The sequence below is a fragment of the Duganella qianjiadongensis genome (genome assembly GCF_009857915.1).
Lineage (GTDB): Bacteria > Pseudomonadota > Gammaproteobacteria > Burkholderiales > Burkholderiaceae_D > Rugamonas > Rugamonas qianjiadongensis.
Genome location: NZ_WWCM01000012.1, coordinates 1 through 56734, shown reverse-complemented (window position 1 = coordinate 56734; position 56734 = coordinate 1). Strand labels below are relative to the sequence as shown.

The 56734-nt window shown below is 60.3% G+C and carries 55 protein-coding genes (1 of these 55 cut by a window edge); 9 read left to right on the top strand and 46 right to left on the bottom strand.

From position 1 onward, the window contains the following. Together GTP27_RS16680 and GTP27_RS16675 are read right to left on the bottom strand one after the other, a co-directional pair. Positions 1-1508, bottom strand: the 5' portion of a protein-coding gene (locus GTP27_RS16680) for a diguanylate cyclase (protein WP_371865942.1). 1354 nt of this gene lie to the left of the window's left edge; 1508 of the gene's 2862 nt are visible here — the first part of the coding sequence; it begins with the start codon at positions 1506-1508; its stop codon lies beyond the left edge, outside the window. Between the two features lie 187 nt (positions 1509-1695). Then, positions 1696-2187, bottom strand: coding sequence for a winged helix-turn-helix transcriptional regulator (locus tag GTP27_RS16675; RefSeq protein ID WP_155436292.1), 492 nt, complete (start codon positions 2185-2187; stop codon positions 1696-1698). Positions 2188-2487: 300 nt separating this feature from the next. On the opposite strand from GTP27_RS16675, the gene GTP27_RS16670 reads away from it, so the two are divergent. Beyond that, a complete protein-coding gene (locus GTP27_RS16670; RefSeq protein WP_161040299.1) occupies positions 2488-3324 on the top strand; it encodes a response regulator transcription factor in 837 nt (278 codons plus the stop codon). 28 nt (positions 3325-3352) lie between these two features. Here GTP27_RS16670 and GTP27_RS16665 read toward each other — a convergent pair whose 3' ends face one another. Together GTP27_RS16665 and pnuC are read right to left on the bottom strand one after the other, a co-directional pair. Next, the gene (locus GTP27_RS16665) at positions 3353-4900 is read right to left on the bottom strand and encodes a methyl-accepting chemotaxis protein (protein WP_161040298.1); all 1548 of its coding nucleotides are present in this window, start codon (positions 4898-4900) and stop codon (positions 3353-3355) included. Between the two features lie 70 nt (positions 4901-4970). After that, positions 4971-5543 carry a nicotinamide riboside transporter PnuC gene (pnuC, locus tag GTP27_RS16660; RefSeq protein ID WP_161040297.1) on the bottom strand — a complete coding sequence of 191 codons (573 nt, stop codon included), beginning with the start codon at positions 5541-5543 and terminating at the stop codon, positions 4971-4973. 161 nt (positions 5544-5704) lie between these two features. Here pnuC and GTP27_RS16655 point away from each other — a divergent pair, with 161 nt between their 5' ends. After that, positions 5705-6475, top strand: a complete 771-nt coding sequence (locus GTP27_RS16655) for a substrate-binding periplasmic protein (protein ID WP_161040296.1) — start codon at positions 5705-5707, stop codon at positions 6473-6475. Between the two features lie 19 nt (positions 6476-6494). Here the strand turns inward: GTP27_RS16655 and GTP27_RS16650 are convergent, their stop codons facing one another. The 24 genes from GTP27_RS16650 to GTP27_RS16535 form a co-directional block, all read right to left on the bottom strand. Then, on the bottom strand, positions 6495-7274 hold the full coding sequence (locus GTP27_RS16650; RefSeq protein WP_161040295.1) for an enoyl-CoA hydratase: 780 nt from the start codon (positions 7272-7274) through the stop codon (positions 6495-6497). A 104-nt stretch (positions 7275-7378) separates the two neighbouring features. Continuing rightward, the gene (locus GTP27_RS16645; RefSeq protein ID WP_161040294.1) at positions 7379-8575 is read right to left on the bottom strand and encodes an acetyl-CoA C-acyltransferase; all 1197 of its coding nucleotides are present in this window, start codon (positions 8573-8575) and stop codon (positions 7379-7381) included. Between the two features lie 41 nt (positions 8576-8616). Next, entirely contained in the window at positions 8617-9066 is a 450-nt protein-coding gene (locus GTP27_RS16640; protein ID WP_161040293.1) for a PaaI family thioesterase, read from the bottom strand. Positions 9067-9149: 83 nt separating this feature from the next. Then, entirely contained in the window at positions 9150-11567 is a 2418-nt protein-coding gene (locus GTP27_RS16635; RefSeq protein WP_161040292.1) for a 3-hydroxyacyl-CoA dehydrogenase/enoyl-CoA hydratase family protein, read from the bottom strand. Positions 11568-11585: 18 nt separating this feature from the next. Continuing rightward, positions 11586-13376, bottom strand: coding sequence for an acyl-CoA dehydrogenase C-terminal domain-containing protein (locus GTP27_RS16630; RefSeq protein ID WP_161040291.1), 1791 nt, complete (start codon positions 13374-13376; stop codon positions 11586-11588). Positions 13377-13454: 78 nt separating this feature from the next. Further along, complete coding sequence (locus tag GTP27_RS16625; protein WP_161040290.1) at positions 13455-14075, bottom strand: TetR/AcrR family transcriptional regulator; 621 nt, start codon at positions 14073-14075, stop codon at positions 13455-13457. A gap of 204 nt (positions 14076-14279) precedes the next feature. Then, positions 14280-14657: an RNA-binding S4 domain-containing protein gene (locus GTP27_RS16620; protein ID WP_161040289.1), complete on the bottom strand. Its 378-nt coding sequence runs from the start codon at positions 14655-14657 to the stop codon at positions 14280-14282. After that, the gene (gene clsB / locus GTP27_RS16615; protein ID WP_161040288.1) at positions 14654-15817 is read right to left on the bottom strand and encodes a cardiolipin synthase ClsB; all 1164 of its coding nucleotides are present in this window, start codon (positions 15815-15817) and stop codon (positions 14654-14656) included. Before clsB ends, GTP27_RS16620 begins: the two co-directional genes overlap by 4 nt. A gap of 4 nt (positions 15818-15821) precedes the next feature. After that, on the bottom strand, positions 15822-16637 hold the full coding sequence (locus GTP27_RS16610; protein WP_161040287.1) for an endonuclease/exonuclease/phosphatase family protein: 816 nt from the start codon (positions 16635-16637) through the stop codon (positions 15822-15824). Between the two features lie 82 nt (positions 16638-16719). Next, complete coding sequence (locus tag GTP27_RS16605) at positions 16720-16968, bottom strand: DUF2442 domain-containing protein (RefSeq protein ID WP_161040286.1); 249 nt, start codon at positions 16966-16968, stop codon at positions 16720-16722. After that, entirely contained in the window at positions 16946-17185 is a 240-nt protein-coding gene (locus GTP27_RS24065; RefSeq protein WP_161040285.1) for a DUF4160 domain-containing protein, read from the bottom strand. The genes GTP27_RS16605 and GTP27_RS24065 overlap by 23 nt, the downstream gene beginning before the upstream one ends. Before the next feature lie 106 nt (positions 17186-17291). Then, positions 17292-17753, bottom strand: a complete 462-nt coding sequence (gene nudB, locus GTP27_RS16595; RefSeq protein WP_161040284.1) for a dihydroneopterin triphosphate diphosphatase — start codon at positions 17751-17753, stop codon at positions 17292-17294. 54 nt (positions 17754-17807) lie between these two features. Then, positions 17808-19607, bottom strand: a complete 1800-nt coding sequence (aspS, locus tag GTP27_RS16590; protein WP_202416874.1) for an aspartate--tRNA ligase — start codon at positions 19605-19607, stop codon at positions 17808-17810. A gap of 95 nt (positions 19608-19702) precedes the next feature. After that, the gene (locus tag GTP27_RS16585; RefSeq protein WP_161040282.1) at positions 19703-20323 is read right to left on the bottom strand and encodes a DUF502 domain-containing protein; all 621 of its coding nucleotides are present in this window, start codon (positions 20321-20323) and stop codon (positions 19703-19705) included. A gap of 41 nt (positions 20324-20364) precedes the next feature. Beyond that, positions 20365-20676, bottom strand: coding sequence for an FmdB family zinc ribbon protein (locus GTP27_RS16580; RefSeq protein WP_161040281.1), 312 nt, complete (start codon positions 20674-20676; stop codon positions 20365-20367). A 52-nt stretch (positions 20677-20728) separates the two neighbouring features. Further along, positions 20729-21349, bottom strand: a complete 621-nt coding sequence (locus GTP27_RS16575) for a methyltransferase domain-containing protein (protein ID WP_161040280.1) — start codon at positions 21347-21349, stop codon at positions 20729-20731. Positions 21350-21356: 7 nt separating this feature from the next. Next, on the bottom strand, positions 21357-22925 hold the full coding sequence (gene ubiB / locus GTP27_RS16570) for a ubiquinone biosynthesis regulatory protein kinase UbiB (protein ID WP_161040368.1): 1569 nt from the start codon (positions 22923-22925) through the stop codon (positions 21357-21359). Continuing rightward, positions 22922-23545 (bottom strand): ubiquinone biosynthesis accessory factor UbiJ, encoded by a 624-nt coding sequence (locus tag GTP27_RS16565; protein ID WP_161040279.1) that lies wholly within the window; start codon positions 23543-23545, stop codon positions 22922-22924. The genes ubiB and GTP27_RS16565 overlap by 4 nt, the downstream gene beginning before the upstream one ends. A 90-nt stretch (positions 23546-23635) precedes the next feature. Then, positions 23636-24577: a Tim44 domain-containing protein gene (locus GTP27_RS16560; protein ID WP_161040278.1), complete on the bottom strand. Its 942-nt coding sequence runs from the start codon at positions 24575-24577 to the stop codon at positions 23636-23638. Positions 24578-24592: 15 nt separating this feature from the next. Beyond that, the gene (gene ubiE, locus GTP27_RS16555) at positions 24593-25327 is read right to left on the bottom strand and encodes a bifunctional demethylmenaquinone methyltransferase/2-methoxy-6-polyprenyl-1,4-benzoquinol methylase UbiE (protein WP_161040277.1); all 735 of its coding nucleotides are present in this window, start codon (positions 25325-25327) and stop codon (positions 24593-24595) included. Positions 25328-25441: 114 nt separating this feature from the next. Continuing rightward, positions 25442-25867 carry a gamma-butyrobetaine hydroxylase family protein gene (locus tag GTP27_RS16550; RefSeq protein WP_161040276.1) on the bottom strand — a complete coding sequence of 142 codons (426 nt, stop codon included), beginning with the start codon at positions 25865-25867 and terminating at the stop codon, positions 25442-25444. Then, complete coding sequence (locus GTP27_RS16545) at positions 25864-26301, bottom strand: HIT family protein (RefSeq protein ID WP_161040275.1); 438 nt, start codon at positions 26299-26301, stop codon at positions 25864-25866. The genes GTP27_RS16550 and GTP27_RS16545 overlap by 4 nt, the downstream gene beginning before the upstream one ends. Further along, entirely contained in the window at positions 26301-30317 is a 4017-nt protein-coding gene (locus GTP27_RS16540; protein WP_161040274.1) for a DUF3683 domain-containing protein, read from the bottom strand. The genes GTP27_RS16545 and GTP27_RS16540 overlap by 1 nt, the downstream gene beginning before the upstream one ends. A 232-nt stretch (positions 30318-30549) precedes the next feature. Then, positions 30550-31041, bottom strand: a complete 492-nt coding sequence (locus tag GTP27_RS16535; protein WP_161040273.1) for a YqaA family protein — start codon at positions 31039-31041, stop codon at positions 30550-30552. A 215-nt stretch (positions 31042-31256) separates the two neighbouring features. Here GTP27_RS16535 and ilvA point away from each other — a divergent pair, with 215 nt between their 5' ends. From ilvA to rapZ, 5 genes are all read left to right on the top strand, one after another. After that, positions 31257-32792 carry a threonine ammonia-lyase, biosynthetic gene (gene ilvA, locus GTP27_RS16530; protein ID WP_161040272.1) on the top strand — a complete coding sequence of 512 codons (1536 nt, stop codon included), beginning with the start codon at positions 31257-31259 and terminating at the stop codon, positions 32790-32792. 62 nt (positions 32793-32854) lie between these two features. Continuing rightward, entirely contained in the window at positions 32855-33688 is an 834-nt protein-coding gene (gene queF, locus GTP27_RS16525) for an NADPH-dependent 7-cyano-7-deazaguanine reductase QueF (protein ID WP_161040367.1), read from the top strand. 185 nt (positions 33689-33873) lie between these two features. Next, on the top strand, positions 33874-34356 hold the full coding sequence (locus GTP27_RS16520; protein WP_161040271.1) for a PTS sugar transporter subunit IIA: 483 nt from the start codon (positions 33874-33876) through the stop codon (positions 34354-34356). A 67-nt stretch (positions 34357-34423) separates the two neighbouring features. Then, positions 34424-35359 carry an HPr(Ser) kinase/phosphatase gene (hprK, locus tag GTP27_RS16515; RefSeq protein ID WP_155436322.1) on the top strand — a complete coding sequence of 312 codons (936 nt, stop codon included), beginning with the start codon at positions 34424-34426 and terminating at the stop codon, positions 35357-35359. A gap of 79 nt (positions 35360-35438) precedes the next feature. Beyond that, entirely contained in the window at positions 35439-36302 is an 864-nt protein-coding gene (rapZ, locus tag GTP27_RS16510; protein WP_161040270.1) for an RNase adapter RapZ, read from the top strand. A gap of 10 nt (positions 36303-36312) precedes the next feature. On the opposite strand, the gene GTP27_RS16505 is transcribed toward rapZ, so the two are convergent. The 9 genes from GTP27_RS16505 to GTP27_RS16465 all read right to left on the bottom strand — a co-directional run bounded on the left by GTP27_RS16505 (position 36313) and on the right by GTP27_RS16465 (position 43275). Continuing rightward, positions 36313-36558 (bottom strand): hypothetical protein, encoded by a 246-nt coding sequence (locus GTP27_RS16505; RefSeq protein ID WP_161040269.1) that lies wholly within the window; start codon positions 36556-36558, stop codon positions 36313-36315. Positions 36559-36633: 75 nt separating this feature from the next. Further along, the gene (locus GTP27_RS16500) at positions 36634-37719 is read right to left on the bottom strand and encodes an enoyl-CoA hydratase/isomerase family protein (protein WP_161040268.1); all 1086 of its coding nucleotides are present in this window, start codon (positions 37717-37719) and stop codon (positions 36634-36636) included. 117 nt (positions 37720-37836) lie between these two features. After that, positions 37837-38193, bottom strand: a complete 357-nt coding sequence (gene hpf / locus GTP27_RS16495) for a ribosome hibernation-promoting factor, HPF/YfiA family (RefSeq protein ID WP_155436325.1) — start codon at positions 38191-38193, stop codon at positions 37837-37839. Positions 38194-38267: 74 nt separating this feature from the next. Further along, positions 38268-39746: an RNA polymerase factor sigma-54 gene (locus GTP27_RS16490; protein WP_161040267.1), complete on the bottom strand. Its 1479-nt coding sequence runs from the start codon at positions 39744-39746 to the stop codon at positions 38268-38270. Between the two features lie 14 nt (positions 39747-39760). Beyond that, positions 39761-40513 (bottom strand): LPS export ABC transporter ATP-binding protein, encoded by a 753-nt coding sequence (gene lptB / locus GTP27_RS16485; protein ID WP_161040266.1) that lies wholly within the window; start codon positions 40511-40513, stop codon positions 39761-39763. Between the two features lie 2 nt (positions 40514-40515). Further along, on the bottom strand, positions 40516-41109 hold the full coding sequence (gene lptA / locus GTP27_RS16480; RefSeq protein WP_161040366.1) for a lipopolysaccharide transport periplasmic protein LptA: 594 nt from the start codon (positions 41107-41109) through the stop codon (positions 40516-40518). A 34-nt stretch (positions 41110-41143) separates the two neighbouring features. After that, positions 41144-41737, bottom strand: coding sequence for an LPS export ABC transporter periplasmic protein LptC (gene lptC / locus GTP27_RS16475; RefSeq protein ID WP_161040265.1), 594 nt, complete (start codon positions 41735-41737; stop codon positions 41144-41146). Positions 41738-41749: 12 nt separating this feature from the next. Further along, a complete protein-coding gene (locus tag GTP27_RS16470) occupies positions 41750-42277 on the bottom strand; it encodes a KdsC family phosphatase (RefSeq protein ID WP_202416864.1) in 528 nt (175 codons plus the stop codon). Further along, positions 42277-43275 (bottom strand): KpsF/GutQ family sugar-phosphate isomerase, encoded by a 999-nt coding sequence (locus tag GTP27_RS16465; protein WP_161040264.1) that lies wholly within the window; start codon positions 43273-43275, stop codon positions 42277-42279. The genes GTP27_RS16470 and GTP27_RS16465 overlap by 1 nt, the downstream gene beginning before the upstream one ends. Positions 43276-43414: 139 nt before the next feature. On the opposite strand from GTP27_RS16465, the gene GTP27_RS16460 reads away from it, so the two are divergent. Next, positions 43415-45397 carry a monovalent cation:proton antiporter family protein gene (locus GTP27_RS16460; RefSeq protein ID WP_161040263.1) on the top strand — a complete coding sequence of 661 codons (1983 nt, stop codon included), beginning with the start codon at positions 43415-43417 and terminating at the stop codon, positions 45395-45397. On the opposite strand, the gene GTP27_RS16455 is transcribed toward GTP27_RS16460, so the two are convergent. The 6 genes from GTP27_RS16455 to ychF form a co-directional block, all read right to left on the bottom strand. After that, positions 45394-46581: a GGDEF domain-containing protein gene (locus GTP27_RS16455; protein ID WP_161040262.1), complete on the bottom strand. Its 1188-nt coding sequence runs from the start codon at positions 46579-46581 to the stop codon at positions 45394-45396. The genes GTP27_RS16460 and GTP27_RS16455 overlap by 4 nt on opposite strands. 168 nt (positions 46582-46749) lie before the next feature. Further along, on the bottom strand, positions 46750-47595 hold the full coding sequence (locus GTP27_RS16450; protein ID WP_161040261.1) for an MOSC domain-containing protein: 846 nt from the start codon (positions 47593-47595) through the stop codon (positions 46750-46752). Between the two features lie 8 nt (positions 47596-47603). Further along, positions 47604-49136 (bottom strand): NYN domain-containing protein, encoded by a 1533-nt coding sequence (locus GTP27_RS16445; RefSeq protein ID WP_161040260.1) that lies wholly within the window; start codon positions 49134-49136, stop codon positions 47604-47606. 120 nt (positions 49137-49256) lie between these two features. Beyond that, on the bottom strand, positions 49257-50060 hold the full coding sequence (locus tag GTP27_RS16440) for a type 2 periplasmic-binding domain-containing protein (protein WP_161040259.1): 804 nt from the start codon (positions 50058-50060) through the stop codon (positions 49257-49259). 68 nt (positions 50061-50128) lie between these two features. Beyond that, on the bottom strand, positions 50129-52132 hold the full coding sequence (locus GTP27_RS16435; protein WP_161040258.1) for a methyl-accepting chemotaxis protein: 2004 nt from the start codon (positions 52130-52132) through the stop codon (positions 50129-50131). Positions 52133-52500: 368 nt separating this feature from the next. Then, positions 52501-53592, bottom strand: a complete 1092-nt coding sequence (gene ychF, locus GTP27_RS16430; protein ID WP_161040257.1) for a redox-regulated ATPase YchF — start codon at positions 53590-53592, stop codon at positions 52501-52503. A 34-nt stretch (positions 53593-53626) separates the two neighbouring features. On the opposite strand from ychF, the gene GTP27_RS16425 reads away from it, so the two are divergent. Then, positions 53627-54907, top strand: coding sequence for a tyrosine-type recombinase/integrase (locus GTP27_RS16425; protein WP_161040256.1), 1281 nt, complete (start codon positions 53627-53629; stop codon positions 54905-54907). A 23-nt stretch (positions 54908-54930) separates the two neighbouring features. Here the strand turns inward: GTP27_RS16425 and GTP27_RS16420 are convergent, their stop codons facing one another. The 3 genes from GTP27_RS16420 to GTP27_RS16410 form a co-directional block, all read right to left on the bottom strand. Next, positions 54931-55677, bottom strand: coding sequence for a hypothetical protein (locus tag GTP27_RS16420; RefSeq protein WP_161040255.1), 747 nt, complete (start codon positions 55675-55677; stop codon positions 54931-54933). Positions 55678-55733: 56 nt separating this feature from the next. Then, the gene (locus tag GTP27_RS16415) at positions 55734-56153 is read right to left on the bottom strand and encodes a hypothetical protein (protein WP_161040254.1); all 420 of its coding nucleotides are present in this window, start codon (positions 56151-56153) and stop codon (positions 55734-55736) included. A gap of 54 nt (positions 56154-56207) precedes the next feature. Beyond that, the coding region (locus GTP27_RS16410; RefSeq protein WP_161040253.1) for an IS3 family transposase at positions 56208-56734 on the bottom strand (527 nt) is incomplete at its 5' end.

Below are 56734 nucleotides of genomic sequence, written 5' to 3'. Positions count from 1 at the left end.
CGATGGTGCTCGCCTTCCGTCTGCGCCCGTTCGGTCTGGTACTGCACCTGCATGGCGATGGCGCGGTTGGTGGCCTGCTGGCTGTGGATCTGATCACGCGCGGCACCGGCCTGCAGCGAAATCGCATAGGCGCGCTCGTAATTGCCCACAGCCGCGTATTCGCGCGCAATCGCATCGAGCAGCGCGCCGGAAACGGTGTAGCCGTCGATGGTGCCGGCCACTTCCAGCGCCAGCAGCAGATAGTGCAGCACAGGGCTGGCCGCCTGCATGGTCTGCGGCGGCGGCAGCGCATGCTGGGCGTGGATATCGGCCAGCACATTGAGCGCTGCAATCTGGGCCGACGCATCCACATGTTCGCGCGCCAGCTGCAGCGCTGTCTGCGCCGCTGCCAGCGCTTCATCGGCCCGCCCCAGATGGGACAGGGCATGGGCCTGGCCGCGCCGCGCACTGCTGCGGAAGTCCGACTGGCGCAGCGCATCGCCACGGGCAGCGAGCTGGGTAAAGCTGTCCAGTGCCGCTTCGTAATGGCCCAGATCCAGTGCCAGATCGCCCTGATATTCGAGCGCCACCGCATACGCACGCGAGCCGGACAAAGGCTGCAGCGTGTGCAGCGCTTCGCGCAGCAGTGTATGCGCCGCTTCGCGCTGGCCCAGCTGGCGCAGCGTTTCGGCCGTCTGCATCAGACACATGCCTATGCTCAGCGGCCAGCCGGTAGGCCGCGCCAGATCCAGCCCGCGCTGCATCCAGTCGAGTGCCGCCTCATGCGCATTCAGGCTGGTAAAGCCATTACCGATATTGGTGGCGATGATGATGGCGCGGCGCAGCTGGCCGCTGGCCAGCGCCGATTCGAAACTCAGCATCAGGTGGCCGATGGCGCGCCCGTATTCGCTGCGCTGGAAGGCGCAGGTACCGAAAAAGTCGCTGATCCAGCCGGCCGCGATGGGCGCCACTGCGCTCAGATCGGTGCCGAAGCGCTGGCCCCAGCGCTGTTGCGCGGCCTGCCAGTCGCTGAAGGTATCGCAGATGCCGCTAGCCGCGTCGATCACGTCGATGCGCACGGCATCGCCCGCACTACGGGCTGCCTGGGCAGCCCGTTGCAATGCCTGATCGGCCGCATGGCTGTCGCCACGGTCATTGGCCAGCCACGCCTGCAGCCATTCGATATCGGCGCGTGCCAGCGCTGCTTCGCGCGGCAGTTCGGCCGTGGCCAGTTCCAGCTGGTTGGCTGCCTGCAGGCACAGCAGCTGCGCTGCATTCAGACGGCCATGCAGGGCCTCCGCTTCCGCGTCGATCAGCAGCACGCGGCAGCGTGCCAGCGCCGCCTGCGGTGCCGGCAGCAGCGCCAGCAAAGGAGTCAGTTCGGCGCACAGCCGGCGCGCCTGCTGAGTATCACGCTGGCGCTGATGCCAGGCCAGCAGCTGCAGCAAAGGCCAGCGCTGGGCGCCTTGCGCCTCGGCCAGCGCGGCCTGCCACTGCGCCAGTTCCTCGTCACGCGCAAACAGATTCACTCAATGCTTTCCTTTACTGTGGGCGCCCCGGTCGGGCACCATCGCCGCTGCGCTGGTTTGCGCGCTACACATTATTCCACAAATTCGCCGCGGCCAACGGAGCTGCAACATTTCTGATGAGCAAAAAAAGCGGCGCTTCCCTGCCGGGTCGCGCCGCATCACTTCCCTACAAGTGTAGCTTGCCGGTTCAGGCCATTTTGCTAATTTCCATCAGGCGGTTACGCATGCCTTCCGTCGCGGCCGGGCCCGGCGCAAACATATAATCTTCATCGTTGATGGCCAGACCGCTGTTGGCATCGACCAGCACCTGATCGGCCGGTTTGCCTGTTTCGCGGCTCACCACCAGCAGACTGGCGCCTTCCGGTGCCAGATGATCGTTGCCCCAGGCAATAAAGGCCAGCAGCACGGGTTTGAAGGCACGGCCTTTTTCGGTCAGGATGTATTCGAAGCGCGGCGGCCGGGTGCTGTACTGGCGACGCTCCATCAGCCCGCCTTCCACCAGACCCGACAGACGGCGCGTCAGCATATTCGGCGCAATCTTCAGGCTTTTTTCGAATTCGTCGAAACGGGTCAGGCCATAGAAAGCATCACGCAGGATCAGGATGCTCCACCATTCGCCTACTTTGCCCAGACTGCGGGCGATAGGACAGGCCATGCTGCCAAAATCAGTGTGTTTCATGCTTTACTCCTTGGTCTGCTAGTTCATTAGCGCATATGCAATATGGCTGACTCGGCATTGTTGCGAGCCGAATTCATTATTAACGATCCGAAAAATGCCTGCTTTTGCCACATGCGAGAGCAGTTTTGCTGGCGGAGAAAAGTGCGAAAAATAGTGCGTAACAGGGGGGATTTACAACAATCTTGCAAGCCAGTGGTAGCATATGTTTAATGAAAACAGAAACTATTCAACTTTTTGGCCTGTTAGCGCTACTATGCAACTTGCAGTGACAAAGTCTGTATAACCAACCTAGCCGAGGCCATGCCCATCGCCCGCCCTACCCCATCGAGCAAAATACTGGTCGTGGACGACTCCGCATTCGAACAGCGCCTGCTGGTCGATCTGCTGAGCGAACTGCCGTATTCTGTTTCGGTGGCCTTTAACGGCATGCAGGGCTATCAGCTGGCACTGGCCCAGCAGCCGGACCTGATCCTGCTCGATGTGCGCATGCCGGGCATGGACGGCTATGCTGCCTGCCGCCTGCTCAAGGCCAATCCGGCCACGCAGGACATCCCCATCATTTTCCTCAGCGGTAATGACAATACGGAAGAGCGCATCCTCGGCCTGACACTGGGCGGGGTGGATTTCGTCGGCAAACCGTTCTCGCCGGGCGAACTGGCGGCCCGCATACAGGTGCATCTGAATCTGGCCATGCGCGCGCGCCAGCAGCAGGCGCCGCGCACCGACCATGCGATTGCCGACACCATCGTCGCCGTAACGGATCCGGAAGTGGTAATCGTCAACGCCACCAAACGGCTGATTTCGAATAATCTGGCGGCCCCGCCCAGCCTGACGGACATCGCCAGCAAAGTGGGCACCTATCGCGAGAAACTATCGCAGCTATTCCGCGCCCATACCGGCATGACAGTGTTCGCCTACATCCGTGCTGCCCGCATCGAATGCGGCATGCATCTGCTGCGCGAAACCGATATCGAAGTGCAGGATATTGCCCTGATGGTAGGCTTTAACAATGCCGGCAACTTTGCCACGGCCTTCCGCGAAAGCACGGGCCTGACGCCTAGCGCCTACCGCCAGCAGCCCAATCCGGCGCCGGCACAGGCAGAAGCGCTGCCGGCCGAAAGCGGCAGCCACAAATAACTGCGGGCCGGTGGTCCGGCCCCCTCTCTCAGCGCAAGCGGAATTTGCTCACCACTTCGGCCAGATTGGCGGCCTGCTCCTGCATGGCGCCGGCCGCAGCGGCAGCCTGCTCCACCAGCGCGGCATTCTGCTGGGTCACTTCATCCATCTGGGTAATGGCGCGGTTAACTTCCGCTATGCCGGTGCTCTGTTCGCCGCTGGCGGCCGAGATTTCAGCCACCACATCGCTCACGCGACGCACGCTGGACACCACTTCCGCCATGGTCGCCCCGGCCTTTTGCACCAGCGCCGTGCCGCTCTCCACCTGCACCACCGAATCGTCGATCAGTTCCTTGATTTCCTTGGCCGCCGCCGCGCTGCGCTGGGCCAGATTGCGCACCTCGGTGGCCACCACGGCAAAGCCGCGCCCCTGCTCGCCAGCGCGGGCCGCTTCCACCGCGGCGTTCAGCGCCAGAATATTGGTCTGGAAGGCAATGCCATCGATCACGCTGATGATATCGACGATCTTGCGCGACGAGGCGCTGATGGAATCCATGGTAGTGATCACTTCATCGACCACCTTGCCGCCATCGCTGGCGATGCCGGAAGCGGACTGCGCCAGCTGGTTGGCCTGACGGGCATTATCGGCATTCTGCTGCACGGTCGAGGTCAGCTCTTCCATGGCCGAAGCGGTTTCTTCTAGCGAGCTGGCCTGTCCTTCGGTACGGCGCGACAGGTCCAGATTGCCGCTGGCAATTTCCGCCGAAGCGGTGGCGATGGCGTCCGTACCGTGGCGCACTTCGCCCACAACTTTCAGCAGGCTGTCGTTCATGGCGCGCAGCGAATCCATCAGCTGCCCCGTTTCATCGCTGGTGCTAGCGACAATGACGTTGCTCAGATCGCCCTCGGCCACGCGTCCGGCGATGCCCACGGCTTCTTCCAGCGGCGTCGCGACGATGCGCGCAACATACACTGCCAGCCCCATGCTAAGCACCATCAGTACCACCAGCAAGCCGATAATGGTGTTGCGCGAGTGCGCATAAGTGACGTCGGCTGCCTTGTCGGAGGCCGTGCTGCCTTCATCATTGACTTTCACCAGTGCATCGAGCTGCTCGAAGGCCGTGCGGAACAGCTTGTTCGAATCGCCGCGCAGCAGCGCGGCCGCCTCGTCATTCTTCTCTGCGCGCGACAGCGATATCAGCTTGCGGCTGGCCGCCATATACTCGTCCAGCGTCTTGCGCAGCTCGGCATACACGCGCCTTTCTTCGGGCTCGGAAATCAGCGCCTCGTAGGCCGTCTGCTGCTTGCGCAGGGTTTCCAGCCGGGATGCCATGGCCTTTTCCACGCTATCGAACTCGGCTGCATCATGCATGATAATGTGGTTGGATTCAGAAATCCGGTAGCGCGCCAGCGACACTTCGATCTGGCCCAGCGTGCGGATAGACGGCAGCCAGTTATCGGCAATATCGGTGGAAGCCTGATTGACCACGCTGAGCTGGCGGATGGCAAACAGCCCCAGCAAAGTGGCCAGCACGGTCACGACGGCAAACGCGACGATCAGCTTGCGGCCTATTCTCAAGTCAGAAAACCACTGCATGTCATCTCCTTTGGTTATTTTCTATCTAGTAACACCATGATAGAACGAGAAAAAACCAAAGTCGATGACTCTATGCAAGTTGCTTTTGAGAAGTCATCTGTCGGTGCCAGAACCACCACGAAATCAGCGCATTGACCCAGTAGGCGGCGTACAGCAAAGCCGTCAGTTGCAGGCCCCGGCTCAGGTAAAGCGGCACGGAAATGCTATTGACCAGTAGCCAGAATGGCCAGCTTTCGATGCGCCGCCCCATCAGCAGCAATTGCGCCACAATGCTGAATGCCAGCACGGCCGAATCGATAAACGGCGCATAGGCATTGGTATAAGCCTGCAGCAGCAGGCCGTAGCCTAGGGTGGCCAGCAGGGCCACCGCACTCATGCCTAGCAGCACGGCGCGGCGTACGCGCCGTATCGGCAGCTGCCCGCCGCTGTCGCCGCGCAGCCAGCGCCACCACCCTAGCAGGCAGGTAATAATAAAGAATAGCTGTAGCGCCACGTCGGCATACAGATTGACGCCATAAAACAACAGGGCAAACATGCTGCAGCCCACCACGCCCAGCCACCATGAGTGCACATTGTTGCGCCCCGCCAGCACGATAGACACCGTCATCACGGCATTCGCCGCCAGTTCCAGAGTAGAAACCAAAGTACTTCCCCGCTCACAGTTAGGGCGCGCCGCCATCGGCGCCAGCGCTATGGTAAGCCGCGAAGCAGCGTCTGACTAGCCAGCCGACGCGACAGCGCGAAAGCTTGACATTCTCCCCACTTCTGGCAAATTGTAGTCAAAGTTCATTGATCGGTTTCCTCATGCAAGCCCGTACCGTCGGCACTACTGTGGCCCTGCTGTATGCGACCGCCCTGCCGGCGCAAGCTGCTCACTGCCAGTTAAAGATGGCGCTGGAGCAGTGGCCGCCCTATGTTTTCAGCAAGCCTAACAGTGCCCCAACCGGGCTCGATCTGGAACTGACGCAAGCTATCTTGCGCGAAGCGGGCTGCGCCCTGCAACTGCTGCCCGAACTGCCCACGGCACGCCGTCAGCGCCAGTTCGAACAGGGTAGCCTCGATCTGCTGCTGGCCGCCTCCGATACGGCCGAGCGGCGCAAGATCGCCCGCTTCAGCATTCCCTACCGTACCGAATCGGTCAGCCTGTTTGTACGTAGCGAGCAATTGCCGCGCTATCAGCAGTTGCGCGGACTGGACGGCCTGCTCGCCATGCAGGTGTCCCTGCTGGCCCCCAAAGTGGGCTGGTATGGCAGCGCCTATGCCAGGCTGCAGCCGCAACTGCTGGCGAACGGCCACCTCAGTACCTTCCTGAATTTCCAGCAGGGCTTGCGCATGCTGGAGGCGGGACGCGCCGATCTGATACTGGGCGACACGGCCGCCCTGCGCTACGAAGCGCGCGAACTGGGTCTGGCCATCAGCGCCCTGCCCCTGACGGTGCTGCGCGCGCCCGTGCACCTGATGCTCAACAAGAGCACCACCACGCTGGAAGAACTGGAACTGATCAATGGCGCCATCCTGCGGCTGGAAAAACAGGGCGTGCTGGCCGAAATCCGCAACCGTTACGGCGAATTCTGACTAGCCGCCCTGTTTGCCATCAGGCGAACTGGCTGAAGTCCGGTTTGCGCTTCTGGAAGAAGGCCATAAAGGCTTCGCGCGCTTCCGGCGCCACCAGCATGGCGCCGAAGTGGACGTTTTCGGCCGCGATGGCATCGGCCACCGGCGCTTTGCGGGCCGCCTTCATCAGCTGCTTGGTAACGCGCAGCGAACTGGCCGGCAGTGCCACCAGCTTGGCCGCCTGCGCCTCGGCAAAGGCGCGCAGTTCGGCTGCCGGCAGGATTTTCGACACCAGCCCCATGTCCAGCGCTTCCTGGGCGAGGAAAGCTTCGCCCAGCATCAGCTTTTCTGCCGCACGGGGATAACCGGCCAGCTGCGTCAGCAGCAGGCTGGAGCCGTATTCAGGGCACAGGCCCAGCTGCACGAACGGCACGGAGAACTTGGCGTTATCGGCTGCATACACGAGATCGCAATGCAGCAGCAGGGTGGTGCCGATACCCACGGCAGCGCCCGCTACAGCGGCCACTACCGGCTTGCTGCAGTTAGCCAGCGCCATCATGAACTGGTAGACGGAGCGCGACTCGATGCCGGCGCCATCGTCAGGCCGGGCCGATTTCATGAAATCTTCCAGATCGTTGCCGGCCGTGAAAATCTCCGGCTTGCCGCAGATCAGCAGCGCGCGCACGCTGGTGTCCTGCTCGGCAGCGTTGATGGCGTCGGCCATGCTCTGGTACATCGCCGAAGTGATCGCATTCTTGCGTTCGGGGCGGTTGAATTCCAGCGTCAGAACGCCGTTGCTAATGCTGCTCAAAATATCCATGCTGTCTCCAAAAATAGTGAAAGGGCGCCGGAATACTTCGGGCGCCCTTGGGACGGTTGCGCTCAGGCGCCTATGCGGTCAGTGCAGCCGCCCTGCGCGTTCGTTTATACGCGCTCGATGATACCAGCGGCGCCCATACCTGCGCCTACGCACATGGTAACCATGCCGTATTTCAGGTTGTTGCGGCGCAGAGCGTGCACCACGGTGGCAGCACGGATCGCACCGGTGGCGCCCAGCGGGTGGCCCAGCGCAATCGCGCCGCCCATAGGATTCACCTTGGCCGGATCCAGACCCAGATCGCCGATCACGGCCAGTGCCTGGGCAGCAAACGCTTCGTTCAGTTCGATCCAGTCCAGCTGATCCTGGGTGATGCCGGCCGCTTTGCACGCTTCCGGAATGGCGAACTTAGGACCGATACCCATGATTTCCGGTGGTACGCCTTTGACGGCGAACGAGGAGAACTTGGCCAGCGGGGTCAGGTTGTGCTCGCGCAGGAACTTCTCCGACACCACCAGCAGCGCGCCTGCGCCGTCCGACATCTGCGAGCTGTTACCGGCAGTGACGGAACCTTTAGCGGCGAACACTGGCTTGAGCTTGCCCAGCGATTCGATGGTCGAATCAGCACGGGCGCCTTCGTCGGTATCCACGGTGCGGGTCTTGATCTTGATTTCGCCGCTAGCCAGATCCGGCGTGCGGGTGATGATTTCCACTGGCGTGGTTTCATCCTTGAAGAAACCAGCCTGCTGGGCGGCGATGGCACGGCGGTGCGATTCGACCGAGAAGGCATCCTGCGCTTCACGCGACACTTTCCACTGGGTGGCCACTTTTTCAGCGGTCAGGCCCATGCCGTAGGCCATGCCCACGTTTTCGTCGGTGAACATGTTCAGGTTCATCGATGGGTGATGGCCCATCATCGGCACCATGGACATGGATTCCACGCCGCCGGCGATCATGGCATCGGCTTCGCCCACGCGGATACGGTCAGCTGCCATGGCCAGCGCGGTGATACCGGAAGCGCAGTAGCGGTTGACGGTCACGCCGCCCACAGTTTTCGGCAGACCGGCCAGCAGTACGGATTGACGGGCAATATTGAAACCCTGCTCGGCTTCCGGGAAGGAGCAGCCGATGATGGCGTCGGTGATCAGGGCTGGATCGAGGCCAGGCGCCTGGGCCAGTGCCGATTGCAGTACGCGTACCAGCAGATCGTCAGGGCGGGTCTTGTTGAACATACCGCGCGGCGCTTTGCCGATCGGGGTACGGGTCGCGGCGACGATGTAGGCGTCTTGAATTTGTTTGCTCATTTTATTCTTTCAAAAATTTTTGATCGAAGTCGGTTGCGATATTAGCTACGCTTCTCGGATAAATACCATTCCACTTGAACCTGTGCGGCCAGCGTGCCGGCGGCGTCGAAGATATCGACTTCCACGGGGAACGCTACCTTGCCTTGCGCTTTCAACTCGGCCTTCAGCGCAGCCAGATCGCCGGGCACCCGGCCCACCGCACGGGTGGCGCCTTTGGCGACCTTCTGATACTGGATGCGCGATTCCTTGGCCACAGGGCGCAGAACAGGAATCAGCTCCGCAAAACCGCCCGCCATGGCTGCTCCGGAGGCCGTTTCGGCCAGCGTGAACAGCGCGCCCGCGTGCGGCGTGCCCAAGTGGTTGTGCAGCTTCTGGTCGTCCGGCATCGACACCTGCGCGGTGCCGTTGCCGATCTCGTCTATCCTGATGCCCAGCGTGCGCACCAGCGGCAGGGTATCCATCATCTGTTGCTTGATACGGTCATACACCATGCTCGGTCTCACTCGCAGTAATACTTTAAAAATCAGGCTCAGGACATTCATACACTTAGAAGCGTCGCTTAATGGCGCACTGCTTAGTTGCGGACCGGTTTACCGGTCTGCATCATGCCCATGATGCGTTCCTGGGTCTTCGGATGGTTCAGCAGTTCCAGGAAAGCTTTACGTTCCATATCCAGAATCCACTGTTCGCTCACGAAGGAGCCCTGGTCGATATCGCCACCGGACACGATCTCGGCAATCATTTCGCCCAGTTTGAAGTCGTGCGCGGAGATGAAGCCGCCGTCACGCATGTTCACCAGCTGGGCCTTGATGGTGCCGTAGCCGTAGCGGCCGGTCACTTGAATCGGTGCCTTCAGTGGCGGACGGTAGCCCTTGTCGAACATGGCGCGCGCTTCCACTTTGGCGACGTGCAGCAGTTCGTAAGGGTTGAACACGATCACGTCGTCTTCTTTCAGGTAACCCATGGCCTGTGCTTCCAGCGCCGATTTCGACACGTTGGCGGTGGCCGCGTTGGTGAAGCCGGTTTTCAGGAATTGCAGAATGTCGCTGCCCTTGGCTTCCTTGTAAGCGCGTGCTGCCGCTTCTTTCAGACCGCCGCCGGCAGGGATCAGGCCCACGCCCACTTCCACCAGACCGATGTAGGACTCGATCAGCGCTACGCGCTTCGATGCGTGCAGCGCCATTTCGCAGCCGCCGCCCAGTGCCAGACCGGCTACTGCGGCCACCACCGGCACGTTGGAGTACTTCATGGCCATGAAGGTGTCCTGCAGTTCGCGGATGATAGGATCCACCGCTTTAGCACCACCCTGCATGAACGCTGGCAGCGCCGACTGCAGGTCAGCACCGGCCGAGAAGGCACCGCCTTCGGCTGCGTCGGCACTCCAGATCACCAGACCTTTGTAGTTCTTGGCCGCTTCGGCCAGCGCCATCTTGAAGCCGGCGATCACGCCCTGGCCGATCACGTGCATCTTGGTCTTCAGCGAGATCACCAGCACCTCGTCGCCGCTGTGCCACAGGCGTACCGAGTCGTCCTCGAATACGGTGGTACCGGCAGTGCGGCCATCGATAGCGCCGGCGCCGAATACGGGAGCGCGGAACTGCTGACGCTGATACACGGCCAGATCCGAACGTGGCACGAACGATTTCGACACGGCCGACCACGAACCTTCAGGGGTGTGAACGCCGCCTTTTTCAGCCACAGGGCCTTCGAATACCCATGCTGGCAGCGGTGCGTTGCACAGTGCGTGGCCAGCGTCGATGTCTTCTTTCACCCAGTTGGCAACCTGGGTCCAGCCAGCGGCTTGCCAGGTTTCGAACGGGCCCACGTTCCAGCCGAAGCCCCAGCGCATGGCGAAGTCGATTTCGCGGGCGTTGTCGGCGATGCTGTCGAGGTGGATAGCGATGTAGTGGAAAGCGTCACGGAAGATCGCCCACAGGAACTGGCCTTGCGGATTGGTCGATTCGCGCAGTGCTTTCATCTTCTTGACGGGATCCTTTTCTTTCAGGATGCGGGCGATGATGTCGGCAGCCTTGCCGCCGCCGGTCACGTATTCACCGGTAGCGAAGTCCAGACGCTGGATTTCCTTGCCTACTTTTTTGTAGAAACCGGCGCCGGTCTTCTGGCCCAGCGCGCCTTTTTCTACCAGACCAGCCAGTACGGCCGGGGTTTTGTAGACGGCAGCGAAAGGATCGTTCGGCAGGTAGTCCTGCATGGTCTTGATGACGTGGCCCATGGTGTCCAGACCGACCACGTCGGCGGTACGGAAGGTGCCCGATTTGGCGCGGCCCAGTTTGGCGCCGGTCAGATCGTCGACCACGTCGCACGACAGGCCGAATTTTTCCGCTTCATGGACGATGGCCAGAATGCCGAACACGCCTACGCGGTTAGCGATGAAGTTAGGGGTGTCCTTGGCACGTACCACGCCTTTGCCCAGCGTGGTGGTGAGGAAGCCTTCCAGTTGGTCGCTGATTTCCGGCTTGGTGAACTCGGTCGGGATAATTTCGACCAGGTGCATATAGCGCGGTGGATTGAAGAAGTGCACGCCGCAGTAGCGCGATTTCAGATCCGCGTCGAAGCCTTCCGACAGCTTGGTGATCGACAGACCCGAGGTGTTCGAGGCGAAGATCGCGTTCGGCGCGATGTGCGGCGCCACTTTGGCGTACAGGTCGTGTTTCCAGTCCAGACGCTCGGCGATGGCTTCGATGATCAGATCGCACTCGGCCAGCTTGGCCAGGTCGTCTTCGTAGTTGGCCACTTCGATCAGAGCGGCGTGTTCCTTGTTACCCAGCGGTGCAGGCGAGAGTTTTTTCAGGTTCTCGATAGCGCGCAGCACGATGGCATTCTTAGGCTGGCCGCCGGAGACATGCTCCGGCTTTGCCGGCAGGTCGAACAGCACTACTGGCACTTTAGCGTTGACGCAATGAGCGGCGATCTGCGCGCCCATCACGCCGGCGCCCAGCACGGCTACTTTTTTAACGATGAAATTGGTCATGTCGTATCCTTAAGTTGCTTAGAACAGGTCAGCGTCGAGGGCCATCAGGTTGGCCGAACCCGAACGGGCCTGACGGATCAGGGTTGCAGTTTCTGGTTGCAGACGGGCGAAGTAGAAGCGTGCGGTCGCCAGCTTGGCTTTGTAGAAGTTGTCGCCGCTGTCTTGTTTGGCCAGCGCGATCTTCGCCATTTGAGCGAAGAAGTAGCTGTACACCATGTGGCCGACGACGCGCAGGTAAGGCACGCAGGCAGCACCGACTTCGTCCGGATTCTGGAAGGCTTTCATGCCGATTTCCATGGTCAGCTTGGTGACCTTGTCGCCCAGGTCGCCCAGCGGGGTAACGAATTCGCTCATGGCTTCATCGGTACCGTTGTCTTCCACGAAGGCTTTGATTTTCTCGCCGAATTTACGCAGCTTGGCGCCGTTGTCGCCCAGGATCTTACGACCCAGCAGGTCGAGCGACTGGATGGTGTTGGTGCCTTCGTAAATCAGGTTGATACGGGCGTCACGCACGTACTGCTCCATGCCCCACTCCGAGATGTAGCCGTGGCCGCCGTACACCTGCATGGCTTCCGAGGTAGCGATCCAGGCGTTGTCGGTGATGAAGGCTTTGACGATAGGGGTCAGCAGCGCCACTTCGTCGGCAGCTTCTTTACGCACTTCTTCGTCAGGGTGGTGCAGTTCGCGGTCGATCTGCAGTGCCACGTAGGAGGTGAAAGCACGGGCGCCTTCGGCGTAGGCTTTACCGGTCAGCAGCATGCGGCGTACGTCCGGGTGCACGATGATAGGGTCAGCTGCCTTGTCCGGTGCTTTAACGCCCGACAGGGAGCGCATCTGGATACGGTCTTTGGCGTACACCAGCGCGTTCTGGTAAGCCACTTCGGTCAGACCCAGCGACTGCATGCCTACGCCCAGACGGGCCGCGTTCATGAACACGAACATGGCGTTCAGGCCTTTGTTCGGCTGGCCGATGATCCAGCCCTTGGCGCCGTCCAGATTCATCTGGCAGGTCGAGTTACCGTGGATGCCCATTTTTTCTTCGATCGCGCCGCAGGTGATCGGGTTGCGCTCGCCGATAGAACCGTCGGCTTTCGGCAGGTATTTAGGCACCAGGAACAGCGAGATGCCTTTCGAGCCTTCCGGTGCGTCCGGTACGCGGGCCAGCACCAGGTGCAGGATGTTTTCCGACATATCGTGTTCGCCGGCCGAGATGAAGATCTTGGCGCCGGTGATGTCCCACGAACCGTCAGCCTGCGGAATCGCCTTGGTGCGCAGCAGGCCCAGATCGGTGCCGCAGTGTGGCTCGGTCAGGCACATGGTGCCGGTCCATTCGCCCGATACCAGTTTAGGCAGGTAGATTTTTTTCTGTTCGTCGGTGCCGTGTTCTTTCAGGCACTCGTAGGCGCCGTGCGACAGACCAGGGTACATGGTCCATGCCTGGTTGGCCGAGTTCAGCATTTCGTAGAACGAATTGTTCAGCACTACTGGCAGGCCCTGGCCGCCGTATTCGGGATCGCAGGCCAGTGCAGCCCAGCCGCCTTCGACGTACTGCTGATAGGCTTCCTTGAAGCCTTTCGGGGTGGTCACGGTCTTGGTAACAGCGTCGTGCTTGCAGCCTTCGCGGTCGCCCGAGTGGTTCAGCGGGAACAGTACTTCCGAGGTGAATTTGCCGCCTTCTTCCAGCACCTGGTTGATGATGTCGGCATCAACTTCTGCGTAGTCCGGCAATGCTTTCAGTTCTTCACCCACGTTCAGGAACTCGTGCAGAACGAATTGCATATCCCGGATTGGTGCGACGTATTGACCCATGATTTTCTCCTGATGACTTTTGTAGTGACTACGAAATTTAAATGGTGAGCGTGTTTTTGCTGCGATTAATGCTGCGCTTTAGTGCTGTGCGACCACCGCTGCCGGTGATTGCGGATTGCGATACGACCCTAACAGGCGTTCAAAACCGATGCCGGCCCGTGCCAGACTGCCCGGGATACGCAGGAAACGCGCATCGTGGTGCAGGGCCAGTATCAGGCCGTACATTTCATATACCAGCTGCTGCGGGTCGGTATCGGCTTTCAGATCGCCGCATTCGACTGCCTGCTTCACGCAGCGCAACAGCGCGCCCTGCCACGCACCGACCATGGCCATCAGCTCTTCGCGGATAGGGCCCGGACGGTCGTCGTATTCGACCGCGCCACTGATATAGATACAACCGGAAGCCACTTCCACGCTGACCCGTTTCACCCAGCGGGCGAACATCGATTGCAGACGCTGGATACCGCGTGGCTCCTTCACACTGGGGAAGAACACTTCCTGTTCGAAGCGGTGGTGATACAGCTTCAGCACTTCCAGCTGCAAATCTTCACGGGAACCGAAGTGGGCAAACACCCCGGACTTGCTCATGTTCATCTTATCCGCGAGCAACCCGATGGTCAGCCCTTCCAGGCCATCGCGGCTGGCCAGATCCAGTGCCACGTCCAGAATTGCAGCCCGTGTCAGCTCACCTTTGCGCATAAATTTAGTTGAGGTATTAATAAGATTACGTCCCAAGGTAAAAATTAATCTAGGAGAAGAAACAGCATTCTGCGCTAGTTAAATTTACTCCGTGTGAAAGAATTGCGAACGCTCGTACTATTATCTACCGAGGGGTAAATGTCAAACAGTACCGTTAGAGGTGTGGTTCTATTGATGCGACGCAGCAAATTCAGCACGAACGTGCTATAGCTTGCCCAGCTGGCGACGGTCGCGCTTGGTGGGACGGCCCTTGATATCGGCGCCGGGCTCGCGGTAGAGCCGGCGGTGTTCGGCCACTTCGGCCCGCCGCGTCACGCTGGCATCGGTTTCTTCGTACAGATTGCGCGCCACGGGGGCGGGGCCGCGCGTTTCGGACAGGTTCATCACGTCCACTTCCCAGCGGTCCGAGCCATTGTCGATGTCCAGCACATCGCCGACGCGCACGGCACGGGCCGGTTTGACCTTTTCGCCGCCCAGTTTGACCTTGCCGCTATCAACGGCATCGGTAGCCAGCGAACGGGTTTTGAAAAAGCGCGCCGCCCACAGCCATTTATCCAGTCTCACACTGCCATTGTCATTCACGCGTATTTCCCTACTGCGACTATGCGCATGATCATCTTGTATGCAAAATAAGCGAGTTCGTAGCCGAGCCGGCGCCAGCGCCCCACGTGCTCGAAATCGCTGGTATGGATCACCACGCCCTCGCCCACGGCCGCCTCGATGTGCTGGCGCAGGCTGCTGGCAAAAGCAGCATCCTTGATCACCACATTGGCTTCCTGATTCAGGAACAGGCTGAGTCCGTCCACATTGCTGGAGCCCACCGTGGCCCAGTCATCGTCGATCACCGCCACTTTGGCGTGCAGCTGGGTCTTGCGGTATTCCACCACCGTCACGCCCGCTGCCAGCAGCTTGGGATAGAAGGAATGGGCCACCGCATCCTGCAGCCAGAATTCGCCCACGCCGATCAGTAGCGTCACCTGCACGCCGCGCTCGGCGGCAGCGGCCAGCGCGCGGCGGAATTTGGCGCCGGGCGCAAAATACGGATTGGCCAGCAGCACGCTTCGGCGCGCCTGCCCCAGCGCCTGCAGATAGGCGCGCTGGATGGTGCGGCGGTTGCGCAGATTATCGCGCACCACGAAACCGGCCTGCACCATGTTCTGCACGGCCTGCTTCTGCACCTTGCGCAGGTCGCGGTACAGCTCCAGCCGGCGGATCAGGCCCATTTTTCCCAACCGCAGCCACTGGCTCTGCATTTCCATGTGGATGGTGCCCACCAGCGGGCCGATCACCTGTACGGCAAAATCCCAGCGCGGCGCGGCCAGACTGAGGGTACTGTCATGGTCACAATGCAGATCATCGACTACGTTGATGCCGCCCACAAACGCTTGCGACTGGTCCACCACGCACAGCTTGCGGTGGGTGCGCGTCACGCCCCGCTTGAACCAGGGATTGAAGATACGGTGCTCCACCCCGGCTTCTAGCAGCTCGGCGTGCATCTGGGCGATGCGGCTGCGCCCGGTGCCCCACCAGTCGGTGATCATGCGCACCTGCACGCCGCGGCGCGAGGCTTGGGCCAGCGCGGCCAGCATGGCCCGCCCTGTCACATCATCGGCAAAGATATAGGTTTCGAAATAGATTTCGTATTGCGCGCTATCGATGGCGGCCAGCAGCGCAGGGAAAAACTCGGCGCCCGTGTGCAGCAGCCGCACGTCGTTGTCCGCAACGAAGTTGACGGTGGGCATAGGCTCAGGTCAGCGTCAGATTGGCCACGATGGGCGCGTGGTCGGACAGCCTGGCCCACAGGCTGCCGTGCAGCACCTGCGCCGCCTCCACATGAAAACCGCGCACATAGATGCGGTCCAGGCGGAAAAACGGTAATGCTGCCGGAAAGGTGCGGGCCGGATGGGCGCTTTGCTTGCGGCGCAAGGTGCGCACCAGTTCATCGAGGGTGGAATTGCTGCCGATTTCGTCGAACGCTTCGCGCACGCCCAGCGCATTGCGCAGTTCGGCGCTGAGGCTGTTGCGCCAGTCGTTGAAGTCGCCGGCGATGATCACCGGTTCACCATCGGGCGCCGATTCGCGCACGGCGGCAATCAGCGCCTGGGTCTGGCGTCGCCGTCCCGCTTCGAACAGACCGAAGTGCACCACATAGCAATGCACGGGGCCGCGCGCCGTGTCCAGCACGCAATGCAGGATGCCGCGCTGCTCGTAAGCGTGATCGGACACGTCATGATTGCTGCTGTTGGCGATGGGGAAGGCACTGAGCAGCGCATTGCCATGGTGGCCATGGTCGTACACGGCATTCATGCCATAGGCGCTATGGGCATGGCGCGATTCACCGGCAAAATACTCGTGCTGCGCCGCAGCAGGCCAATGCTTGCGGCCCAGATGTTCGGCGCCGTATTTTGCCGCCTTGCGATCGTGCTGGCCCTGCACCTCTTGCAAAAAAACGACATCGGCATCGAACAGGCCGATCGCCTGCTTGAGTGCCAGCACGCGCGGCTCGCTGCGTATGGCCGACACACCCTTGTGGATATTGTAAGTAGCTACGCGGATTCTCATAGGCTTATTCTAACCCTGAGTCCGCAGCTGCGGCGTATGTCGCCGCACATATTGCGGGCGTGAACAATCCGGAAAATGCAGCCTAAGCCTGAGCCCGCACCCCACGCAGCATACCGGCCAGACTGAGGTCTTCGTCACACAGGGGCCAGTGCAGCCCTTCCCCATCGCCGATGATTTCCCATTGATCTAGCTGCTCGCGGCTGGCGCCTGCCAAGCGCGGATACCATGACAATGGCGTACTGATCTGCCGACCATCAGCCAGCGTAACCGTCAGGTCGGTGGCACTGATCGAAGCATGCTGTATGCGCTCAACTATCGTAAAAGTGTTCATCCCACCTCCTCAGAAATTCCAGCTTGTGCCTCGCAATGATACGCTCAATTTCACGTAATTCCAGAGGGGTAAAGTGTGCGTGCCTAACCAAAGTCACGCTTTCCAACCAGAACTTGGCAGTACTCCGATTCAGGCTGACATGCACGTGAGGTGGCTCGCCCACTTCGTTGCTGTAAAAGAAAAATCGGTAGCCCTTTTCCCGTAACAGTTGTGGCATAGCACACACCAGATCGTCGTACAACGCCCAACTGTACGAGCGAAGGTGCACAGTCCATTTGCGACGGATCAGCAAAGCTATCCAGACCGCGCTGGCCTATCCTGTTTCAGCGCGGCATGGCAGCCGTCTGCTCTTTCAGCTGGAGTATGGCCTCTGCATTGGATGCGGAGAAGCAGCGGTCGGCCGCTGCCAGATACGGCAGCCAGAGGTGGTTGGTGTGTTCGCGCGGGGCCAGTTTGACCTCGATTTCGCGCGGCACCTGCACGCTGAAGACGTGCTCGGTGTTTTCCGTCACGCCCGGTGCATAGCGGTGGCGCCAGACGGGATAGATGGTGTAGATGTTGGACAGCTGCCAGTCGCGCAGCACGATCTGCCGGCCATCGGCTACGATGCCCGTCTCTTCGAATAATTCGCGAGTGGCGGCAGCCAGTAAAGGCTCGTCCACGGCGTCCAGCGAACCCGTAACGGACTGCCAGAAGCCGGGCTTGTCGGCCCGCTCGATCAGCAGCACTTGCAGGTCGGCCGTGTGGATCACCACCAGCACTGATTCGGGTATTTTGTAAGGCATGCTCGACATCATAAAAGAAAAGGCGCCGCAGCGCCTTTTCCTGAGACGACAGACTTAGCCAGCGACTTTCGGCTCGGTGGCGCGCAGACGGATGTGCAGTTCGCGCAGCTGCTTCTCGTCCACTTCCGACGGCGCCTGGGTCAGCAGACACTGGGCACGCTGGGTTTTCGGGAAGGCGATCACGTCACGGATGGAATCGGACTTGGTCATCAGCGTGACGATACGGTCCAGACCGAAGGCCAGACCACCGTGCGGCGGCGCGCCGTACTGCAGGGCGTCGAGCAGGAAGCCGAATTTCAGGCGGGCTTCGTCAGCGTCGATCTTCAGTGCGCGGAACACTTTCGACTGCACTTCTTCGCGGTGGATACGGATAGAACCGCCGCCCAGTTCCCAGCCGTTCAGCACCATATCGTAGGCCTTGGCGATGCAGGCGCCCGGATTGGTTTCCAGCATGTCTTCGTGGCCGTCTTTCGGTGCCGTGAACGGGTGGTGGGTCGCGGTCCAGCGATCCGATTCTTCGTCGTATTCGAACATCGGGAAGTCGATCACCCACAGCGGCGACCAGACGTCGTCGAACAGGCCGGCTTTCTTGCCGAAGTCCGAGTGGCCGATCTTCACGCGCAGCGCGCCGATGGCATCGTTGACGACTTTGGCTTTATCCGCACCGAAGAAGATCAGGTCGCCGTCTTCTGCGCCGGTCAGTTCCAGCACCTTGGCCAGAGCGGCGTCGTGCAGGTTTTTCACGATAGGCGATTGCAGACCGTCACGGCCTTTGGCTTTCTCGTTGACCTTGATGTAGGCCAGACCCTTGGCGCCGTAAATGGCGACGAACTGGGTGTAGGCATCGATTTCCGAACGTGGCATGTCGCCGCCCTTCGGTACGCGCAGACCGACCACACGGCCGTTAGGCATGTTGGCAGCACCGGAGAAGACTTTGAAGTCGACGTCTTTCATCACCTCGGTCAGATCGGTGAACTTCAGTTTCACGCGCATGTCAGGCTTGTCCGAACCGTAGCTGCCCATGGCTTCGGCGTAGTCCATCACCGGGAAGGGGTTAGGCAGCTCGACGTCCATGGTGTTCTTGAACACTTTACGGATCATATCTTCGAACAGATCGCGGATTTCCTGTTCGGTCAGGAACGAGGTTTCGCAGTCGATCTGGGTGAATTCCGGCTGACGGTCAGCGCGCAGGTCTTCGTCGCGGAAGCACTTGGTGATCTGGTAGTAGCGGTCGAAGTTAGCCACCATCAGCAGCTGTTTGAACAGCTGTGGCGACTGCGGCAGCGCGAAGAAGTTACCGGCGTTCACACGCGATGGCACCAGATAGTCGCGCGCGCCTTCTGGCGTCGACTTGGTCAGCATCGGGGTTTCGATATCGATGAAGCCCAGTTCATCCAGATACTTGCGCACTTCCATCGACACTTTGTAGCGCAGGCGCAGATTGTTCTGCATCTGCGGACGGCGCAGGTCCAGCACGCGGTGGGTCAGACGGGTGGTTTCCGACAGATTGTCGTCGTCCAGCTGGAACGGCACTGGCACGGAGGCGTTCAGCACTTCCAGTTGCGAGCAGATCACTTCGATCTTGCCCGACTTCAGGTTGTTATTGACGGTGCCGGCCAGACGGTCTTTGACCACGCCGGTGACGCGCAGGCAGAACTCGCTACGCACGGCTTCGGCAACCTTGAATACTTCGGCCTGTTCCGGATTGCACACCACCTGCACCAGACCTTCGCGGTCGCGCAGGTCGATGAAGATCACGCCACCGTGGTCACGGCGACGGTGTACCCAGCCGCACAGGCTGACAGTTTGGCCAAGCAGCGCTTCGGTAGTGAGGCCGCAGTAGTGAGTACGCATTGAGGACATGTTTATTTCTCGGTTCAGGTTAAGTTACTCAGTTAATCTAGTATTTGTTTATTTTTTTGTACTGCCGGTTTTCTGCTGGTTCTGGCTTATTTGCTGACTGCATCGGGGGCTTTCGGCGCCTCTTCCGGCGCTACCACCCCCATCGACACGATGTACTTGAGCGCCGCGTCGACCGACATATCGAGCTCCACTACATCCTTGCGCGCCATCATCAGGAAGAAGCCCGAGGTCGGATTAGGCGTGGTAGGGATATACACGCTGACGTAATCGCCCACCAGATGGTTTTTCACATCGCCGCCCGGCGTGCCGGTGAGGAAGGCGATGGTCCACGATTGCGGGTGCGGATACGGAATCAGCACGGCCTTGCGGAAAGCATTGCCCGACGACGAGAACAGGGTATCGGAGACCTGCTTGACGCTCGAATACAGCGAGCTCACCACAGGGATGCGGGTCAGCAATTTTTCCCACACGCGCACCACGTAGTTGCCGACCAGATTATTGGTCAGCAAGCCCGTGAGGAACACGATCACTACCGTCAGCACCGTGCCCAGACCGGGAATGTCGAAGCCGATCAGGGTGCGTGGCTGCCAGCGTGCCGGTACGAACAGCAGCGACTGGTCCATGGTGCTGATCACCAGATTCAGCACCCAGGCGGTAATTGCCAGAGGCACCAGTATCAGCAGGCCGGTAATGAAGTATTTACGCATCAGTTAATCTCGTCGGAGGTTGGGTCAGACTGCGCGCCTGCTCAGGCGCTGGTGCTGGCGCCGGCCGCCGGAGCAGCAGCGGGAGCAGCGGCTGGCTCGGCAGCGTCAGTCTTGGCGGCTGGCTTCTGGCCTTCCATCGGACCGGTGGACATGCCGGTGGCCGGTGGCGTGCCGCCACGGAAGTCGGTCTGATACCAGCCCGTACCCTTCAACTGGAAACCGGCAGCCGTCACTTGTTTCTTAAACGTCTCTTTGCCGCAGGACAGGCACACTGTCAGCTGCGGGTCGGAAATCTTCTGCAAGACATCCTTGGCAAAACCACATGCCTCGCAGCGGTAAGCGTAGATTGGCATCTATTACTCCGCAAAAATCATCAAAACCCTGAATTATAAAGCTTTTTAGCCGCTACCTGCCGGTTTCCTGTGCCCAGGCCCGGCGCTGCCAGATCATCCAGCGCTCTTTGCCCTCGAAAACGGCGATCGAATCGCTGACGGGCTGGTCTTCGAGACAGTCGAAATTGCCGCCAAGCAAATCTTCCAGCTCGCTGCGGGCGATCCCGAAGGGCGGGCCTTTGGCAGCATGATCAAAGAAGAAATAGCCGACCAGCAAACCTCCGGGCGGCAGCAGCGCGGCCCAGCGTGCCGCCACCTGTGGCCGCATGGCCGGTGGCAGGGCACACAGAAAGGCCCGCTCGTAGATCAGTTGCAGCGCTTCCCCTTGCGGCTGCCATGCAAAGAAATCCGCCTCCACCACGCGCGCCGCATGGCGGCCCGCCACGGCCCGCCCTTTCTGCACGGCGGCCGGCGCAAAATCGATGGCGCAGGCATCCCAGCCCGCATCGGCCAGCAGCACCAGTTCGTGGGCCGCGCCGCAGCCCGGTATCAGACTAGGGCGCGGCGCGCTGGCGGCGACAAACTCGCGCAGGGCCTGCGGTGCTGCGCCACGGTCCCACGGCGTATATGCGCGCTCGAAGCGCTCGTCCCAGAAGGCCGGCGAGCGCGGGTCGCGTTGCAGGAAATCGGCCATGGCCAGATCAGCCCAGATAGTGCCAGCGCAAATACAGCTGCACGGCCAGCACGCCGCCGCCAAAGGCCAGCGCGAAATAGATCACCAGCGACAGCAGGCGGTTGGTGCGCCGCTGTTCGCCGATCAGCACTTTGAGCAATTCGCTATTGTCGGGCGCCGCTTCGGCCTGCCGGGCCAGCGCCTTGTGCAGCAGGCGCGGCAGCTGCGGAATCACGTGGGCGTAATGCGGCGCTTCGGCCTTCATGCGCTGCCACATGCCTTTCAGGCCCACCTGCTCGGCCATCCAGTTTTCCAGATAAGGCTTGGCGGTCTTCCACAGGTCGAGATCGGGGTCAAGCTGGCGGCCCAGCCCTTCGATATTGAGCAGGGTCTTCTGCAGCAGCACCAGCTGCGGCTGCACTTCCACATTGAAGCGGCGCGAAGTCTGGAACAGGCGCAGCAGAATCTGGCCGAAGGAGATGTCTTTCAGCGGACGGTCGAAGATCGGTTCGCAGCAGGCCCGCACGGCCGATTCCAGCTCGTCCACGCGGGTGTCTTTCGGCGCCCAGCCCGATTCGATGTGGGCTTCGGCCACGCGCTTGTAGTCGCGCCGGAAGAAGGCGAGGAAGTTCTGCGACAGGTAATCCTTGTCGAAGTCGTTGAGCGTGCCGACGATGCCGAAATCGAGCGCGATATAGCGGCCAAAGCTGGCCGGATCGACAGACACCAGAATATTCCCCGGGTGCATATCGGCGTGGAAGAAGCCATCGCGGAACACCTGCGTGAAGAAGATTTCCACGCCATCGCTGGAGAGCTTTTTCAGATCCACGCCCGCTTCGATCAGGCGGTCGATCTGCGACACGGGAATGCCGTGCATGCGCTCCATCACGATCACGCTGCTCGAACAATAGTCCCAGAACATCTCGGGCACCAGCAGCAGCTCGGAGTTGGCAAAGTTGCGGCGCAGCTGGCTGGCATTGGCCGCCTCGCGCATCAGGTCCAGTTCGTCGTGCAGGTATTTGTCGAACTCGGCCACCACCTCTTTCGGCTTGAGGCGTTTGCTGTCGGCCCACAGCCGTTCCACCAGCTCGGCAGCCGTCTGCATCAGCGCCACATCCTCATCGATGGTTTTCTTCATGCCGGGACGCAGCACTTTGACGGCTACCTGCTTGCCATCTTTCAGCGTCGCGAAGTGCACCTGCGCGATCGAGGCAGAAGCGACGGGCGTGCGTTCAAACGTGGCAAACAGCTCGTCCGGATGGGCACCCAGCGATTTGCGGATCTGGGCAATGGCCAGTTCCGTATCGAAGGGCGGCACGCGGTCCTGCAGGCGCGACAGCTCTTCCACCAGATCGGCGGGGATCAGGTCGCGCCGGGTCGACAGCACCTGACCGAATTTGACGAAGATAGGGCCCAGTTCTTCCAGCGCCATGCGCAGGCGCACGCCACGGGGCGCCGACAGGTCACGCCAGAAAAACACCGTATCGATCAGCTTGGCGACGCGCGGCTTCTTCAGCCCCGAAATCGCGATTTCATCCAGACCATACTGAATCGCAACGCGCAGGATTTTCAGTAGGCGTAAAAATTTCAGCATCAGCGCGATCCCAGTTTCTGTTCCAGTTTAGCCAGCCGTTTGGCGGCCCGTTCTACATCATCGCGCAAGCGCACCACCTCGGCGGAAAAGTCTTCCACCACATGAGGACGGATCAGCACAGGTTTTTCGTCCAGCAGAAATTCGGCCACATTCTCGGCCAGCTTGCGCTGCCCCGTTTTGACGGTTTCCAGCGCAGCTTTAGCGCCCTGCACCAGGCGCACCGCCGCCACCGGCCCCACCACTTTTTCCAGATCGTGCTCGGCTTCCCAGCGCAGCGAATTGCTGAGCGAGGAAATGGTGTTGGCAAATTCCGCATCACCGGCAATCTGCACGTAGGAGAACGCCCGCTCGCGGTTCTGCAGCATCAGCGGCACATCGGCCAGTTTCAGGCTGATGGTCACGCGTGCCTCCTCGCCGTCGGCAGCAGGCTGCAGATAGCCGTCCGGCGTCACCTGCAGGCGCAGCACCACGGCGCCGCTGTCGATGGCTGCCACTTTGCCGCCATGGCGCTGCAGCGATGCACGCGCCCATGGCTCCTGTGCCAGCAGGTGGTTGATGGCGGCGCAGGCAGGCGCTGCCGCAGTCAGTCGGTGCAATAACAAGCCCAGATTCGGTGCAATCATACGGATACCGTGTAAACAAAAACTGCCAATAAAAAACCGCCCGGAATACGGGCGGTCTTGATCTTACCAGTTTGCCGCTGAGTACGGCGATTAAGCGTGCTGCTCCAGCTGCTGGATACCGGCCAGCAGCCAGCCGCCGTTACCCGCCACCGGTTTGACCAGATTCCACACTTCATTGAACGGCTCGGCCAGCGCGTCCGGCGCCGGTTTGATGGTGCCGCTGAACTTGACGCTGGACAGGTACTCGCCGTTGCTGGTTTCTATGCCCAGCAGTTCCGCGTCGATGCTGACCACGTCGGTGTAATCCTTCTGGGCGCCGCGCTCGGTGATTTGCAGCTTCAGCTCGGCAAACACTTCCGGCGTGGTGAATTCGCGGATATCGGCCACATCGCCCTTATCCCATGCCGCTTGCAGGCGGATGAAATTACCTTTGGCCACGCGCAGGAAGCTGGCCGCGTCGAAATCCGCCGGCACGCCCCAAGGGGTATGCGCTGCCGCAGGAGCCTCGGCCAGACGCGCACCGATTTCCGGCGTGGTGCTGGCCGGTGCAGGCTGGACGGCATAGCCGTTGTTGTTATCGGCATAGCCGTTGTTGCCGCTGTAGCCAGCCGGTACGCCGACCGGGGCCATAGCTGGCGCCGACTTGCGGCCGAACAGACGGAACAGCAGCACGACCACGCCAGCCAGCAGGGCCAGCATGATGATGGAACCCAGTATGCCGCTCAGGGCACTACCGAAGCCGAAATGCGAGAACAGCGCGCCGATACCGAGACCGAGCAGCGCGCCGCCAAGGATACCTTTCCATGGGCTGGCCGGTTTAGGCGGCATGGCCGGCGCAGGCGCTGGGGCAGGGGCCGGAGCGGCCTGACGTGGCGCCTGCTGAGGGGCAGCGGCTGGTGGCATGCGGCTGACGTTCTGCGACTGACGGCCGATGGAGCGGCCACCGCCCATAGGACGCGCCGTGGCCTCGGCCAGCAGCGACATGGCAGCAACGGCCAGTACGGCGCCGATCAGGACTTGCTTCAGTTTCATGGACTTCCTTAAAAATTACAGTTTGATACCGGTGTGCAAAGCGGCCACACCTGCCGTCAGGTTGTAATACTGGACCCGCTCCAGCCCTGCCTCCTGCATCATGGTTTTCAGGGTTTCCTGATCCGGATGCATGCGGATCGATTCCGCCAGATAGCGATAGCTCTCGGCGTCACCGGCAATCTTCTGGCCCATCCACGGCAGCACCTTGAACGAATAAATATCGTACGGTTTCTGCAGCGGCTCGGCCACTTTGGAAAACTCCAGCACCAGCAGCTTGCCGCCCGGTTTCAGCACGCGCCGCATTTCCTTCAGCGCCACATCCTTGTGAGTCATGTTGCGCAGGCCGAAAGCCACGCTGACGCGGTCGAAATAATTGTCCGGGAAGGGCAGTTTTTCTGCATCACATAGCAAGGTGGGGGTCAGCAGGCCGCGATTCAAGAGGCGATCGCGCCCTACCCGCAGCATGGATTCGTTAATGTCGGTCAGCCAGACTTCACCGGTCGGACCAGCCTGCTTGGCGAAGACTTTGGCCAGATCGCCCGTGCCGCCGGCGATATCGAGGCATTTGAAGCCGGGACGCACGCCCGCGTGAGCGATGGTGAAGGTCTTCCACAGACGGTGCAGGCCAGCCGACATGACGTCGTTCATGATGTCGTATTTGGCGGCGACAGAATGGAAAACCTTGGCAACTTCGCGGACTTTTTCGTCTTCCGCGACAGTTTTGTAACCGAAGTGTGTGGTATTGGTCATGGTAGGCAGGCCTGTTAGTTTGGCGGCATTATACAAGACGGAACAGGGCGCTAGCCCCTGAGCGGGAGCAGAACCGAGCGCCGGTCTGCCACCGCGGCAGGGCTGGCATGGCGCCTAGTGCTTGTGGCCGCAGCCGTGCGACGCTTTGGCGCCCGTGCCGGGCAGCACGGTGCCCGTTTCACGCCCGCTATCGCCGGCGAAACCGGCCGCGTGCAGGCGCGCCATGTAGTCGGCCCACAGGCTGTCCTGCTCTTGACCTAGGCGATACAGATAGTCCCAGGTGTACAGTCCTGTGTTATGGCCATCGCTGAACGTGGGCTGGATGGCGTAATTGCCCACCGGCTCGATACCGGCGATGCCCACTTCGCGCTTGCCGACTTGCAGGGTTTCCTGTCCCGGGCCGTGGCCCTTGACCTCGGCCGAGGGCGAATATACGCGCAGCAGCTCGAAGGGAATGGAAAAATTGGCGCCGTCGTCGAATTCGACTTCCAGACGGCGCGACTGGTTGTGGACCGTCAGGCCCGTTGGCTGTTTGCTCATGCTATCCCCTGCAGACGTTCTATCATGGCCTCGTGCAGCGCTGGCAGCAGCGCGCGGCGGGCCGCCAGCACAGCCGGATCGCCAGCACGCTGCACCGGCGCCCAGGTCGGCTGAGGGAAATGGGCGTCATCGGTATAGCGCGGGATCACGTGCCAGTGCACATGGGGCGTCATGTTACCAAAGCTGGCCAGATTGATCTTGTGCGGCGCCAGCACGGCGCGCTGCGCCTCTTCCACCGCCCAGACCACGGCCATCACATGCTGCCGCTGGGCCGCCGTGAGGTCGCTCATCTCGCGCACATGCTCGCGCCACACCACGCGGGTGTAGCCCGGATACTCGGCCTCGTCGACATGGATCACCACCAGCAGCGCGTCGCCCCAGATGATCACGCCTTCGGCCGGCGCCTCCAGCAGCTTGCACAGATCGCAGGCCATTACACCAGCACCCGCTCGATGCCGCCGGCATTGGCGCGCTGCACGTATTCGGGCAGCCAGTTCTCGCCCAGCAGGTGCTTGGCGATTTCCACCACGATGTAGTCGGCCGTGGTGCCGGCATCTTCGCTGTAGCGCGACACCCCGCCCAGACAGGCCGGGCAGCTGGTCAGTATCTTCACGTCACCGTCGAAACCGTCGGCGCGCAGCTTGTTGGCGCCGCTCACCACTTCCTGCTCCTTGCGGAAGCGTACCTGGGTGGAGATGTCGGGACGGGCGATCATCAGGGTGCCGGAATCGCCGCAGCAGCGGTCGTTCTTCTCGATCTTGACGTTGTCATGCGTCTGGATCAGGGCATTCACCGTCTTGGTGGCTTCCTGCAGCTTCATCGGCGTGTGGCAAGGCTCGTGGTACATGTAACGGGTGCCCGTCACGCCTTCCAGCTTGACCTGCTTCTCCATCAGATATTCGTGGATATCCATGATGCGGCAGCCGGGGAAGATCTTGTCGAACTCGTAGGTAGCCAGCTGATCATAGCAGGTACCGCACGACACCAGCACGGTCTTGATGTCAAGATAGTTGAGCGTGTTGGCCATGCGGTGGAACAGCACGCGGTTATCCGTCATCATCTTCTCGGCCTTGTCGTACTCGCCTGCGCCCCGTTGCGGATAGCCGCAGCACAGATAGCCCGGCGGCAGCACGGTCTGCACGCCCACTTCCCACAGCATGGCCTGGGTAGCCAGACCCACTTGCGAGAACAGCCGTTCGGAACCGCAGCCGGGGAAGTAGAACACGGCTTCCGTGTCCGCATTGGTTTTCTGCGGATTACGGATAATCGGAATGACCTTGTCGTCTTCGATATCGAGCAGCGCACGCGCCGTTTTCTTCGGCAGACCGCCCGGCATTTTCTTGTTGATGAAGTGGATCACCTGCTCGCGCACTTTCGGCTTGCCCACGGTCGGCGGCGGCGCCTTGGTCTGGGTGCGGGCGAACTTCTTCAGCAGATCATTGCCAAGGCGCTGGGCCTTGTAACCTATGCCCACCATGGCGGCACGGGTGGCGTTGATGGTGGCCGGATCGGTGGCGTTGAGGAAGAACATGGCCGCCGATTTGCCCGGATTGAAGCTCTTCTTGTCCATCTTGCGCAGCAGATTGCGCATATTCATCGACACATCGCCGAAATCGATATTCACCGGACATGGCGTGACGCACTTATGGCAGACGGTGCAGTGATCGGCCACGTCTTCGAATTCTTCCCAGTGCTTGATGGAGATGCCGCGCCGGGTCTGCTCTTCGTACAGGAAAGCTTCGATCAGCGACGAGGTGGCCAGTATCTTGTCACGCGGCGAGTACAGCAGATTGGCGCGCGGCACGTGGGTCGAGCACACGGGTTTGCACTTGCCGCAGCGCAGGCAGTCCTTGACGCTGTTGGCGATGTTGCCGATATCGCTTTGCTGCATGATCAGCGATTCGTGGCCCATCAGGCCGAACGAGGGCGTGTAGGCATTGCGCAGGTCGGCTTCCATACCGGCCAGATTGAGCAGCTTGCCCTTGTTGAAGCGGCCTTCCGGATCGACCTTCTGCTTGTAGTCGCGGAACGGGCCGATTTCTTCTTCGGTCAGGAATTCCAGCTTGGTGATGCCGATGCCGTGCTCGCCCGAGATCACGCCGTTGAGCGAGCGGGCCAGCGTCATGATGCGTGCCACCGCCTGATGCGCCAGCTGCAGCATTTCATAGTGGTCCGAGTTGACCGGCAAGTTGGTGTGCACATTGCCGTCGCCGGCGTGCATGTGCAGCGCCACGAACACGCGGCCGCGCAGCACGCGCTTGTGGATGGCCGTAGCTTCGTCGAGAATCAGCTTGTAGGCGGCACCGTTGAAGATAGAACGCAGACTGGCGCGGATTTCCTGTTTCCACGAAATGCGCACGGTACGGTCCTGCACCACATCGAACAGACGGGCTTGCGGCTGCGCGGCCAGACGTTCGAGCAGCGTCGGCACCAGACGTTCCAGACCCAGCGCTTCCAGTTGCGGCAGCGCCGTCTGCAGCGGCTGGTCGAGTTCGGCTAGCAGATAGGCCCAGCGCGCCTGCACCTGCGCCAGCAGCGCCGCGGCTTGCTGCACGCGGTCGCCCAGCATTTCTTCGTCGCCCACGCCGTCGTCGGCGTCGTCGCTCTTGCCGATAGGCAGATTGCCGGCAGCGAAGAACTGCTGCAGTTCTTCGGCCAGTTGCAGCTTGTTGCGGATCGACAGTTCGATATTGATGCGCTCGATGCCGTCGGTGTACTCGCCCATGCGGTTGAGCGGTATCACCACGTCTTCGTTGATCTTGAACGCATTGGTGTGCTTGGCAATGGCCGCCGTGCGGGCACGGTCCAGCCAGAATTTCTTGCGCGCTTCCGGGCTGACCGCCACAAAGCCTTCCCCCACGCGGGTGTTGGCCAGACGGATCACTTCGGAAGCGGCCAGCGCGACCGCGTTTTCATCGTCGCCGACAATGTCGCCGAACAGCGCCATTTTCGGCAACACGCCGCGCTTGGACTTGGTGGCATAGCCGACGGCGCGCAGATAGCGCTCGTCGAGGTGTTCCAGACCGGCCAGACGCAGCGTGGCGAACTGCTCGCCCTTGGCGGGCAGGCTGTCCAGATAATCCTTGATTTCCACAATCGATGGAATCGCATCGCGCGCCTGACCGAAGAATTCGAGGCAGACCGTGCGCGTGTGCTTGGGCATTTTGTGCAATATCCAGCGCGCCGACGTGATCAGGCCATCGCAGCCCTCTTTCTGGATGCCGGGCAGACCGGCGAGGAATTTGTCGGTAACGTCCTTGCCCAGACCTTCTTTGCGGAATTTGCGGCCTTCGATTTCCAGCAGTTCCGTCTTGAACGGTTCACCCTTGGCTTCACCCCGCGCGCTCGGGCGGGTCCACTCCAGCTTGAAGCGGGCCAGCGGCGTATCGTGGATCTTGGACAGATTGTGATCGAGACGGGTGACTTCGAGCCAGTCGCCATTCGGATCGACCATGCGCCACGAAGCCAGATTGTCCAGCGCCGTGCCCCACAGCACGGCCTTCTTGCCGCCCGCATTCATGGCGATATTGCCGCCTATGCAGGAGGCGTGGGCCGAGGTCGGATCGACCGCGAACACGAAACCGGCTTTCTCGGCCGCTTCCGATACCTTGTTGGTGATCACGCCTGCGCCCGTGTAGATGGTGGCGTACTCGCGGCTCAGGCCGGGCAGCACCTTCATTTCCACGGCGCCCATGTTGAGCAGCTTTTCCGTGTTGATCACGGCCGACATGGGCGTGAGCGGAATGGCGCCGCCCGTGTAGCCGGTGCCGCCGCCGCGCGGGATGATGGTCAGCCCCAGTTCGATACAGCCTTTGACCAGACCGGCCATTTCTTCTTCGCTGTCCGGCGTCAGCACCACGAACGGGTATTCCACCCGCCAGTCGGTGGCGTCGGTGACGTGGGAAATCCGCTTCATGCCGTCGAAGCAGATATTGTGCTTGTCCGTGTAGCGGCCCAGCACTTTGTAAGTACGCTTGCGCAGATCATAGGTCTGCCTGAATTCTTCGCCAAAGTCGGCCACGGCCTTGCCGGCGGCACGCAGCAGCTGGGCCACGTTCGCGCTGCGCTGACGCTGTTCGGCGTCATCTGCCGCACCGTTTTCGTCCACACTGTGGCGGCGCTTGTCCACTTCGGCCAGCCGGTGATGCAGCGCTGCGATCAATTCCTGACGGCGCTTGGGATTGTCCAGCAAGTCGTCCTGCAGATAGGGATTGCGCCGCACGGCCCAGATATCACCGAGCACTTCGTACAGCATGCGGGCCGAGCGGCCCGTCTGGCGCGCACCGCGCAATGCATCGAGCAAGCTCCACGACTCCTCGCCCAGCAGCCGGATCACAATCTCGCGATCGGAAAACGACGTGTAGTTGTAAGGAATTTCGCGCAGGCGCGTGGCCTCCGGACCGTGAGGCGTTTCCGCCAGCAAAGCTTGAATTTGTGCAGGGGCGTTCATATTGCGTTTCGACTGGAGACGACTAGTGACATTAGCCGGGAGGGTCATTCTAGCGTATTGCGGCGCACCACGCCGGAACAGCCTTCCGTGGCCTAGGGCCATTGACCACGCAATTAATCCGCGAATAATTTGAAAATCGCAGGTTTCATTAGCAATAAATGCCGAAACCTGAAACAAAACTGAATTTAATTCACAAACTCAGCTTGTTGACAATATGTTTAATTGCACCAAACTAGCCCAGCAGATGGGCGATACTGCGCCAGAACCCGTCCGGCACATACAACAATAGTGCTGTCATGCACAGGTAACGCAGGAATTTCCCCACAGCCATATAGGCAATGCTGGGCCAGAACGGCAGGTGCAGCCAGCCGCCCAGCGTGCAGAGCGGATCGCCTATGCCGGGCAGCCAGGCCAGCAGCATGGTCTTGGCGCCATAGCGTTCCAGCCAGTGAAACCAGCGGCTCTGGCGCTCGCGCGCGAACGACTGCTTGGCCTGATAGCCCATCCAGTAATCGATGGCCCCGCCCAGCGTATTGCCGACGGTGGCCACGCCTATGGTGGCCCAGAACAGGGCAGGATTGGCTTTGACCACGGCAAATACGGCCGGTTCCGAGCCTAGCGGCACCAGCGTGGCCGAGATCAGGCTCACCAGAAAAACGGAAGTCAGCCCCACTTGCGGTGCTGCCAGCACAGCGAGCAGCCAGCCTATTGCAGATTCGATCATCGTTTGCTTCTGCGCTTAATTCAGCGCTTTCTTTAGATGTGGGGAAGGTGTCCATTATAATAAATTGCATCCGCATGAATGCACCGTCCGGCTTGCGCCCACCCGCGCTGTGCCAGCGCCCTGCTCCACCCCGGTCACCCGCCGGTTAGTTAGCATAGCTTGAAGTACCGTACGCACCAGAATTATCTGGCCCGGAATCATTATGTTTGCAGACCATGACCATCGATTATCTGAAGAAAATCCTGACCGCCCGCGTCTACGACGTCGCCACTGAAACCCCGCTCGAGCACGCACCTGCCCTGTCGCAGCGCTGCGGCAACCGAATTTACTACAAGCGCGAGGACATGCAGAGCGTGTTCAGCTTCAAGATTCGTGGCGCCTACAACAAAATGGCTCACCTCAGCGATGCCCAGCGCAAGCGCGGCGTGATCTGCGCTTCGGCCGGCAACCACGCGCAGGGCGTGGCCCTGTCCGCCGCCAAACTGGGTTGCCGCGCCCTGATCGTGATGCCCACCACCACGCCCCAGGTCAAGATCGATGCCGTCAAGTCGCGCGGCGGTCCTTCCGTGGAAGTGGTGCTGCACGGCGAATCCTACACCGACGCCTACAACCACGCCCTGCTGCTGGAACAGGAACAGAAGCTGACCTTCGTCCACCCCTTCGACGATCCGGACGTGATCGCCGGTCAGGGCACTATCGGCATGGAAATCCTGCGCCAGCATTCCGGCCCGATACACGCGATCTTCGTCGCCATCGGCGGTGGCGGCCTGATCTCGGGCGTCGCCGCCTACGTCAAGGCCATCCGTCCCGACATCAAGATCATCGGCGTGCAGACGCTGGACTCGGACGCGATGGCACGCAGCATCAAGGCCGGCGAGCGGGTCACCCTGTCCGATGTCGGCCTGTTCTCGGACGGCACGGCCGTGCGTCTGGTGGGCGAAGAAACCTTCCGCCTGACCCAACAATATGTGGACGACATCATTCTCGTCGATACCGACGCCATCTGCGCCGCCATCAAGGACGTGTTCACCGATACCCGCAGCATCCTCGAACCGGCCGGCGCACTGGCCGTGGCGGGCGCCAAGGCCTATATCGAACGGGCCGCGCTGACCAAGGACCCGGTCGAAAACCAGACTCTGATCACCATCGCCTGCGGCGCCAATATGAATTTCGACCGCCTGCGCTTTGTGGCCGAGCGTGCCGAACTGGGCGAATCGCGCGAAGCCGTGTTCGCCGTCACCCTGCCCGAGCAGCGCGGCAGCTTCAAGCGCTTCTGCGCACTGGTAGGCCCGCGCAATGTGACCGAGTTCAACTACCGTATCAGCGACAAGGATGAAGCCCACGTGTTCGTCGGTGTGCAGATTGCCGACCGTGGCGAATCGAGCAAACTGGCGCGCAGCTTCGAGCAGCAGGATTTCCGCACGCTGGACCTGACCCACGACGAGCTGGCCAAGGCCCACATCCGCCATCTGGTAGGCGGCAAGAGCGCGCTGGCGCAGGACGAACTGCTGTACCGTTTCGAGTTCCCCGAGCGTCCGGGCGCGCTGATGCGCTTCCTCAACTCGATGGCGCCCAACTGGAATATCTCGCTGTGCCATTACCGCAGCCAGGGTGGCGATGTGGGCCGGATTCTGATCGGCCTGCAGGTACCGCAGGAGGAAATGGAACAGTTCGCCCAGTTCCTCACCACACTCGGCTACCGCTACTGGGATGAAAGCGCCAACCCCGTGTACAAACTATTCCTCGGCTAAGCGCCGGGCAGGACGGCAAGGTTTGCGCTACTATGCCGTCCTTCACCAACAAGAGCACCGTCATGACCAACACCGCCGATCTGTCCCCGCTGGGAAAAAACTCTGCCTACCGTACTGATTACGCACCGGAATTGCTGTTCCCGATTCCACGGCAGGGCAAGCGCGATGAACTGGGCCTGACGGGCACGCTGCCCTTCTTCGGCGTGGATATCTGGAACGCCTACGAAATTTCGTGGCTCAACCAGCGCGGCAAACCGCAGGTGGCCATTGCCCGCATTACCGTGCCGGCCGACTCGCCCAACATCGTCGAATCGAAGTCCTTCAAGCTCTACCTGAATTCCTACAACCAGACCCGGCTCGATAGCGTGGTGGCGCTGAAGACCTTGCTGCAACAGGATCTCTCCAAAGCGGTAGGCGCGAATGTGCACATCTCGCTGACCCAGCCGGAAGAATTCGGCATGATCACCATGGGTGAACTCGATGGCCTGCTGCTCGACCGTCTCGACATCGAAGTCGATCACTACAGTCCCGATCCCGCGCTGCTGAAAGCGGCGCTGGACGAAGAGCCGGTGGAAGAAAAGCTGGTGTCGCACCTGCTCAAATCGAACTGTCTGGTCACGGGCCAGCCGGACTGGGCCAGCGTGCAGATCCATTACGCCGGACCGCAGATCGATCAGGAAAGTCTGCTGCGCTACCTGATAGGCTTTCGCGAACACAATGAGTTCCACGAGCAGTGCGTGGAGCGCATCTTCATCGATATCCTGCGCCAGTGCCACCCGCAGCAGCTGGCCGTGTACGCGCGCTACACGCGCCGTGGCGGGCTCGATATCAATCCCTGGCGCAGCAACTTCAGCAGCGCCCAGAAACCGGCCAATCTGCGCGGCGCGCGCCAGTAAAGCCTCAGTGTGCCGTATGCCACCGGCACGATACATTTCTGATCGGCACGCTTAATTCAGGCGTATCATAAGCACATAGGCAGCAGCGTGCCGCACCACGCTACAGGTTTTCAGGTGCCGGACAGAAAAAAGCCTATAATGCGCTCGCAGGCCGCATTTGTGCGCCGCAACATTCTATTCGCAATATGAATAACCTTAGCAAAATACTCTCTCTGGAAAACGTGCAGCTCGATCTGGAAGTGTCCAGCAAGAAGCGCGCTTTCGAGCAAGCCGGCCTGATCTTCGAAAACAACTGCGGCATCGCCCGCTCCACCGTCTCGGACAATCTGTTCGCGCGCGAACGTCTGGGTTCCACCGGACTGGGGCATGGTGTGGCGGTTCCGCACGGCCGCGTCAAAGGCATGAAGAGCCTGAAGTCGCCGCTGGCGGCGTTTGTGCGTCTGGCCGAGCCGATTCCGTTCGAATCGCCGGACGGCAAACCTGTCAATCTGTTGTTTTTCCTGCTGATCCCTGACCACGTCACCCAGCAGCATCTGGAAATCCTGTCCGAAATCGCCGAAATGTTCTCCGACGACGCTTTCCGCGCAGCGCTGACGACCGATCCTGATCCCGCTTCCGTGTACCAGCGCATCATCAGCTGGGTGCCGACGCTGCAGGCAGCAGGCTAAGTTAGTGTAGGGGCGGCTGACTATGGGTTACACTACCAGCTAGTTCAACCCATCACGAAGACGCCCCATGCTGCAAACTCCGCTGACGATACAACGCCTGTACGACGATAATCGCGAAAGTTTGCAGCTAGGCTGGTTCGCCGGCTTCCCCGGCGGCGAACGCCTCATTTCCGGCGACGTCGCTTCGGCCGCCGATCAGGTGGGCCACCTGAACACCATCCACCCGGGCCGGATACAGGTATTCGGCCATCAGGAAATCAATTACTACCAGCGTCTCAAATCGCTCACGCGCGCCCACGTGATCGGCGAGCTGATTGCCGGCGGTCCGCCCGCGCTGATCATCGCGCAAGGGCTGGAAACCCCGCCCGACATCCTCGCCATCTGCGACGAAAAAAATATTCCGCTGTTCTCCACGCCGCTGCCGGCGGCACAGGTGATCGACTTTCTGCGCGTGTACCTGTCGAAGAAGCTGGCCCAGCGCATCATCATGCACGGCGTGTTCATGGACGTGCTCGGTGTGGGCGTGCTGATTACCGGCGATTCCGGTCTGGGCAAGAGCGAACTGGGGCTGGAACTGATTTCGCGTTCGCACGGTCTGGTGGCCGATGATGCCGTGGAGTTCTCACGCATCGCACCGAACATGATCGAAGGCCGCTGCCCGCCGCTGCTGCAGAATCTGCTGGAAGTGCGCGGGCTGGGGCTGCTGGACATCAAAGCCATCTTTGGCGAGACGGCAGTACGCCGCAAGATGCGCCTCAAGCTGATCGTGCATCTGGTACGCCGCGGCGCCGCTGATGAAGAAGTGGAGCGCCTGCCCTTCCAGTTTCCTACCGAGGACGTGCTGGGCCTGCCGGTGCGCAAGGTAGTGATCCCCGTGGCGGCCGGCCGCAACATCGCGGTGCTGCTGGAGGCCGCTGTGCGCAACACCATCCTGCAACTGCGCGGCATCGACACGCTGCAGGAATTCATGGAACGCCAGCGTCAGGCCATGAGCGGCGATTGATCATTCTCATCTGTTGTTATTGGCGCCAAATGGTGCCGATAACAACACAGCTTTGCTGCCTGCGGTATCATCCTGTCCTATGCGTATCGTACTCTTAACCGGCATCTCCGGCTCCGGCAAATCCGTCGCCCTCAACGTCCTTGAAGACACTGGCTACTATTGCGTCGACAACCTGCCGCCAGCGCTGCTGGCCAGTCTGGTCGATACCCTGACCAAGGAAGGTCTGGACGCCCTGGCCGTGGCGGTGGACGCGCGCAGCTCCGCATCGCTGGCCAGCCTGCCGGACGACGTAACGCGCCTGCGCGAGCAGGGGCACGACGTCAAAGTGATGTTCCTGACCGCAAATACCCATTCACTGGTGGCGCGCTTCTCGGAAACGCGGCGCAGCCACCCGCTGTCGCACGAACTGCGTCCGGGGCAGAATCCCGCTTCGCGCCGCACCCTGATCGAATGCATACTGGAAGAGCGCGAACGTCTGGCACCTATCGAAAAACTGGGCCATGTGGTCGATACTTCCGAACTGAGCGCCAACAAGCTGCGCGCGTGGGTCAAGGATCTGGTGGCGATCGAACGGGCGCCGCTGATCCTGTTCTTCGAGTCGTTCGCCTTCAAGCTGGGCGTACCGCTCGATGCCGATTTCGTCTTCGATGTGCGGGCGCTGCCCAATCCCTATTACGATCTGACGCTGCGCCCTTTGAATGGACGCGATCAGCCCGTGATCGACTTCCTCAACGCCCAGCCCAGCGCGCTGGAACTGTTCAAGGATATCCGCGACTTCATCGAAAAATGGCTGCCCTCGTTCAAGACCGATAACCGCAGCTACCTGACGGTGGCCGTCGGCTGCACGGGCGGCCAGCACCGCTCCGTGTACATGGCAGAACAGCTCGCGGCTTACTTCCAGAGCAGCGAAAAAGTCGTGCTGCGCCATCGCGAGCAAGCCTGAAGTTTCGGCTCTAGTGCAGAAGCTTCAGCAGCAGCAAAATCAGACTCGTTTGTAACAGGCCAAACGATATCCAGACGACGAGCACCCAGCAAATAAAATCCCGTCTAAACTCTGACAATTTGACGTCCAACTTCGCATCCAGCTTCTCGATTCTCGCATCCAGCTTTTCCAGCGCGTTTACGACAAGACTGAATTCCGTCGCGACGTCCAGCCGTCCAACCACTTTCTGCGTATCGAAGGGACTGGTAGCCATCATGAGCTCCAGACAGGGGTATCATCTGACGACGCCCTTCGTCAGATATCAGGTATTGCGCTCCATCATAGCCCCCGCTTACGACAAGTGGCGCAGGGGATGGGCGTAAGCGGGCCAGACCGGCGCGAACATCTGCTGTACCTGTTCATCACTCACTTCGGCCAGCGTGGCCGGACGCCATTGCGGCGCATTGTCCTTGTCGATTACCAGAGCACGCACGCCTTCGATCACTTCGCCATGCTCGAAATTGCGCCGTACCAGCGCGCGCTCCATGCGCAGGCAATCGGCTACGCCGAGCGCTGCACCGCGCCTGATCAGCTCATGCGTCACGCACATCATCAGCGGCGAGCGGGTGGTCATGATCTGCAGGGTTTTCTGAGCAAAGGCGCTGTCGTCCTGCTGTAGCGAGGCCGTGATGGCAGCCACCGAAGCGGCGGCGAAATGCCGGTCGATAGCGGCGCGCTGCTGCGCTAGCTGGCTCTCGCCGGTGCCGTGCTGGAACGGCGCGGCAAAGCCCGCAATGGCCGCGCGCAGTTGCTGGCCCGAAGTACCCTCCAGCAGCGCCAGCAAAGCAGGCAATTCGGCGCTCGGCACAAAGTAATCGGCCAGCCCCGCATACAGCGCGTCAGCGGCATGGATGGTCACACCCGTGACGCCCAGATAGTTGCCCAGCTGGCCCGGGGCGTGCGACAGGAAATAGCTGCCGCCCACATCGGGGAACAGGCCGATATTCACTTCCGGCATAGCCATCCTGGTGCGTTCGGTGACGATGCGGATACGGCAGTCCGGCCCGCCCTGCGCCACCCCCATGCCGCCGCCCATCACCACCCCATCCATCAGGGCGATATACGGCTTGGGATAAAAATGAATTAAATGGTTTAGCGCATATTCTTCCGTGAAGAAGTCTTCCAGCAGCGCGCTGCCTGCTTGCGGCGTGTCGCGCCCCACATCGTAGAAGAAGCGGATATCGCCACCGGCGCACAAGGCTTTTTCGCTGCTGCTGCGGATCACCACCGCATCCACTTCGGCACTGTCACGCCACGCCAGCAGCGCTGCCGTGATGTCGCGCACCATCTCCAGCGAGAGGGAATTGAGGGCCTTGGGACGGTCCAGCAGGATCAGGCCGGTACCGTTGCTAACGCTGGTGTGGACGTGTGCGCTCATGGAATCAGGAGGTAAGTGAAAACGCTATTCTACTGCGCAGGCGCGGCAAGCGGACCGCCCTCCAGACGCAAAAAAGGGCGCTGATGGCGCCCTTGATCGGATCTTGCAGTGACCGGCTTATAGCGCGGCGGCAGACTCGTAACTATCTGGCAGATGCTTGATGGCATCGTGGCCGTGGTTCTGCACTTTGTCTTTGTATTTCATCACCTGCCGATCGAGCTTGTCGATCAGAGTGTCGATGGCGGCGTACAGATCTTGCGACAGGCTTTCCACGTACACGGTTTTGCCCGACATGCGCAGGTTGATCTCGGCCTTCTGGCGCTTCTCTTTCTCTTTAAGGTTATCTACAGTCAGGATGACAGCAATATCAATCACTTGATCAAAGTGGCGGGTGACGCGTTCCAGTTTGTTCTGCACATATTCACGGATCGCTGCAGTCACTTCGAGATGATGTCCACTGATGGTGAGATTCATACACACTCCTAAAGATGATGTTACTGGCGGTTAGTGCGCTGCCCATTGCTGCCGGGCGCACAGGAACCAGATAACTACAAAGACTTGCGGAGACTGACTGGCGGGATTTTCAAAGCTTCCCGGTATTTGGCAACAGTGCGTCGCGCAATGACCATGCCTTGTTCGCCTAGCATGTCCGCAATCTTACTGTCAGATAAAGGGTTTTTCGGGTCTTCTGCTCCTGTCAATTGCACGATGAGTGCGCGTATCGCCGTCGAACTTGCTTCCCCTCCCGCTTCGGTGGCGACATGGCTACCAAAGAAATATTTCAGCTCAAACATGCCGTGCGGGGTCAGCATATATTTTTGAGTTGTTACGCGAGAAATAGTGCTCTCGTGTAGACCTAGTGTATCAGCTATTTCGCGCAGCACAAGGGGTCTCATGGCAACCGCGCCATGGGAGAAAAAGTTCTTTTGCCGTTCCACGATCGCTTGTGCAACGCGCAAAATTGTCTCGAAACGCTGCCGCATATTCTTGATCAGCCACTTGGCTTCCTGCAGCTGCGCACCCATCGCGCTCTCGCCCTTGCCCTGCTTGAGCAGGTTGGCGTACATGGCGTTGACGCGCAATCGCGGCATGACATCGTTATTCAGGCTCACTTGCCAGCCGTTGCGCGATTTTTTCACGATCACGTCGGGCACCACATAGTCCGAGGTGTCGGCGGCAAAGGCGGCGCCGGGGTGGGGATTGCACTGGCGGATCACGGTTTGTGCTTCGCGCAAATCCTCCTCGTCACACAGCAAGGCTTTCTTTAATTTGTTGAAATCGCGCTGGGCAAACCAGTTCAAATGATTTTCAACAATTGCTAGCGCCATGCGGCGCGTAACCAACGGAATTGCCGGTAAACGCTTGATTTGCAGCGCCAGGCACTCGGAAGCGTTGCGCGCCCCTACGCCGAGCGGATCGAAACTTTGCAGTAAAGTTAAGGCGGTCTGCAATTCGTCGAGTTCGACTTCGAGTTCTTCCGGAATGCGCGCATGGATTTCTTCCAGCGACTCTTCCAGGTAGCCGTTCTCGTCCAGCGCGTCGATGATCAGTTCGACCAGCGCGCGGTCGCGCTGTTCCAGCACCAGCACGCGCATCTGTTCCAGCAAGTGGTCGCGCAGCGTGCAGTGGCTCGCCTCCAGTTGTGGACGGGCATCTTCATCGTCGGGCGCCTTGCTGCGGCCAGCATCGCTCCAGTCCACATCGGCATCGCTGCTGGTGCTTTCCGTGTCGGCGGCAGGACCATCATAGCCATCGGCCTCGGCCGGTGCGGCCTCGCTCTGGCCGGGCGGAATATCGGCGCCCGCTTCGTTCGACGTGGCTGGCTGGCTGATGGCGCCATCGGATAACAGGCGCAGCGAACGGTCGAGCGGATCGTCGAGCCGTTCCAGCAGCGGATTGTCGGTCAGTAGCTGTTCCAGTTCCTGATGCAATTCCAGCGTGGACAACTGCAGCAGCCGGATCGACTGCTGTAGCTGGGGTGTCAGCGCCAGATGTTGCGAAGTGCGCAGTTGCAAAGACTGTTTCATGAGGCTTAGGTGGCTTACATTCGGAAGTGTTCACCCAGATACACGCGGCGTACCGACTCGTTGGCGATGATGTCGTCCGGTCGGCCCGAAGCCAGTACCGTGCCCTGGTTGATGATATACGCGCGGTCGCAAATGCCTAGCGTTTCGCGCACATTGTGATCGGTAATGAGGACGCCGATGCCACGTTCTTTGAGGAAGCGCACAATGCGCTGGATCTCGATCACGGCTATCGGGTCGACCCCGGCGAATGGTTCGTCCAGCAGCACGAAGCGGGGATTGGTCGCCAGTGCACGCGCGATTTCCACCCGGCGCCGTTCGCCGCCCGAGAGCGACAGGGCGGGATTTTCGCGCAGCTTTTCGATTTGCAAATCGGCCAGCAGGGTATTGAGCCGTTCATCAATGGCAGCCTTGGATAAAGACTTGCCGTCTACTTTCTGGATTTCCAGCACGGCGCGGATGTTCTCCTCCACCGTGAGTTTGCGGAATACGGAGGCTTCCTGCGGCAGATAGGACAGGCCCAGCGCAGCGCGCCGGTGGATGGGCAGGCTGGAAATATCGGTACCGCTGATATCGATGCTGCCCGCATCCGACGGCACCAGCCCCACGATCATGTAGAACGAGGTGGTCTTGCCGGCGCCGTTAGGCCCCAGCAGCCCCACCACTTCGCCGCAGGCCACCTGCAGCGATACATCGTGGACTACCTGGCGCTTGCCGTAAGTCTTTTGCAAACCCTTGACGATCAGGGTGCTACCGCAGGAAGTCGTCATGCTTATTTTCCCGGTACAGGTGGAACGGAGGCCGCTGGCGCCGCTGCCGTGGTGGCGGCCGGTCCGCGCTGCACCGGCTGGATCACCATGGTGCCGCGACCGGCGCCGGGCTTGCTTTCACCCGTCACGCTGTTTTTCACGGCAAACTGTTCTTTGCGGCTGTCGTAGGAAATGAATTCGCCATCGACTTCATCGCTCAGGCGGCCCGCCTCCAGACGGCGGATCTTGGCCTTGGAGAACAGCTTCACCAGATCGGTCTTGTCGCTGTATTCGATGCGCTCGGCCTCGCCTTCCACCCACTGCTCGCCGGCACCGTCGCGCTTCTGGCGGAAGGTGGCAGGCGTGCCGGGCGTGCTGGTCAGCACCACGAAGTTATAGCCTTCGGGATCGGTGGTGACCACGGCTTTCGGCGACTTCATCAGCAGCGTGCCACGGGTCAGCACCACATTGCCCAGCAGGGTCTTGATCTGTTTCACATCATCGATCTGCAGATCGTCGTAGTCGATCTTGGTGGGCTTGGAGGCATCGGCTTTTTCCGCCTGCGCCACACCCAGTCCGAGGCAGCACAAGGCCACTGCCAGCATCAGTTTCTTCATCATCTCTATCCTTTCGTTAGCATCCACGGAACGCTTAGTGCGCTGCACGTGGTGGTAACAGTAATTGTCCACGACCGCCCAGCTGCACTTCGCGCGTGGCATTGTTTGCTTTCATGCCCACGCCGCTCGCGCTGGACTGTCCAAGTTGCAAAGCCACAGCGGCGGCAGTTTCCATTCTTTCTTCGTCCGGATACACGGTCAACGTCGGGGTGGTCAGGTGCAGCACGGGAGCCTGCTCGGTAGCAGGACGCAGTACGTCGACCTTACCGGAAAGCTGCACGCGCGTATTGCCCTGATCGATCAAAGCAGTCTGTGCATGCATCTGCATGGGCGGCTGATCGCCCGACAGGCTGTGCACATACGGTTTTTCGATATCCGACGCGTCATCCACGGGACGGTGGGTGAGCTTGTCACCGGAGACGATGTAGGCCGGCTTGCCCGCCTGATTCATGCGCACCAGACTGAAACGATCGATGATGTAATCGGGCTCGTTGCGGTAGGGATCCGTCTGTTCGTCCTGCCCGGCCTGATTCACCACCTGCACCAGCCAGAAGCTGCCAACAGCGACAAATACGCCGACCAGCATGATCAGCGTCAATTGCCAGCGATGGGCGGTTCTTTTACGCATGCTCGCACTCCATTACACCAGAAACTGCGCCATCACGCGCTGGTAGCTGCCCTGCGCCTGCATCAGCAGTTCGCACACTTCGCGCACGGCGCCACGGCCGCCGTGGGCGGCGGTGACGTGGTGGGCGCGGCTCAGCACTTCGGCGCGGCCATTCGGCACGGCCACGGCCAGCCCGACACGGCTCAGGATGGGCAGATCGACCACATCGTCGCCGATAAAGCCTACCTGCTCGGCCGTCAGCCCGGTCTTTTCCAGCAGAGCGTGGAAAGGCGCGAGCTTGTCATGGCCGCCCTGATGCAGATGGCTGATACCGAGATCGGCGGCACGGCGTATCACCTGCTGCGAAGTGCGCGCGCTGATGATGGCGGTCTGCACGCCCGATTCCTGCAGCAGCTTGATGCCCAGACCATCCTGCACATTGAAGGTTTTCAGGGCTTCGCCATCGGCGCCGTAATGCAGGCTGCCATCGGTCAGCACGCCATCGACGTCGAAGATCATCAGCTTGATGCGGGCGGCCCGTTCCAGTACGCTAGGATTCATCAGATCACCTTGGCGCGGGTCAGGTCATGGATGTGCAACGCGCCCACCAGCTTGCCGTCGGCATCCGTCACCAGCATCTGGTTGATGCGGAATTCTTCCATCACCGCCACAGCATCGACGGCCATTTTCTCCGGCGCGATGGTGCGCGGGTTGGCATGCATCACATCGCCGATCACCACTTTGCTGAAATCCTGTACTTTTTCTATCATGCGGCGCAGGTCGCCGTCGGTGAACACGCCCACCGGACGGTTATCGCCATCGACGATGGCCGTCATGCCCATGCCCTTCTGGGTAATTTCCAGCAGCGCATCGGTGAGTTTCACGTCAGCCTGCACTTTCGGCACGGCGTCGCCGCTGCGCATCACATCGCGCACGTGCGTGAGCAGGCGGCGGCCCAGCGCGCCACCGGGGTGGGAGCGGGCGAAATCTTCTTCCTTGAAGCCGCGCAGATCCAGCAGGGCCACAGCGATGGCGTCGCCCAGCGCCAGCGTGACGGTGGTGGAGGTGGTGGGCGCCAGATTCATCGGGCAGGCTTCCTTGGCCACGGCGACGTTCAGGTGCACGTCGGCGATGTCGGCCAGACTGGAACCGGGCTTGCCCGTCATGGCGATGATCCTGGTGCCCATGCGTTTGACCACGGGCAGTATGGTCATCAGCTCCGAGCTTTCGCCGGAATAGGAAATAGCGATCAGCACGTCGCCTGCGGTCACCATGCCAAGGTCGCCGTGCGCGGCTTCGGCCGGATGCACGAACAGCGCCGGCGTGCCGGTGGACGCCAGCGTGGCGGCGATCTTGCGGCCGATGTGGCCGGATTTGCCTATCCCCGAGACCACCACCCGCCCTTTGCAATTCAACAACAGGGCGATGGCCTGCACGACGCTATCGTCGGCTGCCAGACGGTCGTTCAGAGCAGCGATGGCATCCGCCTCGTTCTGCAGGGTGGCTTGGGCAAGGCGCAGAGCATGCGCGGCCTGATTTGCGTCAAAAGCTTTCAGCATTGTTTTTTCATGGGTTACACTCACACCCAAGTATAGCCGAATTAGGAAAGCAAAAAACTTGCCAGATTAAACATAAGGTGAAAACAATCAACACTGCACCACCGCTGGCCAGTGCAAAATCGAGTAGAAATGAGCTGACATGACGTTTACGCCGCTGGAAATCACCCTTTTATTGCTAGGAAGCGCAGTCCTCGGCGTAGTCGCCTTCCGTATGTTACAACTACCGCCCATGCTCGGCTATCTGGCCGTGGGCATCCTGATCGGCCCCCACGCGCTGGGGCTGGCAGAAGAAAGCGAAGTCACCCATGCACTGGCCGAATTCGGCGTGGTGTTCCTGATGTTCTCCATCGGGCTGGAGTTCTCCCTGCCCAAGCTGATGGCCATGCGCAGCATCGTGTTCGGACTGGGCATGGCGCAGGTGGGCCTGACCATCATCGCTACCATGCTGTTCGGCTGGACCATCGGCACCCAGCTGCCGCCCGATATCCACATCGGCTGGCAGACCGCGTTTGCGCTGGGCGGGGCGCTGGCCATGTCGTCCACCGCCATCGTGTCGAAAATGCTGACCGAGCGGCTGGAACTGGAAAGCGAACATGGCCGCCGCATCATCGGCATCCTGCTATTCCAGGATCTGGCCGTGGTGCCGCTGCTGATCCTGATTCCGTCGCTGGGCCAGCGCCCCGACGCACTGGCAGAAACGCTGGCCTGGGCCAGCCTGAAAGCCGTCATCGTGCTGGCCCTGCTGCTGTTTGTGGGACAGAAGATCGTGCGCACCTGGTTCACCATCGTGGTCAAGCGCCGCTCGCAGGAACTGTTCATGCTGAACCTGCTGCTGATTACGCTGGGTGCGGCATGGATCACGGAAAAGGCCGGCCTGTCACTGGCGCTCGGGGCTTTCGTGGCCGGCATGCTGATCTCGGAAACAGAGTACAAGCATCAGGTGGAAGAGGACATCAAACCCTTCCGCGACGTGCTGCTGGGACTGTTCTTCATCACCATCGGCATGCTGCTCAATGTGCAGATGGTGCTGCAGCACTGGTGGCTGGTGCTGATTCTGCTGTGCGGGCCGGTACTGCTCAAGTTCGCCCTGATCGCCGGACTGGCCAAACTGTTCGGTTCATCCGATGGCGTGTCCATGCGCATCGGTCTGGGGCTGGCGCAAGCCGGTGAATTCGGTTTCGTCCTGCTCAATCTGGCTGGTGGCAGCAAACTGATAGACCCCTTCATCATACAGGTGGTGCTGGCCTCGATGGTGCTATCCATGCTGCTGGCGCCCTTCATCATCGCCAAGTCCGACCAGATCGTGCTGAAATTCTCCAACAACGAGTGGATGATGCAGTCGCTGGCCCTGACCAAGATCGCCAGCCGCACCATGTCCACCAACAAGCACGTGATCGTGTGCGGCTTCGGCCGTAGCGGCCAGAGTCTGGCTACTCTGCTGGCGGAAGAAAACATCGATTACCACGCACTCGACCTTGATCCGGAACGGGTGCAGGAAGCCCAGACGGCAGGCCGTCACGTTTCCTACGGCGATGCAGCGCGGCGCGAAAGTCTGGTGGCCGCCGGTATCTACCGCGCCAGCGCCGTGGTGATTACCTACGCCAGCACGCCGTCGGCGCTGAAGGTACTGCATCTGGTGCATGAACTGGCCCCTACCCTGCCCGTGATCGTGCGCTCGTACGACGATACCGATCTGGACCGGCTGAAACAGGCCGGTGCCGCCGAAGTGGTGCCGGAACTGATGGAAGGCAGCCTGATGCTGGCTTCGCACGCGCTGGTGATGCTGGGTGTGCCGCTGCGGCGCGTGGTGCACCGTGTGCAGATGGCGCGTGATGCGCGCTACGCTTCACTGCGCGGCTACTTCCACGGCGCCAGCGATAGCGGCGACGAAGCGGATCTGGAACGGCTGCATTCGGTGACCCTGACCAGCAGCGCCAGCTGCGTGGGCCAGCCGCTGGGCAGCGTCGCCATCGCCAACAGCGGCGCAGTGGTGAGCAGCGTACGGCGCGGCAAAGCGCAGCTGGAAGTGGCGGCGGAACTGCAACTGGAAGCCGGCGATGTGGTGATCCTGCGCGGCACGGCGAGTGCCGTGCACAAGGCGGAACAGAAGCTGCGGCGCTAGCCTACGTTACGCAGTTCCGGCTCGGGGTCGCGGCTGACCACACGGTTGCGGCCATTTTCCTTGGCCACGTACAGGCGGGCATCAGCTTGTGCCACCCAGGTGCGCGCCACAACGGCAGGATCGCCTTCCGCTTCGCCCGGCGCCAGACAGGCCACCCCGATCGACACCGTGACGGACAGTTGCAGTTCCTGCGACAGCGCGATCATGCTGCCCGCCACGCTGGCACGGATACGCTCGGCCACGAAAGCGGCGCTATCGAGATCGGCATCGATCAGCAGCACGACGAATTCCTCGCCGCCGAAACGGGCCAGCGCATCGGAGCTGCGCAACTCGTTCTTGATGCGGCGCGACACCTCGCGCAGCACATCGTCGCCGCCGCCATGGCCCACCGTATCATTAACGCGCTTGAAGTGGTCGATATCGATGTACATGAAGGAAACCGGATACTGCTGGCGGCGCGCGCGGGCAATTTCTTCCAGCAGGCGGCGGTCGATATAGCGGCGGTTGTACACGCCTGTCAGCGAATCGGTCAGGCCGATGTACTTGAGCATCTCGTTACTGATCACGTTTTCCAGACAGATGGCGATGATGGACGCCATGTGTTCGATGAAATCCGTGCCCAGACTAGGAGTGAAACGGGTGGGGTCGCAGCTGCCCAGATTAAGCGAGCCGATAATCCGCTTGTTGCGCAACAGTGGTACCAGCGCAACACTTTGCAGACCGGCAGGCGCCTGAGGGAAAGACCTGCCGTGGCGGCGCGCATCGTACATGCCCAGCTGCGGCCGCGGCGCGGCGGCCTGCGCATTGCGCGGCGCCAGTTCCAGCCCCATGGCGTCGACCGCCTCGACGAAGATCAGTCCGGGAAAATCCTCGAACACCACATCGAGCTTGAGCATCACTTCACGGATATCGGCATCTTCATCAAGCAGCGTTAAAGTTACGCAATCGAGTTCCGATATAACCGGTAAGACGCGGAAGATAATGCCTATCAGTTCGGGAAAATTAGCAGCGCCGACAATTTCCAGATCAAACGCCTGATGGCGCGTCATGATCGAGTGGTTGCGCTCCGCCTGTTCAAGCAGATAGGCCATACGCGCGCGCAGCGCCTGGTTCTCGGCGGCCAGATCCGCCGCCGTAGCGGGCGTAGCCTGTGGCCGTAACGTGCCGGATGCCGTGTGCGTCATAAATGCCTTCACTCGCCTGATTTCGCCTGATTTCTTACCATATGCCACATTACGCCAAGTTTTGCCGCTTGTAAATTCAGCGGCAGCTTCAATGGCAACTGAAGGCATGGGAACACCGCCCGGGCAGGCGGAATGCCCAGCCGGTTGCTAAAGGCGTGCTGCCGCAGTTTAAAACGCCAGCGTGACTTCGATTTCCTGCCCTACCGAGACGACCTGTCCGGCTCCGGCCACCACCAGACAGTTCATCCCGAAGCACAGCGCGCCATCGAGTTCCGGCTTGGCGCGGAAGCTCTGCATGATGTCCAGCGGATCGGGCCCCACCACGCCAGTGTCCTGATCGACCGACGGCATAGGGCAGCGCGGGCAGGGTTTGACGGGTTTCAGCACCGCCTCGCCGAGCGCGAACGTCTCGGTATAGTCTTCGTCGAACGCTTCGATACCGTCCACCACCACATTCGGACGGAAGCGGTTCATGGGCAGCGCGGCGCGGCCTGCACGCAGCAGGCGCTGATTGAGTTCTTCCAGCGACGCAGTGCTGGTAAGCAGTAGCGGATAACCATCGGAGAACAGCGTGGTGGCCGCAATACCGCCACTCCAGGTCTGGCTCACGGCACGCTCGGCCTGCGGATGGAAGCGGGCCAGCCGGCAAGGCACGCCCAGTACGGCGCTGAACCACGCTGCGGCCTGCTCGCCGCTATCACTGGCCCGCACCTGATCGTCCCATACCTGCACGGTCAGCGTGGCCGCGGACGCGTCACGCGCCAGCGGCAGCGCCAGTGCTTCCGCGTCCGGCGCGCTGAGGACTAGCTGCCCATCCAGCAGTGCGGGCTTGATCAGCGACATGCGCGGATATTCGCGCTGGGTCAGGCAGATCCCTGCCGCATCGACCACCACCCATTCGCGGTCGCCGATGCCGCCATGCTGCAGGCCTTGCACGGTCAGCGTGGCCTGCTGCAAGGACAGGCCACCACAGGACTTCACCGGATACAGTATCAGGGATGCGAGCGTGGCCATATGGGGCCTTACTCTGCGCCAGCGGCGGGTTTAGCGGCTTTGGGCGGGCGCGGCTTGCGCGCAGCCGGCTTGCGGGCCGGTTTGGCCTGCCCAGCCTTGCCATCGGCGCCCTCGCCCGTCGGTGCCGACGCTGAAGCCGGCGCAGCCTCGGGTGCGACTTCGGCAGCTTTTGCCGGTTTGCCTGCAGGCTTGGGCTTGCGCTGTCCGGCATTCTTCGCCGCACCAGCCGCGGGTTTGGCTGCAGGCTGCGCTGCAGCTTCCACGACGGCCGGCAGCTCAGGCCGGGTTTCAGGCTGGGCTACGGCTGGCTGTTCGGCCTTGGCCTCGCCCTGCGGCTCTGCCTTCTGCTTGTTCGCTGCTTTGACCTTGCGGGCTGGCGGCTTGGTGCCGTTTTTCTTCTTGGCTGGCGTGGTGCTGACAGCTGCGCCATCGGCTGGCGCCGGCGCCTCGTTTGCCACTACCGGCGCGGCCACCTCGGCCTGCGCAGTCTCTGGCTGTGCTGCGCCTTCCGCTACTGGCGCCGCATCAGCCTCGACACCGGCTGGCAGCTCGCCAGCCTGCGCTGCACGCGCCTGACGCTCGGCCTGACGAATGGCGAAACGTTCTGCCGCCGTACGGCCACGATTGCGGCTACGGCGCGATTCCGCCTTGCCTGCTTCGCCATCCACGCTAGCTGGCGCGTCGCCCGCTGGCGCATCGTTCGCCACGGCTACCGGCACAGGCACGCCCGAGCCACGATAAACATAGGCACCCGATTTTTCGTCGCGGCCAAACTCCAGCAGGCCGCGCGCCTTGCATTCCTCGATCAGATTGCCGAAAGTGCGGAAGCCATAATAGGACTCGCTGAAATCGGGCTTGCGGCGCTTGATCGCTTCCTTCAGCACGGAAGCCCAGATCTTGCCGCTGTCGCCACGTTCCAGCACCAGTGCTTCGAAGGTATCGATGGCAATTTCCACCGCCTGATTGCGGCGCTTGTCCATCTCGTCACGGCGGGCGCGCTCCTCTTCCGGCGTGCGCTTGACGGCTGGGCGGTTTTCGTTGGCATCGCGCTTGGCGCGGCGGCTTTCGCGTACCAGATCATCGTAGAAAATGAATTCGTCGCAGTTTGCCACCAGCAGGTCGGAAGTCGATTGCTTGACGCCCACGCCGATGACCTTCTTGGCGTTCTCGCGCAACTTGGACACCAGCGGCGAGAAATCGGAATCGCCGGAAATGATGACGAAGGTGTCAACGTGCGACTTGGTGTAGCACAGGTCCAGCGCATCGACCACCATGCGGATGTCGGCCGAGTTCTTGCCGGACAGGCGCACATGGGGAATTTCGATCAGCTCGAAGTTGGCTTCATGCATGGGCCCTTTGAAGCCCTTGTAGCGGTCCCAGTCGCAATATGCTTTCTTGACTACGATGCTGCCCTTGAGCAGCAGACGTTCCAGCACGGGCTTGATATCGAATTTATCGTAATTGGCGTCACGCACACCGAGCGCGACGTTTTCGAAGTCGCAGAACAGCGCCATGCTGACGTTTTCGTTGGAAGAAGCCATGAAGATATTTTTCTAGTGATGGGTGAAGCAGATGATGACGCCAGCCCCTGCGGACCGGTGTCTGATCGGAGCAGGACTCCGGCTATCTGGCGATTATACCCAACAAAGCCGGGCCGGCGCTTAACGGCACAGCTTGCGCTGAGCTTCGCTGGCCCCCGAGTTGCGCGGCAGGATATGTTTGCAGGTATCAAATTCCTGCTGCCACTGGCGATCCGTCAGCAGCGCCGCACTCTGCTGATTGAGAAAAGCCAGCAACTGCGGCTGGTTGGGCGCAAGGAAGAAGCCCCGCTCGAACACCGTGCGCGGCCGGGCCGCGAGGTAAAGCCAGCTATCGAGATCGGGATACAGCTGGCGCATGCGCGGCATGGAGCTGGCCTGCAGAAATGCCACGGGCACGCGGCGCTGCTGCAGCTTGAGCAGATTGCGCGCCTCGCTATCGGCTTCATCCCTGCTCACCACGCCGGCCTGCAACAAGGCATCAAAACCCTTGTAGGAAAAGCCCTCCACGGTGCCGATGCGCTGGCCGTGCAGCGACACATCGCCCTGATAATCGAACGGGCTGCTGCGCAGGGACGCCACCAGATTGGCATCGACCATATAGTAGCTGCTCCAGCTCTGGCGCGCCGCTGCTGCGCCGAACCAGCGCGGATTGGCCCAGGCGACCACGCCCTGCCAGTGGGACTGCTCGAGCATCAGCTGCAAACGGCGGCGCGGAAGCTGGGTAGCAATGAACTGGTAACGCCCGGCGGAACGCTGGGTCAGCCAGTCGGCCATTTTTTCGCTGAGGTTGCCGGGCATGCCGACCGCAAAGGTCGGCCCCGAATAGAACACATACAGAGGAATGGTCTGGGCAGCCAGACCCAGCCGCCATGGCAAACACAGCGCCAAACAAGCCAGCCAGCCCCGGATGCGTACCTTTGTCATGCCGGCAATACTACCACGCTGTCTCTGCAGCGGCGCATGGGCGTGCGTCGCTGCAACACAGCATCATGCTAGGCGGCAGCATCCAGTGCGCGTCCCGTGCGACGCGCCAGTTTCAGATGCGTCTTGCTCACGGCATGCACGGGCGTTTTGGTGCCGAGCTGGAATACCTGCACCGAATCCGACAGGAAGGTAGCGCGCTCTTCCAGCGACATCACGGCGGCCGCAATCTCCTCTACCATGGCCGCATTTTCCTGTGTGCTGGCATCCACCTCGCGCACCGACGCGGCCATCTGGTTGATCTGCTGCGCCTGCTGATTCGAGTCCTGCGTGATCTGGTCCATGATGGCATTCACCCGCTGCACCGACTGCACGATATCGCTCATCGTCGTACCGGCAGCATTCACGAAGCGCGCGCCCTCATCGACGTCGCCGATCGAGGTACGGATCAGATCGCCAATTTCCTTGGCGGCACTGCTGCTGCGCTGGGCCAGATTACGCACTTCCGAGGCTACCACGGCAAAGCCGCGGCCCTGCTCGCCAGCACGTGCCGCTTCCACCGCGGCGTTCAGCGCCAGAATATTGGTCTGGAATGCGATGCCCTCGATCACCTGCGTGATCTCGCCGATCTTGCGCGAGGACTGGGTAATCTTTTCCATCATCGCCACCGCATTCGACACGGTCTGCTCGCCGCTGCTGGCCACGTTATAGGCCGACATCGCCAGTTCATCGGCCATCTTGGCGTTGGCCAGATTGTGCGCCACGGCCTGATCGAGCGCGTCCATATTCGACGAGGCTTCCTGCACCGTGCCGGCGATACGTGCGCCGCGCTGGGCCAGGTCGTTATTACCGGCGGCGATTTCCGACGCGGCCAGACTGATGGATTCGGCCGACACCCGCACCCCGGCCACGATCTGGTGCAGCTTGCCTACACTGCCGCGCACCATATTGATGGCGGCCGTCACTTCATCCTTGCCGCTGGCGGCCGTGCTATCGCTCAGGTCGCCATTACCCATGCGCTCTACCCGGCGGGTAATCGCGTTCAGACCGCTCAGGCTGGCCAGATAGAAGGTCACCAGCGCATAGGCCGCCACCGACAGCGCCAGGATCACGCCGGCGAGCAGGGTGTTGCGCATCATGCGCAGACGCAGCACACGGCCGTCCAGTGCCTCTTCCAGGCCATCGAGCATCTGGTTGGTCAGCTTGGAATTGGCCGCCATGACCTTGGTGCCCTCGGCGTAGATGCGGAAGGGAATGGCGCTGACGGATTTGACGATGGTTGCATTAATCTGTTCCAGATAGGCATCGGCTGCGGCCAGCGGCGCCTGATCAACCTTGGCCAGTGCAGCAGGATTTGCCTTACCGGCACGAAGCAGCTCGTCGCGCGTATCGTCGATCTCGTTGCGGATCAGCGCCAGATAGCCGGCTATGCGCACCATGGTGGCCTGGGCCTTATCGGGCTGGGCCGCTACAAAGGTCACCAGCCCGCGCAAGGGCGCCAGCTGTTCGGTAATCAGCGGCATCTTGTCTGTGCCTGCCAGCATCAGATAATAAGAATCTTCATCAGGATCGAGCGCCAGTTGCGAACCATCGGAAATGGCGCGCCGTACTGCCGTGAGGGCACGGTTGAGGGGCGCATATTTGGCCGTAATCTGCGCCGTATCGCTATACGAACCGTTCAGCGCCTGATTCCACAGGACTTCCGCTTCTTTGAGCAATGGCAGCAGTTTGAATGGATCTTCCTGCTCCAGATCTTTCTTCATGCTGGCAAACTGGGCGCGCACCTGCTCGGCGGCAGCCTGCATCTCGGCCGGATTCTCCGTATCCAGCAACTTCAGCAGCGTCTGTCCACGATGCTGCAGCGTGCTGTTCATCAGGGCATTCACCTGACGGTGGTAATGCACGCCGGATTTTTCCTTGAGCGCGAAATCAATATCCTGATTGGCCTTGCTCACATATAGAAACAGCAGCATCAGCAGCGGAATCAGCAGCGCAACAACAATCAGAGCGAATTTGGTAGGCATACGCAACTGACGCATCAGGCGCTTACCGGGAGCAAAAAAAGTAGCCAGCATTGCGGAACATTCAACGGATAGGTGACGGTGCAGGATCGGGCACCATGGGCAATTGCGCCAGCTTTTGGCCAGGCAACAGGACATCCGCATTGGGGCGGAAAGCAACCACCAGTTCGGGGCGGGGAAGGTCAGACCTGCGGGCAAGCTAGCGGCAGGGCTCTGGAAGAGTCGCTCTCTGAATAATACCTAAGTGCTTTCAGGAAATATATACAATCGATTGGCGCTATTGAAATAATTATCGGAATGTTTTCATAATGAAAATTATTCTGTCGTTTTTTGCTCTAGATCAGTTTTATTATGAAATATTCACCAATAAAAAAGCCTCGCAACTGCGAGGCTTGGGGACTGATGCAAGGTCAGAATTCGGCTTAGACGTTGAACAGGAAATTCAGCACGTCACCGTCTTTAACGATGTATTCCTTGCCTTCAGCGCGCATCTTGCCCGCTTCCTTGGCACCGGCCTCGCCTTTGTACTGGATAAAATCGTCGAACGCGATCGTCTGGGCACGGATGAAGCCGCGCTCGAAATCGGTGTGGATCACGCCTGCGGCCTGCGGTGCCGTGTCGCCAATATGGATGGTCCAGGCGCGCACTTCTTTCACGCCGGCGGTGAAATAGGTCTGCAGACCCAGCAACTTGTAGGCAGCGCGGATCAGACGGTCCAGACCCGGCTCTTCCATACCCAGATCGGCCAGGAAAGCAGTTTTGTCAGCGTCGTCCAGATCGGCGATCTCGGCTTCGATGGAAGCGCAGATGGCCACGATAGGTGCGTTCTGGGTGGCAGCGTAGGCGCTCAGCTGGTCCAGCAGCGGGTTGTTGCTGAAGCCGCTTTCCGACACGTTGGCCACATACATGGCTGGCTTGGCCGTGATCAGGCACAGCGGCTTGATCAGCAGCATTTCATCGGCATCCAGACCCAGCGCGCGCACCGGCTTGGCATCGTTCAGCTGCGGCATCAGGCGTTCCAGCAGCGCTACCAGTTTGGCCGCATCCTTGTCGCCGGAACGGGCTTTCTTGTTTTCACGGTGCAGGGCTTTTTCCACGGTGCCGAGGTCGGCCAGCGCCAGTTCGGTCTGGATCACTTCGATGTCGTCCAGCGGGCTCACTTTGCCGGCCACGTGGATCACGTTGTCGTCTTCGAAGCAGCGCACCACGTTGACGATGGCGTCGGTTTCGCGGATGTGCGACAGGAACTGGTTGCCCAGACCTTCGCCCTGCGAAGCACCTGCCACCAGACCAGCGATGTCGACGAATTCCACAATGGCATTGACCATGCGCTCAGGCTTGACGATCTCGGCCAGTGCCCCCATACGCGGGTCCGGCACTTCCACCACGCCTACGTTAGGCTCGATGGTGCAGAAGGGATAGTTTTCGGCAGGAATGCCAGCCTTGGTCAGGGCATTGAACAGGGTAGATTTACCGACGTTGGGCAGACCCACGATACCGCATTTGAGACTCATGAATAATCCTTAAAGTTCAACGAGTTAGGCGGAAGTGAGCATCTACGCGGACACGCCATGCAGAGAAATTATAAACAACCACCATCACTACGAAAATGACAACAAAACCGGCAAATCAAGCGTGCAATCGCTAAATTTTGTGCGAGTTTTGTCAAAAAATATGGCTATTGTAACCCTCACCGACACCCTTCTCCAAAAGCATCCTGCACGGGACGGTGCAATTCTGCGTGATCGGATTTTGTCAGGATTGTGCGTCCGGGTCGGTCGCAGGACAAAAACGTTCTTCATCGCCACAAGCGTCTCCGGCAAACAGGTGCGGACAACTTTGGGACGTTGGCCTCTCCTGACCGTCGATGACGCCCGTTTCCAGGCTCTTACGATACTAAGGGACTGTCGGAAAGGCTTGGCCCCTGTTCAGGCTCAGCCGCTTACCCTGCCCACTCTATCGGAGTCGCTTGTGACCTATTGCGAAACAAAAAAACTGAAAGCGGCCAGCCTACGCCGATACCAATCAATCGTCCGAACCCATTTCGCGCAATGGTATGAGGCACGGGTCGATCAACTGGGTAAGCCAGAGTTCAGCAGTCACTGTCTGACTTTCGCTCAGAATACAGGCAAGGCCCTAGTGGATGTCGGCCGCGGTGTCTTCGGTGCCCTATTCAAGTATCTGAACGCCACGTTCGGCCTTTCTCTCGAAAACCCGTTTAGCAAATTTGCGGCTGCTGGCCTCTTGCCTAAACGCGCCGAGCCACGTGCGCGAGTATTGGCAGAGGAAGCACTACCGGCTTGGAAACGCGCAGTTGACGCACTGCCAGAAAAGCAGCGGGATTACTTGATGATGGCGGCCATGACAGCGCTGCGCCGCAACGAATGCTCAGGCATCCGACCGTCCCACATCAACCTAGACGAGCTGTCCTTGAGCATTCCCGAAACAAAGACCGGGAAGGCGCACACGTTGCCTATCACTCCTATCATGCTTGAAATCTTTAAGCGCAGACTTGCAACGGTCAATAATGACGAGCCAATTTTCAAGGGTATAGCGGTCGAGCACATCTCTGAAATGGCCGCTCGGGCTGGAGCACCGCGCTTCATGCTGCATGATCTGCGCAAATTAGTAGCGACAACGGGAGAAAAGCTGAAGCTCTCCGATGCTATCAATCGCCGGATTCTGAATCACGCCGCCAAACGCAGTGATACGTTACACCGCCACTACGTGCATCTGACTGCGGCCGACATTCGCGTTCCGCTCGAATCGATTCAAGCCAAGCTGCTCGATCTTATGAAATCCGGAAACACTGATTCTCGGGAGAACTAGATGGCACAAAACCCTAGGCTCTATTAACCGCAAGTATTGACCCAGATTACTTCATATTCACACCCAAGCGCTTCAATGTCCGACCAATCATGAAGAGATACAGATCGTAAGCCAGCTTTGAGATTACTGGCGATAAAGTGAGTTAAGAAGCCTCCGGCGCGCTCGAAAATTGAGTCACATCGGTAGCCGGCTTTTTCGGCTATTTGTAGCGCGCGCCCAATCGCATCATCGCTCATTCGCGAAGATATTCTTGTAAGCTTGAGTGCAATATCCACATCCCCGAGCTTCTCGACGTTGGAGAGATAGCTGCCGAAGACAGCAATTCTTTCCAAGCATAGCGGCCACTCCGGATAAGTAGATACAAAGTTTGATGCTCGGTCTCTTATTTTCGCGACTTGTCCGATCGCTGTCGCTCGATTGATCGGGCGGGAGCCTGATGCGTTCAAGAAACCCATTCCGTCCAAAGTAACTTCCAAGCCACCATTGGGGCACTGTTCTAACCAACGCCTTTCTTGGAGGTGACTAACTAGAACGCCGGCCACTGTCAAATCGATTTGCATGGCGTCGGCGAGATCTTCAACGTCAAACCATAATCCGCACCGGCGCAACGCATTTCGCACAGCCAGAATCGAATGCCCCTCTATCAACTCCGCTGAATTAATTCGCATAAACATACCTTTAAGAATCAAAAAAAAGCGATCACTATTCACAGTAGATTGGTGACGCGTCAAATCTCTATCGCTACTTGGCTGTCGGCGTAGCACAAACATACTGCCAGCTCCAAGAGAAGTATATATTTCCCGCTAAAGTGAAATGGCGAAGTGGCTTAGTCCAAATATTCTGTTGAGAGACTTTCAACGCAACGATGGATGCAATTACTATCCACGAAGATCAGATTCACATCACGACCTGTGCATAGCTGTCGATAGGTCTGAACCAGCTTGATCTCGTTTACCGTAAACGAAGTCGGAGCCAATATTTTATCTACAGCGCCAAGAATATCGGGCATCGACTCCGCAAGAAGTTGACGCAGCAAAGGGGCAGGTTCGATGGACAATGCAGTTGCGAGCGCAACTACCTTCTGCACCGGTAGCTTCGTATTTCCCTGCTTGATCATGACAAAGGTCGTGACGCGCTCGAAGCCTAGAGCCTGCGATATTTGCTCATCACTCTTTCCAAGCTCCATCTGACGGCGGATGATCAATTCCGCGATGGATTCGTTACTGATGTTGGTAACTGTTTTCATATTCACCCTATAAAGTATCGCTTTGCAAAATGCATCGCGCTCGGTATGTAGTGGTCAACCTATCCCGGACACTACGTTAAGTTTTTCTTCTTTGACGGCCGGAGCCAATCCCTCATTGAACTGATGTGGCCGTATCCGGTTATAGCGGTGCATCAGGTAATAGCTGATGTCCCGCTGTGCTTCGTGTGCTGTCATGTAACCTGTTGACGGCAGCCATTCCGTTTTAAAGCTGCGGAACAGCCGTTCCATCGGGGAATTGTCCCAACAATTTCCCCGACGGCTCATACTCTGTTGTATCCGATAGCGCCACAAGCGCTGGCGGAATTTTCGACTGGCATATTGGCTACCTTGGTCCGAATGAAACAGCAGCCCATGTGGTCGACCTCGCTGCTCGTAAGCCATTTCCAACGCCTGCACAACAAGGTCGGCGTCGGGCCTTAGCGAGAATGCCCAGCCCACCGCGCGGCGCGCGAACAAGTCCAGTACCACGGCCAAGTAATACCACCGGCCTTGCGCCCAGACATATGTAATGTCCCCACACCAGACTTGATTTGGCGCCGCCACTTTAAATTCACGATTGA

Bases quoted from the DNA above. Each gene is read 5' to 3' on its own strand.
- GTP27_RS16415 (WP_161040254.1), bottom strand. From the start codon at position 56,153: ATGAAAACAGTTACCAACATCAGTAACGAATCCATCGCGGAATTGATC.
- GTP27_RS16520 (WP_161040271.1), top strand. From the start codon at position 33,874: ATGAATAACCTTAGCAAAATACTCTCTCTGGAAAACGTGCAGCTCGAT.
- GTP27_RS16545 (WP_161040275.1), bottom strand. From the start codon at position 26,301: ATGGCCTGCGATCTGTGCAAGCTGCTGGAGGCGCCGGCCGAAGGCGTG.
- GTP27_RS16455 (WP_161040262.1), bottom strand. From the start codon at position 46,581: ATGACGCACACGGCATCCGGCACGTTACGGCCACAGGCTACGCCCGCT.
- clsB (WP_161040288.1), bottom strand. From the start codon at position 15,817: ATGCCCACCGTCAACTTCGTTGCGGACAACGACGTGCGGCTGCTGCAC.
- GTP27_RS16560 (WP_161040278.1), bottom strand. From the start codon at position 24,577: ATGAAACTGAAGCAAGTCCTGATCGGCGCCGTACTGGCCGTTGCTGCC.
- GTP27_RS16505 (WP_161040269.1), bottom strand. From the start codon at position 36,558: ATGATGGCTACCAGTCCCTTCGATACGCAGAAAGTGGTTGGACGGCTG.
- GTP27_RS16540 (WP_161040274.1), bottom strand. From the start codon at position 30,317: ATGAACGCCCCTGCACAAATTCAAGCTTTGCTGGCGGAAACGCCTCAC.
- GTP27_RS16490 (WP_161040267.1), bottom strand. From the start codon at position 39,746: ATGAAACAGTCTTTGCAACTGCGCACTTCGCAACATCTGGCGCTGACA.
- queF (WP_161040367.1), top strand. From the start codon at position 32,855: ATGACCAACACCGCCGATCTGTCCCCGCTGGGAAAAAACTCTGCCTAC.
- aspS (WP_202416874.1), bottom strand. From the start codon at position 19,607: ATGCGTACTCACTACTGCGGCCTCACTACCGAAGCGCTGCTTGGCCAA.
- GTP27_RS16565 (WP_161040279.1), bottom strand. From the start codon at position 23,545: ATGATTGCACCGAATCTGGGCTTGTTATTGCACCGACTGACTGCGGCA.
- GTP27_RS16465 (WP_161040264.1), bottom strand. From the start codon at position 43,275: ATGCTGAAAGCTTTTGACGCAAATCAGGCCGCGCATGCTCTGCGCCTT.
- GTP27_RS16635 (WP_161040292.1), bottom strand. From the start codon at position 11,567: ATGACCAATTTCATCGTTAAAAAAGTAGCCGTGCTGGGCGCCGGCGTG.
- GTP27_RS16675 (WP_155436292.1), bottom strand. From the start codon at position 2,187: ATGAAACACACTGATTTTGGCAGCATGGCCTGTCCTATCGCCCGCAGT.
- rapZ (WP_161040270.1), top strand. From the start codon at position 35,439: ATGCGTATCGTACTCTTAACCGGCATCTCCGGCTCCGGCAAATCCGTC.
- GTP27_RS24065 (WP_161040285.1), bottom strand. From the start codon at position 17,185: ATGCCACAACTGTTACGGGAAAAGGGCTACCGATTTTTCTTTTACAGC.
- GTP27_RS16650 (WP_161040295.1), bottom strand. From the start codon at position 7,274: ATGGATATTTTGAGCAGCATTAGCAACGGCGTTCTGACGCTGGAATTC.
- GTP27_RS16440 (WP_161040259.1), bottom strand. From the start codon at position 50,060: ATGACAAAGGTACGCATCCGGGGCTGGCTGGCTTGTTTGGCGCTGTGT.
- lptA (WP_161040366.1), bottom strand. From the start codon at position 41,109: ATGAAGAAACTGATGCTGGCAGTGGCCTTGTGCTGCCTCGGACTGGGT.
- GTP27_RS16630 (WP_161040291.1), bottom strand. From the start codon at position 13,376: ATGGGTCAATACGTCGCACCAATCCGGGATATGCAATTCGTTCTGCAC.
- hpf (WP_155436325.1), bottom strand. From the start codon at position 38,193: ATGAATCTCACCATCAGTGGACATCATCTCGAAGTGACTGCAGCGATC.
- GTP27_RS16585 (WP_161040282.1), bottom strand. From the start codon at position 20,323: ATGCGTAAATACTTCATTACCGGCCTGCTGATACTGGTGCCTCTGGCA.
- GTP27_RS16610 (WP_161040287.1), bottom strand. From the start codon at position 16,637: ATGAGAATCCGCGTAGCTACTTACAATATCCACAAGGGTGTGTCGGCC.
- GTP27_RS16450 (WP_161040261.1), bottom strand. From the start codon at position 47,595: ATGGCCACGCTCGCATCCCTGATACTGTATCCGGTGAAGTCCTGTGGT.
- GTP27_RS16535 (WP_161040273.1), bottom strand. From the start codon at position 31,041: ATGATCGAATCTGCAATAGGCTGGCTGCTCGCTGTGCTGGCAGCACCG.
- GTP27_RS16550 (WP_161040276.1), bottom strand. From the start codon at position 25,867: ATGAGCAAACAGCCAACGGGCCTGACGGTCCACAACCAGTCGCGCCGT.
- GTP27_RS16420 (WP_161040255.1), bottom strand. From the start codon at position 55,677: ATGTTTGTGCTACGCCGACAGCCAAGTAGCGATAGAGATTTGACGCGT.
- lptB (WP_161040266.1), bottom strand. From the start codon at position 40,513: ATGACGACTTCCTGCGGTAGCACCCTGATCGTCAAGGGTTTGCAAAAG.
- GTP27_RS16500 (WP_161040268.1), bottom strand. From the start codon at position 37,719: ATGAGCGCACACGTCCACACCAGCGTTAGCAACGGTACCGGCCTGATC.
- GTP27_RS16645 (WP_161040294.1), bottom strand. From the start codon at position 8,575: ATGAGCAAACAAATTCAAGACGCCTACATCGTCGCCGCGACCCGTACC.
- GTP27_RS16580 (WP_161040281.1), bottom strand. From the start codon at position 20,676: ATGCCAATCTACGCTTACCGCTGCGAGGCATGTGGTTTTGCCAAGGAT.
- GTP27_RS16575 (WP_161040280.1), bottom strand. From the start codon at position 21,349: ATGGCCGATTTCCTGCAACGCGACCCGCGCTCGCCGGCCTTCTGGGAC.
- GTP27_RS16605 (WP_161040286.1), bottom strand. From the start codon at position 16,968: ATGAACACTTTTACGATAGTTGAGCGCATACAGCATGCTTCGATCAGT.
- GTP27_RS16640 (WP_161040293.1), bottom strand. From the start codon at position 9,066: ATGGTGTATGACCGTATCAAGCAACAGATGATGGATACCCTGCCGCTG.
- GTP27_RS16665 (WP_161040298.1), bottom strand. From the start codon at position 4,900: ATGCAGTGGTTTTCTGACTTGAGAATAGGCCGCAAGCTGATCGTCGCG.
- GTP27_RS16435 (WP_161040258.1), bottom strand. From the start codon at position 52,132: ATGCTGGCTACTTTTTTTGCTCCCGGTAAGCGCCTGATGCGTCAGTTG.
- ilvA (WP_161040272.1), top strand. From the start codon at position 31,257: ATGACCATCGATTATCTGAAGAAAATCCTGACCGCCCGCGTCTACGAC.
- hprK (WP_155436322.1), top strand. From the start codon at position 34,424: ATGCTGCAAACTCCGCTGACGATACAACGCCTGTACGACGATAATCGC.
- GTP27_RS16655 (WP_161040296.1), top strand. From the start codon at position 5,705: ATGCAAGCCCGTACCGTCGGCACTACTGTGGCCCTGCTGTATGCGACC.
- GTP27_RS16470 (WP_202416864.1), bottom strand. From the start codon at position 42,277: ATGAATCCTAGCGTACTGGAACGGGCCGCCCGCATCAAGCTGATGATC.
- ychF (WP_161040257.1), bottom strand. From the start codon at position 53,592: ATGAGTCTCAAATGCGGTATCGTGGGTCTGCCCAACGTCGGTAAATCT.
- GTP27_RS16460 (WP_161040263.1), top strand. From the start codon at position 43,415: ATGACGTTTACGCCGCTGGAAATCACCCTTTTATTGCTAGGAAGCGCA.
- ubiE (WP_161040277.1), bottom strand. From the start codon at position 25,327: ATGACCAATACCACACACTTCGGTTACAAAACTGTCGCGGAAGACGAA.
- GTP27_RS16670 (WP_161040299.1), top strand. From the start codon at position 2,488: ATGCCCATCGCCCGCCCTACCCCATCGAGCAAAATACTGGTCGTGGAC.
- lptC (WP_161040265.1), bottom strand. From the start codon at position 41,737: ATGCGTAAAAGAACCGCCCATCGCTGGCAATTGACGCTGATCATGCTG.
- GTP27_RS16445 (WP_161040260.1), bottom strand. From the start codon at position 49,136: ATGGCTTCTTCCAACGAAAACGTCAGCATGGCGCTGTTCTGCGACTTC.
- nudB (WP_161040284.1), bottom strand. From the start codon at position 17,753: ATGCCTTACAAAATACCCGAATCAGTGCTGGTGGTGATCCACACGGCC.
- GTP27_RS16625 (WP_161040290.1), bottom strand. From the start codon at position 14,075: ATGCGCAAAGGTGAGCTGACACGGGCTGCAATTCTGGACGTGGCACTG.